Origin of the sequence: Azospirillum sp. (assembly GCF_035627195.1) — a bacterium.
Taxonomy (GTDB): Bacteria; Pseudomonadota; Alphaproteobacteria; order Azospirillales; family Azospirillaceae; genus Azospirillum.
In genome coordinates this window covers 1-57671 of record NZ_DASPMG010000106.1, presented here as the reverse complement: position 1 = coordinate 57671, position 57671 = coordinate 1, and the positions used below count along the sequence as shown (strand labels likewise).

Sequence of the window (57671 nt, the reverse complement as noted above, 5' to 3'; positions counted from 1 at the left end):
ACCGCTGCCCCGACCCCAACGCCGAAGCTCCGCTCGACCTCGGGCAGAACGTCCGGCGCCACCACGCGGCCGATGATCCGCTCGCTCGCGTCGGTCTGCAACCGCACCACCCGCAGGTTCGTGTCCGGCAAGCGCCGCCACACCGGCAGCAGCAGCCCGGTCACGAGGTGGAGCGTGCTGGTGGAGAATTCCGGCACCGTGGCGACCTCCGCCTCCCAGGCGGCCGAGAAGGCCGGCGGTTTGGTCGGGCGCCAGTGGCTCTGGGCCAGTTCGGCCACTGTCACCGTGACCCGCTCCATCGGCCGCAGCAGCCGCACCCGGCGCTCCACCGTCCCGTCGTCCAGCATCAGGCTCGCCGCCGGCACCGCCACCGCCGCCCGCCCCGAGCGCGTGTTCACCAGCAACTGGGCCTGCAGCCCGGCGCCGCGTTCCAGCGCCTCCTCCAGCCTCATCGGCTGGTTGCGGTCGCGCCGGGCGAGCGTGAACAGCCGGGTCTCCGCCCCGGTCGCCGCGTGGGTGTGCAGCGTCCGCCGCCCGGTGACGGTGACGCTGTCGGCCACCAGCGTCTCGACGCCGCGATCGTAGGTGCCCGACGCGATGGCCCCCTCGACCTTCGCGGTGAGCAACTGCTCGAACACGGTGAACAGCGTGTTCTGCAAGCCGATGGTCAGGGCCAGCAGGCGGTTGAGAAAGGTGGTGATCGGTGGCAGCTCGTCGCGCAGGCCGCCGTCGCGGTCACAGAGCGCCAGCCCGGTCGCCGCCTCGAACGCGCCCAGCGAGCACCCCTCGACCTTGCCGGAGTGCAGCAGGCCGTAGAACTGGCGGAGTGCGGCACGGGCGTAGACGGATTCCAGGTTGTCGTCGGCACGGAACAGCCCCTGACCGCCGGTCTGGCGCTGGCCGCGGGTGATGGCGCCCAGCGTGTCGAGCCGGCGGGCGATGGTGGAGAGGAAGCGCTTCTCCGCCCGCACGTTGGTGGTGATCGGGCGGAACAGCGGCGGCTGCGCCTGATTGGTGCGGTTGGACCGCCCCAGCCCCTGGATGGCGCTGTCGGCTTTCCAGCCGGCTTCCAGCAGGTAATGCACCCGCAGCCGCTGGTTCTTCGCCCCGAGGTCGGCGTGATAGCTGCGGCCGGTGCCGCCGGCGTCGGAGAAGACCAGGATGCGCTTCTCGTCGTCGAGGAAGGCCTGGGTCTCGGCGAGGTTGGCCGAGCCGGGGCGGCTCTCCACCGCCAGCCGCTCCAGCCCGCCGGGATCGGTCTTGCGCACGATGCGCCGCGCCCGGCCGGTGACCTCGGCCACCATCTCGGCGCCGAAGTGCTGGATGATCTGGTCGAGCGCCCCCGGCACCGGGTCGAGCGCCGCCAGCCGCTCGATCATGCGGTCGCGCCGCTCGACCGCCTCGCGGCACAGCACCGGCTGTCCGTCCCGCCACACCGGCCGCGATGAGAGGGTGCCGTCACCGTCGGTAAAGGGCTCGTGCAGGTGTACCGGGAAGGAGTGGGCCAGATAGTCGAGCATGTACTCACGCGGCGTGACGTCGATGCGGATGTCGCCCCATTCCTCGGTGGGCAGATCGGCCATCCGGCGCTCCATCAGCGCCTCGCCGGTGGAAACGAGCTGCACCACAACCGCGTGGCCGGCGGCGAGGTCGCGCCCGATCGAGCGCAGCAGGGTCGGCGTCTTCATCGCGGTGATCAGGTGATTGAAGAAGCGCTGCTTGGCGCTCTCGAAGGCGGAGCGGGCGGCCGCCTTGGCGGCGCGGTTCAGGGTGCCGCTGGCCCCGGTGACGTTGGCGGCCTCCAGCGCCGCGTAGAGGTTGGCGTGGATGATCTGGAAGGCGGCGGCGTAGGCGTCGTAGATGGCGATCTGTCCCGGCGTCAGCCGGTGCTCGACCATCTCGTAGGCGACGCCGTCGAAGGAGAGCGAGCGGGCGGCGTAGAGGCCGAGCGCCTTGAGGTCGCGGGCGAGCACCTCCATGGCGGCGACCCCGCCGGCCTCGATGGCCTGGACGAACTCGGCGCGGGTGGCGAAGGGGAAATCCGCCCCGCCCCACAGGCCGAGGCGCTGGGCGTAGGCCAAGTTGTGCACGGTGGTAGCGCCGGTAGCGGAGACGTAGAGGACGCGGGCGTCCGGCAGGGCGTGCTGAAGGCGCAGGCCGGCGCGGCCCTGCTGGGAAGGGGTGACGGGACCGCCGTCGCGGCTGAAGCCGGCGGTGCCGCCGGCGTTGCGCAGGGCGTGGGACTCGTCGAAGACGATCACCCCGTCGAAATCCCGGCCGAGCCAGTCGACGATCTGCTGGACGCGCGGCACGGCGCCCTCGCCGCCGTCGCCGCGCAGGGTGGCGTAGGTGGTGAAGAGGATGCCGCGTTCTAGGGCGATCGGCACGCCGGGACGGAAGCGCGACAGCGGCGTCACCAGCAGCCGCTCTTGGCCGAGGGCGGACCAGTCGCGCTGGGCGTCCTCGATCAGAGTGTCGGACTTCGAGACCCAGAGCGCGCGCTGGCGCCCCTTGAGCCAGTTGTCGAGCAGGACGCCGGCGACCTGCCGGCCCTTGCCGGCGCCGGTGCCGTCGCCGAGGAACCAGCCGCGGCGGAAGCGCACCGCCCCCTCGGCCCCCTCCGGGGCTGCCGAGACGGTGTCGAAGGTCTCGTCGACGATCCAGGAACTGGCGAGGTGGCCGGCGTGCGCCTCGCCGGCGAGGATGACGCTCTCCAACTGGGCGTCGGAGAGGGTGCCGCCGGTGACCAGGGCGGCCGGCAGATGCGGGCGGTAGCGCGGTTTGGGCGGCGCGACCGAAGCCATGGCGGCGGACTGCACCAGCGGCGTCGGGTGTGACCGGGCGCCGGGGATGACGATGGATTGCAGCGCGTAGGGCTCGTAGAGGCCGGCGGTGAGCCGGGCGTCGGCGGGCGGCGTCCAATCGCGCGTCTCGTAGACCAGCTCGACCGCCGTCGGCTCCATCGGCGCCACGGCCCGGGGGCTGGGCATCGCCCGGCGCGCCTCTCGTCCCGCCGCAGGCCGGGCCATCATCGGCCGGAGCGGCGTTGTGGACGCTGCCATCGGTGCACGGCACGGAACGGCCTGTCGGACCCAGTCGAGCAGCGTCGCGACGTCGGGGGCGGTGCCCAAGGAGGCGGGGACGACGGTCTGGTCCTCGGCCGGGATGCGGTCGATGACGGTGAGGCGGGTGTCGACGGTGGTGCCGTGGCGGGCGTAGACCTTACCGTCAACGGCGGCGGAGAAAACAACCCGGCCGCGCTCCTGCACGCGGACGAAGGCGTCCCGCCACGCCGGATGATCCGGGGACAGCCCAGCACCGGTGACGGCGACGAGGCGCCCGCCCTCGGCCAGCCGGGCCAGGGCCGCAGCGATGTGCCGGAGCGCGGCGTCAGCCACCCGGCCGTCCACCGCGGCCAGGGCCGAGAAGGGCGGGTTCATCAGCACCACCGTCGGCACCACCGCCGGGTTGAGGTGATCGTGCAGGCTGGCGGCGTCGAACCGCGTCACCGGCGTGCCGGGAAACAGCCGTTCTAGCAAGCCGGCCCGGCTGTCCGCCAACTCGTTGAGGACGAGCGAGGCCCCGGCCAGCTCGGCGAAGATGGCGAGTAGGCCGGTCCCGGCGGACGGTTCCAGCACACGGTCGGCTGGGGTCAGCGCCGCGGCCGCGGCGACCGCTGCGCCCAGCGGCAGCGGGGTCGAGAACTGCTGGCGGGCTTGGCTCTCCTCGGAGCGGCGGGTCTGGGACGGCAGCAGCGCCGCCACCCGCGCCAGCAGCGCCGCGAAGGCCGCCGGGTCACCGGCCCGGAGGCGCATGGCGGCGCCGAAGCGGCGGAGGAACAGAAGCTGCGCGGCCTCGCCGGCATCGTAGGCCAGCTTCCAGGTCCAGGCGCCCTCGGCGTCGGTGCCGCCGAAGGCCGCCGTCATCGCGGTGCGCAACGTGGTGGTGTCGATGGCGCGCCCGCGTTCGAGGTCGGGCAGCAGCCGCTCGGCGACGGCGAACAGGGCGGAGCCCGTGCTCCCGCGCGCGGAGGCCAGGGTGTCCGCGGAGAAGCCGCGAGCATCGGCGATCATGGTCATGGCGAACCTCCGGATGAAGGAAGGGGAGAAAGCGGAGCGGCCGGGCGCCGCTCCGCCACACCGCGATCAGGCCGCCTCCGCCGACGCCTCCTCTCCCTCATCCTCCGGACCACCGACGCCGGTCAGGAAGGCGGGCAGAGCATCGGTGCCCGCACCGCCGACGGTGTCGGCGCCGTCAACCGCGTCCCCATGACCAGCCACCTCTCCATCCCCGACCGTCGGGGCTTCCTCCGGCCGGCCGCGCAGCGGTTCCGGCAGCCAGCCGCTGCCGGCGAGCAGCCGCTCGGCCTCCTTCGCCATGTCGCCTTTGCGCAGATGGTCGATCAGCCGGGCCGCCTCGGCACCCCGCGCCTCCCGCACCGCTTCGAGGATGCGCACCTTCGGCACCCGACCGAGATAGCCGTCCACCGTCGCCGTCCATCCCACCGCCGCCATGTCCAGCCCGACCGCCTCGGCCAGCACGTCGGCGTGGGCGGCACGCTGCGGCGCCCGGTTCCAGGACTCATGCACGGCGTTGACGCCCAGCGAGACGCAGTGGGCGAACAGCGCCGCCCGGCTGTCGCCGTCGAACCCCAGCAGCGCCGCCCACAGCTCGTCCGGCTCCCGCGGCAACTGCTCGGCCCACAGGCGCTGGCGGGCGTCGATCGCCTTCGCCGCGGCGCTGGTGGCGAGGTCCGGCGGCTGCACGCTGAAGGTCGCGCTCTTCACCTCCAGGTCGAGGCAGGTGCCGCTGCCCCGGTGATAGAACAGGCGCAGGCACAGCGCGTGGAGCGCCGCCAGGAAGGCGGTGTCCGGCTCCCGGGCCAGCGCGTCGCGCAGCGCCAGGGTGCGGTGGACGCTCAGCTCGGTCTGCAGACGGTCGGGCAGCGGGCGGATGGCGTCCTCCTCGTCCGCACCTTGCGATCCGGTGGCGGGGGTCGGCGCGGGTGCCGAGACCCGGCTGCCGCCGCTGATGGTGGCGGGTTGGGCCGCAACGGGGCCGCCGACACCGCCCGCCGGTTCGGCTGCCGGGGCGTCGTCGCTGCCGGCCACCGGCACCGGCTCGACCGGCGCCTCGTCCTCCGGCCGGACGTAGCCGCAGTCGACCTGAAGCCGGCCCTCGGCGTCGACGCTGACGAACACCCCGGCCCGCGCCACTTCGGCGGTCTCGAAGACCAGCGGCCGCTCCTCCAGTTCCCGCAGCGCGACGTCGATGGCGTTGAGCCGCTCCGCCGACGCTTCCAGCGCCTCCAGGTCGGCCGGATCGGTGTTCTCCAGTTGCTCGTACTCGGCGTGCAGCGCGTCGTAGGTGGCCTGTTCGGCCTCGGTCAGCGGCACCGGCTCGCCGGCCAGACGGCGCAGGCTCCGGCTGTGCCCATAGGGAAAGCCCAGCGCCACCTCGACCCATTTCCAGCCCTCGGCGCGGATGATGGCGGCCTCGGCCTCCAGCTTCTCGGCGACCAGCCGGTCGAGCAGCGCCGGGTCCTGCAACCAGCCGCCGTCGTCGTGCTGGAACAGGTCGCGCATCACCGCCCCGCCGGCTGCCTCGTAAGCCTCCACCCCGACGAACAGCGCCCGCTTGTCCGACGCCCGGACCGCCCCCTCGGTGAGCAGCCGGCGGATCTGGTAGGGCTCACGGCTGTAGGCGCGCGACAGCGCCTCCCACACCTGCTCCTGGCGGGCGTGGTCGCCGCTGACGGTGAAGGCCATCAACTGCTCCAGCGTCATGCGGTCCTCGGCGTAGGCGTCGAGCAGCGCCGGCGCGACGGCGGCGAGTTTGAGGCGCTGCTTCACCACGCCGGGGGTGACGAAGAAGCGGGCGGCGATCTCCTCCTCGCCCAGCCCGGCCGCGCGCAGGGTCTGGAAGGCGCGGAACTGGTCGAGCGGGTGCAGCGGCGCCCGCTGGAGGTTCTCGGCCAGCGAGTCCTCTTCGGCCAGGCCGGCGTCCCGCACGACGCAGGGCACCGGCTGGGTCTTGCTCATGCGCTTCTGCCTGACCAGCAGCTCCAGCGCCCGGAAGCGGCGGCCGCCGACCGGCACCTCGAAGACGCCGGTCTCGGCGCCCTCGGCGTCGAGCACGGGGCGAACGGCGAGGCCGTGCAGCAGGGTGCGCCGCGCGATGTCCTCGGCGAGCTCCTCGATGGAGACGCCGGCCTTGACCTTGCGGACGTTGGCCTGGGACAGCACCAGCTTGTTGAAGGGGATGTCGCGCGAGGGGCTGAGAACGATCTTGGGCGTCGCCATGGTGGTCTTCTCCGCGACGGGCGGCCGGGAGCCTGCCTCTCGACCTTCTCACCCGTCACCCCGATCCCCGCCCTCCTCTCCCTTTGTGCCGGGCACGGTTCCGCAATCGGCGAGCGGTCTCCACCCGAACAGCCGCTTGCCGGGGAGCACCGCCACGCGCATCACCCCGGTCGGGTTCGGCGGAGCCGTCCGGGGAGGGCGTTGGTGTTCGTGGTGGATGAGGCAATGGCCGCGGCGGTGCGCCGGGCCTTTGACGAGCGGGGCGAATGGCCGGCGGTGGCGGAACTGCGGCGCCACGTGTGCATCGACGACAACGCCGAGGCCCTGCGGGCGGTGCGGACCATCGTCTCCTGGCGACCGTCTTCCGATATGTCCAGTCGACCGTCCGCCTGAACGCACAGTCTCCGTTATCACGACGCTGAACGCCGCCAGTTCTGACGACAGGCACCGTGGGAAAAGCGCGGCCATCACACGGCCGCCCGCTCGTCACCGGTCGTGGCGGCGGCTTCGGGCAGAAAGCCAAGGAGATGGTCGGTCGCCTTGCTGGCCTGACTGGCGGCCCGGACGATGGCATGATCGTCACCGCGCAGGACCTCCAGCCAAGCGCCGACGTAATCGGCGTGGCGGACGGTCGGGACGATGCCGAGCGCCGCACAGAGAAAGGCCGAAGCGATCTCGGCAACCAGCTCCTCGAAAGCGTACTTCCGGGAGCCGAAGGATCCGGACAGGTCGCGGTTCAACCGCGATGCGTGGCCGGTGCTGTGCCCCAGTTCGTGCAGCGCGGTGCGGTGCCAGTTGATGGGCTCGAAGAAGGCCTGCGGCGGTGGCACCTGCACGTAATCATGCTGGGGGCTGTAGAAGGCGCGGGTGCCGCCGATGCGGACATCGACGCCGCTGGCCCGGATCAGCGCCTCGGCCCGCGGCAGGATCAGCCCTTCCGGAATCGGTGGCGGCGCCGTGGCGATGCCGTCGGGCAGGTCCTCGCATTGGTCGTAATTGAAGACCGTGAAGCGCTTGAGGAAGGGGATCGCCTGGGGCTCTTCCCCGGTATCCCGCGCGCGTCGGTGTTCGTCGTCGGGGATGAAGCGGCCGGCGTAGACGACGGTGGTGCCGTGCTCGCCCTTGCGGACGTGGCCCCCCAGAGCCAGGGCCTGACGGAAGGTGAGCCAGTTCTGGCCGGAGAAGCCGCGGGCGACGACGGCGCCCCATAAGATGAGCACATTCACCCCGGAGTAGGCCCGGCTGGTGGCGGCGTTGCGCGGCAGGCCGAGCGGGGCGGTGGCGGCCGGCGTCCCCCAGGGCTGCACCCAGGGCAGCCGGCCGGCCTCCAGTTCGGCGATGATCGTACCGGTGATTTCGGCGTAGAGGCTGGTCCGGTCGCCACCGGAGCGGGCGGTTCGGGACGCATGGAGCATGGATGGTCTCCGCAACGGGCCGGCCGGAAGCCTTTCTTCCAGCCCACCAAACCCGTCACGAACACCGCCCGGATCCTCTCCCTTTTCCGCGCACCAGCCCGGCACGTCCCATCAGGGCGGCAAGAGTGGGCATCGTCGTTGCTCCGCGACCGCCATCCGTTGCTCTTTGCCCACGATGGCGCGGCGGGTTGCGGCGCGCGAGCCGGATGCGGCTCAAAGCAATCAAAGGGAAAGCCGCCCTCATCATGCCGCGTATGTCTTTCGAACCTCGGCATCGGTCGAGCGTGGCATGGTTGAATGGGGGGCTCGCTCCCGAGCCGGTTCCGTTTGCCCGCCCGTGTTTGCTCCTGCCCTTGCATGCGGCGTCCTGCCCCCGCCAGGACGCCGCATCTGCACGGAGACGACACCGATTCCAGGAGCCCTATCGTGGACGACGACAAGGAACTCATAGCCCGTTCGCAGCAGCTCCGTAGGCGCGTGCGAGAAACTCTGGCCCGCCACCGGGCGCGGCTTGGAGGCCGTTGCCCTGCGCCGGTTCCCTGGGATGAGGAGGCTGATAAGCCCGACCAGACATCCGATCCGCCCGAAGGCCGGGGCTGAAGCATCCGTCGGTCCTCGGGAACGCAATTCCCCAGGCCGGGTTGGACTTCCATCCATTGGAGGAAGCCTATGCACTACGAGCTCCAGACTCTCGTGTTCTGCCCGACCAGCGCCGACGACTGCCCCACTGCGCTGCTGGAAGGAGCGCGGGAACTGGAAGCCAAGCTCAAGGCTGCCGGTGTCGGCTTCGTGATGGAGGTGCGGGACATCCGGCGGGGAACGAGACTATCCCGCGCCGTCGGCGCGGGCGATCTTGGGGGCAGCGGGCTCTGAAGCGGGATGGCCGCCCGGTGGGCGCCCTTCGTCGGGAGGAAACACCGGCACGGAAGCCCCCTCTCAACGTGGCCGGGGGGCCGGGGTTTCCATGACCTCACTGAACGCCTATTTTCAATCATACCATGCCAAAGCAGCCGCGTTTGGCCCTGGGGGCCACCGACATTCTGGAAAAGGTCGAGGCTCGCATGATGTCCAGCGAGAGGACCATTCTGCGGGCCCATGAGCGGCTGGTCGCCAGCAGGGCGGCATTGCGGGCATACCGCCGGGAGAGAACTCGGGCAGCAGAGGCTTCCCGTAAGCAGCCGCCGAACCTTTCAACGCCTTATATGTCCTGAACGGACAGGACTCCTCAACCAAGGGGCGGCCGACGGCACTGGCTTTCTCTGCTGCGGATGCGGTGGCCGTGCATTATGCTTGGCCATGCGGAGTTCGCGCCCCCTTCACGCCACACTGGTGTCGGCGTGGTGAACCGCCAGGGAACCGTGCCGAAGCCCGCTGCCGACACCGATGCTCTGAAACCGCCCGAGGTGCGTGACGCGGACCATTTGGCGGCGCTCGTCGATCTCAACGAGCGCCTGTTCTTCGCCCGCGACCGGACGGCCGTGACCGCAGTGCTGCGCACGGCGGCGCGCCGCCTGAGCGGCGCCGACGGCATCACCATCGTGCTGCGCGACGGCGATCTGTGTCATTACGTCGAGGAGGACGCGATCAGCCCGCTGTGGAAGGGGCGGCGGTTTCCCATGAGCACGTGCATCTCGGGCTGGGCCATGCTGACCGGGCAGCCTGCGGTCATCCCGGACATCTATGCCGATCCGCGCATCCCGCATGAGGCCTACCGCCCCACCTTCGTGCAGAGTCTCGTCATGGTGCCGGTCGGCGCGCCCGCCCCCATCGCCGCCATCGGCGCCTACTGGGCGGCGCGGCACACGCCGGGCGCGCAGGCCGTCGCCCTCCTGCGGGCCATCGCCCGGTCGGCCGCCCTGGCGCTGTCCAACGTCCGCCTCCTCGCATCGTTGCAGGAGGCCGCCGACCGCGCCCGGGAGTCGGCCGATGCCGCACGGATCCAGGCCATGGAGGTGGCGCGGGCCAACGCGGTGCGCACCCGCCTCCTCACGGCGCTGAACCACGATTTGCGACAGCCGGTCAATGCCTTGGTCCTCGCCGCCAATGCCCTGTCGTCCCGGGTAGCCGCCCGCGATGCAACCTACGTGACGACGATGGAGCATTGCCTGGATGTCGTGAAGCGCCTGCTGGACGGCGTGCAGGATCTGGTACGGATGGAGGCCGACAGGGTCGCCGTCCGGATCGACGACGTCCCGCTGGACGATCTGACGACGCACGCCGAAGCGACCTTCCGGCTGGCCGCCGAAGCCAAGGGGCTGCACTGGCGTATGGAGAGGGGCGGCGGTGGCTTGCTGGTGCGCACGGACCGGCTGCTCGCCTCGCGCATCCTCCACAACCTCATCGACAACGCCATCAAGTACACCGACCAGGGGGAAATCCGGGTTTCGTGCCGCACCGACGACGGAAGGGTGTGGATCGACGTCTCCGACACCGGCAGAGGCATCCCGGAGAACGTCCTGGCCGCCGTCTTCGAGGAGTTCTACCGCGTCGAAGCCGGAGACGGCGTCGGCCGTCTTGGGCTGGGCCTGTTCATCGTGAAGGCGTTGGCGGACCGCCTTGGCCATCGGATTGCAGCGGAGTCCCGCCTCGGTGCCGGGACCACGATCAGCGTCGCCCTGCCGCCCGCTTTCGGTCCGCCGACCCTAACCGATTGATCGCACAACGACGGCCCCTTGCACCGCCTGATGCCGCAGAGGAAGCGGGCAACCGCTGTTGGCCGGAAGGCGATGCGGAAGGGCCGTCCACCACATCAGCTCATCCCTCCACGGCGCGCCTGTCCGGGCGATCCGCCGCATGCCGTTGATCATCCAGCCGGGAGAGCGGTTCGGCCATCCAGTGCGTGGATTTTGGGAACGGTGCGGCTCCAGCCGCTCCCATTGAGCAACGGCCAGATCACAGAGCCCCATGCAGCACAAATGGGAAGGACTGCATCATCCCACCGCCCCTCTGCCATCGCGCCCCAGCCTCGCCAGAACGGCCTGCGCTGCCCAGAGGCCGGTCTCGGCGGCCGAATCGGTCCAAGGAAACCCTATGTAATCGCCAGCCAGGACGACGCGCCCGACCGGTGCGGCACGGTAGCGCCGGATGGCTTCCACGCGGCTTGGCGGTGTGCAGGGCATGGCCTGCGGCCACCGCCACAGACGTGCCCAGCGCAGGTGCCGGCGCAAGCACGGCAGCCAGCGCTCCACCTCCGGCAGAACGGCGTCAATGACCGCTCCATCCGGCTGTTCCATCAGTGCGCGGGCGACGTCGGAGGACAGCATGACATCGAAGCGTTCACCGTTGACGACCCGTTCGGGAGCCTTGTGGCGCTCGATGCCGATGCCGGCAACGCGGTTGCGGGAGTCGCGAGCGGGGAGCACGCCGTAGACGTCGCACAACGCCTCGGGCAGGCGGAACCGCTCATCGGCGGCCAGCACCATGTTGATGGTGGCGCTGTACGGCGTTGCGAACAGACGGCGCTCCAACTCCCGTGCTTCGGGATGCAGGCGCGCCGCAACAGGCGCCGTGGTCGCCAGCACAACCGCATCAGCGGTGTGCTCGCCATCCTCCGTCAACACGGTCGCGCCGCGTGCCGTCGCGCGCACCGCCGTGACCGGTGAGCCGAGCCGCACGTCCAGTCCCGCTGCCAGTGCCTGCGGCAACCGACCGATGCCGCCCGCCAATGTTCGGAGCGGCCGCGGCCGATGGGCCAACGCCATCATCGCCATGGGCAGTGCTCGCGACATGTTCCGGAGCTCCTGGAAGAAAAAGCCATGCAGCATCGGCTCCACCACGCGGGCAGCCGCTTGCGGTCCGAACACCCTGTCAGCCCAGGGACCGGCCTCGGGCTTGTCCCATCGCTCCCACGCCGCCGCGTGACCGGGCGGGCAGCGCAGTCCGCGCCACGCCGCCTGGATGCTGCCGAGCCCGAGCCGCAGCCATCCTCCGAAGTCGAGCAGCCCGCCCCTCAACATCGAGTCTGGCCGGCCGCCGTGCACCCGGCACAGCCGCCCGCCGGCCGCGACCGCCGTCCAGGGGCTCGTGGGGATCAGCGTTTCAGACAAGCCGGCGGCCTCCATGAGCGCCGGGATGGTGGTATAGGCCGCGGATAGGAACTGCGCGCCGCAATCCATCGGGGCGCCGTCGACCTCCTCGCTGATCATCCGGCCGCCGACATGGTCGGCGGCCTCGAAGATGGTGACGGACGCGCCCGCATCGGCCAAGGTGCGCGCCGACGCAAGACCCGAGATGCCAGCACCGATGACGAGGATCCTGGGATGAAGTGCCATTGAGGTTGCCTTCTGCGCGGGCCCGTCAGCAAAACTGGTGGCTGGCTATCCTATGCCGATCCGCAACCGGGTGGCAAACCTTGCGGAAAGCCGGGTCAGACGAACCATTTCGCTTTTACGTTGGAAAATGCGCGGGACCTGTGGTTCCCGTTTGGTGCACACCGTTGGTTTGCGCCTGACGCTTGTTTGGGCAGTGTCTGACAGACAGAGTCGGCGGAGGCACTGACGGAACATGGCGAGCTTGATTCAGACCGGGACGTTGAGGGCGAGCTCGGCGGAGCGGCTGGGAAGATTGCGGCTGTGCTTGACGACGGTGACGTGCTTGACCGTCACCACCAGCATCAAGCCCGGAAGGCCAGCGACAGGATGCCCAGGATGACGCCATCGCAGGCACTCAACCGGCAACAGGCGTGTGAAGCCAGCGCACCTCTCAACCCGCCGCACCTATGCAGACGCACCCCGGCCTGCCCGGGGCTCTATGCTGTTTGATGGGGCAGGCTGACGGCTTCGGCCAGCGCGCGTTGGAGACCTTCACGGCTGTAGGGCTTCGGCAGGGTGGCCGCACCCGGGTGCGAGAAGCCGGCGTAGCCGGTGGCCATCACCACCGCGATGCCGGGCTTGCGGCGCCGCGCCTCCTCGGCCAAGTCGCTGCCCGACATGCCGGGCAGCCCCACGTCGGTCAACAGCACGTCAACCGGCACCCTGGCCAGGACCTCCAACGCCTCCTCCGCGTCGGCCGCCTCCAACGCGTGATGGCCGAGGTCATCCAGCATCTCCAGGGTGGTCAAACGGACCAGCGCGTCGTCCTCGACCACCAGGACCGACAGCCGCGCCGGCCCCACGACGCCGGGGTCCGCCGCTGCCGGCAAATCCAGCACTTGACGCAGCTTGGCGGCCAGTGCCTCACGGCTGTATGGCTTGCTTAGCAGCGACACGCCCTCGTCCAGGCGGCCGTGGTGGACGATGGCGTTGCCGGTGTAGCCGGAGGTGAACAGCACCTTCAACTCCGGGCAGACTTCCTGCGCGCGGCGCGCGAAGTCGCGGGTGTTGATCGTTCCGGGCATCACCACGTCGGTGAACAGAAGGTCCGCCCTGGCGCCGCTGTCCAGCAGGTTCAGCGCGGCCTCCGCGTTCGCCGCCTCGATGGTGCGGTAGCCCAGCGAGCGCACCAGCGCCACGGCGGCGGCGCGGACATCGGGGTCGTCCTCCACCACCAGCACCCGCTCGGTGCCGCCGCGCACCTCCGCCGCCCAGTCCGTCTGCTTCTGCTCCGCGGCCTTCACACGCGGCAGATAGATCTTGACCGTCGTGCCCTGCCCCACCTCGCTGTAGACCTTCACGTGCCCGCCCGACTGCTTGACGAAGCCGTGGATCATGCTGAGCCCCAGGCCGGTCCCCTCGCCCGCCGGCTTGGTGGTGTAGAACGGTTCGAACACCCGCTCCAGCACCTCGGGCGGCATGCCCGCACCGGTGTCGCTGACCGCCACCAGCACGTACTGCCCCGCTGTCACCTCGGCGTGGCGCGCGGCGTAGGCATCGTCCAGCTCGGCGTTGACCGCCTCGATGGTCAGCTTGCCGCGCCCCTGCATGGCGTCGCGCGCGTTGACCGCCAGGTTCAGGATGGCGTTCTCCAGCTGGCCGAGGTCGACGCTGGTGTTCCACAAGCCGCCGGCGACGATCGTCTCGATCTCAATGGACTCGCCCAGCGTGCGGCGCAGCAGGTCGGTCATGGTCTGCACGACGCGGCCGAGGTTCACCACCTTCGGGCTGAGCGGCTGGCGCCGTGCGAAGGCAAGCAGGCGCGAGGCCAGCGTCGCCGCGCGGTCCACGCCGGCCAGCGCGTTGCCGACCAGCGACAGGGCCTCCCCGTCCAGTGCCCGGCCGCGCAGCAGCTGAAGGTTGGCTCCGATAACCTGGAGGTGGTTGTTGAAGTCGTGCGCGACGCCGCCGGTCAGCTGCCCGACCGCCTCCAGCTTCTGCGACTGGCGCAGGGCGTGCTCCGCCGCCTCACGCCGTTCCACCTCGGTGCGCAGTTCGGCGTAGGCCGCCAACTCGCCGCGCGCCCGGCGCAGCGCCACCGCCGCCGTCCCGGCCAGCGCCAGCCCGGCCAGCAGCGTCAGCCCCACCAGCGGACCGCTCTCGCGCACCCAGCTGGCGAGGATGGCCGATGTCTCGATGCCGGCGCTGACGTACACATCGTGTCCGGCGACCGGGCGCACGACGTGCAGCCGCTCGATGCCGTCCAGCACCGAGGTGGTGCGGTAGGTGCCGCCCTGCGGCGCGGCGGCGATGGTCCGCATGAAGCCGCTGGCGCGCTCCATGACCTCGACGCCGGTGGTCGTCTCCGGCTCGCGCAGCAGCACGGTGCCGTCGGTGTGCGCCACGGTGATGGAGCGCCCCTTGGCCTCACCCAGCGTGCGGAAGAAATCGACCAGCGGTGCGACCGGCAGGGCCGACAGGACGACGCCGCCGAAGGCGCCGTCGGCGCCCTGGATACGGCGGGCGAAGGGCAGGATGGTGACGCCGGTGACGCGGTCCGCCACCGGCCGCCCGATCAGGGTGGGCGGGCCGCCGTCGCGCAGCGCCTTGAAATAGGCCCGGTCGGCGAAGGAGAGGTCCGGCTGGACTCGGTCGGCGCTGCTGGCGGTCGGCCGCCCGTCCGGGCCAATGACCGTCAACGCCGCCAGTTCGGGCGAATCCGACACGTAGCGGACGAGCATCGCGTGCAGCGCGTCCGGCGTCGTCGGCCGCTCCGCGCTGCTGGTCGTCAGGCGGGAGGCCGCGCGTGAGGTGGCGAAGACGTGGACCTGCAGCAGGGCGCGCACATGGTCGGCCAGCACGCGCGCGCTCCGGTCCGCCGTCGCTTCCGCATCGCGTTGCGCCTGTCCATACCCCTGCCAACCCAGAACGCCCGCCAGCACGAGGGGGACGACCACCGCTGCGGCGAGCATCCGCTTCAGGGCTCTCAGGGTGCTATCGGGCTTCTTCATTCCCAAAAACCGTGCATCAGCGGACGGAACGCACAGGCATAGCCCATCACCCCGTTCCGTTCCATCCGTCGGGTGGTCGTAGTCTCTTCATGACGGATGCGAGTGGGCCGGCAGGGGGGGACACCATCAGCCCCGGAGACACTGCAATCATCGTCCCGCCACAGCCGGCGATTGGCGCGCCGCCGCCCACCGATCCAGTCCCGCTGCCGACGCCGGCAACGCATCGGCATGGTTTGGGCAGGCAGCGATGATGCCTGCTGGGTGGCCCACAGAGCAACGCTGTCGCGCACCGGGTGTCGAACGTCTGTCGTCGCCGGTTCCAGGGCAACGACAGACGTTCGGTGCCGGCTGCACGGCCTACCGCTCCCTCAGGAGTGCCGATGATCCGGTTCACCGGCGCTTCATGTGGAAGCCTTCCGAGGATGCCCAAGGCGCGCTTGCGTCCACCGCGCCGGCGCACCTGGAGTTTCTCCTCCCTGTAGAGCCGGCGAAGCTTCTTCTGGTTCATGGCATGGCCCTCGCGGGCCAGCAGCAGATGCAACCGGCGGTATCCGAAACGGCGCCGCTGGCGCGACAGCTCGCGCAGCCGCTCGCGGACAGCAGCATCGTCCGGGCGCCGGGAGCGATAGCGCACGGTCGAGCGATCCGCTCCCAGCACAAGGCACGCCCGCCGCTCGCTCACGCCGTGGTTGGCACGGACATGAGCAACGGCACTCCGCACAGCCGCGGGCGTCACCATTTTTTTGCGGCGACGTCCTTCAGGATGGCGTTGTCCAGCATGGCCTCGGCCAGCAGCTTCTTCAGCCGCGTGTTCTCGTCCTCGAGCGCCTTCAGCCGCCGGGCCTCGGAGACCTCCAGCCTGCTGTACTTGGCTTTCCAGGTGTAGAAGGTCGCTTCGCTGATCCCATGCCGGCGGCACACGTCCGCCGTCTTCTGACCGGCCTCCTGCTCCTTCAGGATGCCGATGATCTGCTCCTCGCTGAACCGGCTGCGTCTCATGCGTCCGTCTCCTCTCGATGACGGACTCTACCCATTGCTGGAGGAATTTTCCGGTCTCAGGTCAGTTTTGAGCGTATTTACCGATTGTCAACACCACCACCTTAGCAATAGGCACATAGTCGTATTCAAGTTCCTTTGCTAGGGAGTGTTGTCGAAGTGGTGAGCAATGCCTGATCAGCCTCAAGGTGGGATGCTCAAGTCTGAGAAGAAGTCTCTCTGGTGCGGGTTGGCTCTGATTGCGGCGTTCACCAGCCTCACATTGGCCTATCTGTGGAACGCCACCCTTACCGAGCTCGCCCACGACCGGACGATGACGGAAGCGGCGGCCCGTGGCCAAGCGGCAGACTTCGCCCGAGCTTTTGAGGCGCGGCTCATCGATCGCATCGAACGGATCGACCACGCACTTCTGCACATTCGCGACGAGTTGGGGGAGGTGGCTGAGCTGGCGTCCGGACGCTTGGCTGCGCTCCGCCACCGCTTCGACGATCCTGCGCTCATCCAGATCGCGCGGATCGACGCCAACGGCCGCCTGATCGACTCCACGCTTTCCCACACGGCCGGCCAGGATCTCAGTGACCGGGAGCACTTCCTGGTGCACCGGGACCGCCCGGCGGACAGCCGGGAGGACCGGCTGTTCATTAGCAAACCGCTGCGCGGCCGCCTGTCGCAGCGCTGGACGCTGCAGTTCACGCGACGCATCGACCATCCAGATGGTCGTTTCGCCGGGGTGCTGGTGTTCTCGATCAATCCCTACGAATTCGCCGAACTCGCCCACGACCTGCCGGTCGGGCAGGAGGGGGTGGTCTCGATCATCGGCAGCGACCGCGTTATCCGTATGGTGCGTACCGGCAATGACGATCCCGCCCGGCGGGCATGGATCGGGCGGGAGCTGGACCCCGCCCGTCCCTACTTCGACCCGGCGCAACCGGCCGCCGACGTGGTCCGGGTGGTAAGCCATGTCGATTCCCGCGCACTGTGGACCGCATACCGGAGGCTGTCGCATAGCCCGCTGATCGTCGCTGTTCAATTGTCCGAAACTGAGATTTTCGGTCCGATGGAGGAGCGCGCGGCATTCCTGCGGACCAATGCGCTCGGATTCTCGGCAATTGTCCTCCTGTGCGCGGCGGGACTTGCCGTCCTTAGCCTGAGCCAGTACCGCACCCGGATGGCGCTGTCCGCCGCGAACGAACGGCTGCGCCGGAGCGAGCAGGAGTTGGAAGAGCGTGTCCGGCAACGGACGCAGGCGCTGGAGCGGTCGAACCGGCACGTGCAAGAATTGGCCTACACCGACACCCTGACCGGCCTGCCGAATCGTGTCCTGTTCGCCGACCGTGCCGCGCACGCGGTGCGGTGCGCAGCGCGGGAGGGACGCACGTTGGCGATCCTGCTGCTGGACCTCGACCATTTCAAGGTGGTCAACGACACACTCGGCCATCCGTCGGGCGACACGCTGCTGGTCATGGTCGCCGCCGCCCTGCGGCGGGCGGTCCGTCCGTCGGACCCCGTCGCGCGCATGGGAGGCGACGAGTTCGTGATCCTTACGGAGGGGCTGGCGAACGCTAACGACGCCGCGCACGTGGCGGAGCAGATCCTCGCCGAACTCGGCAAGCCCGTGGCGCTGGATGGGCAGACGCTGCATCCCAGCGCCTCTATTGGCATCGCTGTGTTCCCCGATGACGGAACGGACCTGCCCACACTGCTGAAGAACGCCGACGCGGCGATGTACGCGGCCAAGGCCGCCGGCCGCAACACGCTGCGCTACTTCAACCCGGTGATGGCCCAGGCCGCCGAGCAGCGCCTCGCCCTCGTTCCTGCTCTCCGTTTCGCCGTCGAGGAGGGCGATTTCCGGCTGGACTATCAGCCGAAGGTCTGCATTGCTACCGGCGAGCTGTGCGGCGTGGAAGCCCTGATCCGCTGGAAGCATCCCGAGCGGGGTGACATCTCCCCCGCCGAGTTCATTCCCCTGGCGGAGGAGGTGGGGCTGATCCAGCCACTCGGTTCCTGGGTGTTGAACGAGGCCTGCCGGGCCATCGCCGATTGGAACGCAGTGCGCTTCGGGCCGCTCCACGTGGCGGTTAATGTCGCCGCGGCTCAGATCAACCGCGGCGACTTGGCCGCGGAGGTGGACCGTGTGACCCGGCTGCACCGCATCGACCCGAGCCAGTTGCAGATCGAGATCACGGAAACCGCCGTAATCGGTGACCCCGACCGCGCGCTTGCCACCTTGAACCGACTGAGGTCACTGGGCGTGGAGGTGGCACTGGATGATTTCGGCACCGGCTATTCCAGCTTGGTGTATCTGCGCCACCTGGACATCGACGCCATCAAGATCGACCGCTCCTTCCTCGGCAAGGTACAGCCAGGCAGCCGCGATGCCGAGATCGTCGGCCTGATCATCCGGCTGGCGCGGGCGCTGGAAATGTCCGTCATCGCCGAAGGAGTGGAAACAGAAGCACACGTGGCATTCCTGCGGAGTGCCGGGTGCGACATGATGCAGGGCTATCTCGTCGCGCGCCCCATGCCGCTGGCGGAACTGCAGACGTGGATTGCCATGCGGCAAGCCCCCGCTCCACATACGGCTCGAGCGCTCATTCCCATGACGATCCGCTGAACGGCGTTACGGCCCAGTGCGGTGCGCCGAGTGCTGCTCCGTCGGTTGTCCGATGCCGGTTACGGTGACGACCCCGAAACGTGCCCCCTTGTCTTGCTGGGTGAAGCGACCCTTGGGTCATGCCCAATGCAGACGCGAGCATCTTTCCCGAGTATTGTCTGTTGATTTATTTGCCGGCGGAAAGGCTAATTTTATAACTCATGGCAGAAACAGAAAGACCCACGCGCAAGGCGGAAAAATTTTCTCAGTCCGGGAAATCCGTTTTTAACGGCCGTCCGTAGATAAACGAGTTTGGTTATTCGGGCCGGGGAAGCCATGGGTGGTCTAAGGGCGTTTATGCCGGTGTTTCTTTTGTCGGCTGGCGTGATTGGCGCGCCGCTGGCCCTCAAGGGGAGGGCAGTGGACGATCATGCTCCGGTCGCGGCGGTCTTCGGCCCTGGCGTGTCCACAACGGAGGCTCTCCGCCGGGTGATCGATGCGGGCGGTCTGCCGTTGCGCGCCGGCGCCTTCGGTAACGTCATCGTCGCCCGATCGGACAAGGAGGGCTTCCTGTCCGCCCTCCACCGCCAAGGGGCTTGGCTTCTCCTTGATCCCGTCTTCGCCGGATGCGCGGACATCCAGCGCTGACTAACACATGAATGCAGCACACTAGGAAACTCCAGATGACTAGTCTCGACACCTTGCGCGCCCGCGCGGAGCGCTTTATCGCCAGGTATGTCTGGACCTATGTGCCGGCGGTCTGCGCCTCGACCCGCGGCAGGATCAGCCCCTCCGGGATCGGCGGCACCATGGCGATGCCGTTGGGCAGATCCTCGCATTGGGCGCAATTGAAAACCGTGAAGCGCTTCAGGAAGGAGATTGCCTGGGGCTCATTCCCGGCATCCCGCGCGCGTCGGCGTTCGTCGTCGGGAATGAAGCGGTCGGCGTAGACGACGGTGGTGCCGGGTTCGCCCTTGCGGACGTTGCCGCCGACCGCCTGGGCCTGCCGGTCGGTGAGCCAGTTCTGACCGGAGAAGCCGCCGGCGAAGACGGCGCCCCACAGGATCAGGACGTTGATCCCCGAATAGGCGCGCCGGAGGAGGCGTTGCGCGGCAGGCCGAGGGAGGCGGTGCCCGCCCCGCCCCAAGGCTGCACCCAGGGCAACCGGCCGGCTCCCAGTTCGGCGATTGCGGGCGGGGATCTCGGCGTACAGGCTGGCGCGTGCACCACCGGAGCGGGCGGTTCGCGAGGCATCGGTCATGGCGGGTCTCCACGACGGGGCAGCCGGAGGCCTCTCCTCCCGCTTCCAAGCCCGTCACGGTCTCCCCCTTCGCTCCTCTCCCTTTTCAGCGGTGCTTGTGCAGCGACGTTCCGCCGCCCAGGCGTCGAGATCCTCGACAGCGTAGCGGACCCACTTTCCAAACTTGTAGAATGCCGGACCACCGCCCAGCGACCGGTAGCATTCGAGCGTGTGCGGCGTCAGCGTCAGATAACGGGCCGCCGCCTCAGTGTCGACGAAACGGATTGGCCCGGCCTCGTCGGCGAACTGGGCGCGCCGGATGGTGTCCGGCGTCGGCCATAGCTGCTGAGCTTTCTTTTTCTCAGCCATCGTTCGTCTCCCCAGCCAGATTGCTGCTCTTGCCGCTGCGCTTCGTTCCCGGCGGCAGCGCGCGATTGGCCCCGGCCCGATGACGGAACGGGCGGTAGTTTCCGACCCTCGTCCGGGACGTATATTGGCCATCGTCATAGCCGGGCGGCTTCTCGCCGACCGACTCGGGCGGATCGGACATGGGGGGCGGTTCGGCATCTGGCATGGCGGGAGGAAGCGGCGCAGGCGTCAACGGAGCTTCTGCTGTTCGGGTGGAAGGCCGGCGACCGGCAATGACGCTCTTCCGGCGTTCCGCCACCGCCTCGGCCGCGAAACGGATCGGATCATCCTCGGTGTGGACGTAGCGCATGAACATGGTCACCGTCTTGTGGGCGGTGAGGACCATGCCGACCTTCAGCGGCACGCCGGAATTGGCTATGTCCGTTGCGGCCCGGTGCCGGATGCCGTGGGTGCCGATGTGCGGGAGGCCCGCCCGTTTCAGGATGCGCTTCCACCCGTGATAGTAGGTGGCTTTGCCCATGGGCTTGGTCGGATCGAAGATCGACGGGCAGACGTAGGGGGAGTCCTCCATGCGTGGAGCGGCTTCGAGGATGCGGAGCGCTTCGGCGCTGATCGGCTTCGACATCCCGCCGGTCTTGCTGTCGGGCCAGACGACGCGGCTGTTCTGGAAATCGACCCAGGACCATTCGAGCTGCACGATCTCCGACATGCGGGCGGCGAACTCAAACTGGAGCCGGATGGCGAGGGTGAGGAAGGGATGCTCCAGCCCCTCGACATCCGCCTGCTCCAGGTAAGCATACAGCGTCTTCAGCTCAGGATCGGTGATCAGCCGGGTCTTACCACGCTCGGGGTATTTGGGAATGTGCCGGCACGGGTTGGAGCCATCCGGCCGATAGCCCCAAACCTCGGCCAGGTTGAACATCTTGCGCAGGCAGGCGAGCACCCGGTTCGCGTTGATCGGCGACCGCTCCATCCGCTTCATGAGCGCGGTCACGTCGGCCCGGGTCACGTCCGCGACCTTCAGGTGCCCCAGCGCCGGAACGATGTGGGTCCTGACGTAGCCCCGGTTGGTGCGGATGGTGGCCGGCTTGTTCCGGGTCTCGGAGTAGTCGCGGATGAACTGGTCACACAGTTCCGTCATGGTGGGCGCCTTTCGGGCGGCGGATCGCTCGGCGCTCGGGTCGCCGCCCTTGCGCACGTTGGCCAGCCAGTCCTGGGCGATGGAGCGGGCCTGCTCGACGGTGATCTCGCCGAAGCGCCCGATGGCGGGCTTGCGGCGCTGACCGTTGCCGGTGGTGTATTGCACCATGAAGATTTTCCGGCCGGCCGGGGTGACCTTCAGAAGGAAACCGGGTACGATGGTGTCGCGGATTTCGTAGTCCTTGTCCCTGACAAGCGCGGTGTCGACGGCGGTTTTGGTGAGCTTCAGTTTGGGCATCCTACCCTCCAGGGGGCTGGATTCCAGGAGCAGCATAGGAGCAGCCAGAAATCCAACGGTGGCGTGGTTCCGGCTAGGACAGGATGAATGCACGACCGAAAAAATCCAGATGGATCAAGTCGTTATCGTACAATATCGCAGAGCCGGATAAAAATAGGATAGCCTTGATTTAACGACTCAAAATCTGTTGCCCGCAAGGGCGTGCTGGTTCGAGTCCGGCCTGGGGCACCATATTTTTCAACGGCCTAGCCGTTGCTGCCAGCCTTCGGCGCCCTGGTGACGCAGAGTGCATCACCAGGGCGTCACCACCCGGCGCGATTTGCATGTCGGTTCGGAGGTCGCAGAATCGGCCAAACTTTGAGCGAAGCCACCTCCATGCCGCCCCGCAAATCCACTACTCCCCCCGTCGCACCTAAGCCGCCACTCGCCTTAACCACGTCTCGGATTGATGCCGCCCAGCGCCTTACCGGGCAGATCAACAAAGGCAAGGCCCTTCGAGATGCAAGCATCACTTCGAGAGGCAAACTTGAAGAATTAGAGTCGGCCAAACGGAAATGGAAGGACTTTTCCTCCCACCTTCTTGAGGTGCTTTTCACCAATGATGAGCCAAAGACGCAGTTTGATGAACAACTGCGCTATTGGATGTTTAGCGTCGACTCCTTACAAGAGGAAATTCAGGATTTCCGAAAGATAATGGGAGCCTATGTCGAGTGCCTGGAATCTATCGTTGAACGCTTAGACTTATTTCCAGAGCCATCCGCCACCCTGCACACTGGGCAGGGCAATAAAGAACGCGACCATTCAAACAGAAAAGTCTTCGTAGTACACGGACGCGATGAAGCTGCAAAGCTTGCGGTCGCACGCTTTCTGGAAGCGATGGGATTTGAGCCGATTATCTTACATGAACAGGCGAATCGGGGCGACACCATTATTGAGAAATTCGAACGGAACGCCGATGTCGGTTTCGCTGTCGTTCTTCTGACGCCCGACGACATAGGCGGGCCGAAGGATGCCAAAGAGTTCCAGCCGCGCGCGCGTCAGAACGTAATTGCTGAACTTGGCTACTTCGTTGGCACGCTTGGTCGCGGCCGGGTCTTGCCACTTCTGAAAGGCGCGCTGGAAATCCCGACCGACTTTTCAGGCGTCGTCTACACGGAAATGGATGATCGGGGACGCTGGAAAACGGAACTAGCCAACGAACTTGATGCTGCCGGCTTCGAAGTGGATTTCCGGAAGGCGGCACGCGCGTAACCCCGCGGTAGTCTAGCGCGGCCTACAATGCGGATCAGACACGGCACTTTGGTGGTCGGCCGCGCCGCCGCTGTGGCGCGATGCCAGCTGCGGGTCTGGCTTCACGGGCCAACTTTTTCCAAACCGCTTCTTCCTGCCGCTTGCGGAAAAATTCGACAATGGTCCGCTTCGAAATGTAGCGGACCCCGTCCAGTCCCTTGAAGAAGGGGAGGACTTTCCGGTCGGCCCATCCGACCACCGTCACCCGTTCGGGCTTCGGGAAGCCAAGTTCGGCGACGGCGTCGCGCACGCCTTCGAAATCAAGGTAGACGTCGCCGGCCGGTGCGGTCGGCGGGCGCGCCTCGGACGGGTCTTTAGGATCGTCGGCCACGGCGCGCCCCGCTGGCGGAAGGTGGATCAGGCGCCGTGCAGCGCGGCGGACACGGCGCCGACGTGCGTCACGAACGCTGCCCAGGCGCGGACGTCACGCGACGCCCCGTCCGCGGCAAGGCGAAGGCACTGAAGGGCGGAATGCGCCGCGCTGCCCGGCGGGATCGCGTCACCTCGAAGCGCGGCGAGCATGGCGCCAGCGGCCAGCGTCTTGAAGGCGGTGGATGCGAGGATGGGGAACTCCGCCGCCGCCCGCACGGCAAAGCTGACCCCGCCGGCCGCCGGGCGATCGCCGGTCGGGGCAGGAATTGATTTCGCCGCGGTTCGTGCTTGGATAAGGTCGTGGGTAGCCATTCTGTCGACTCCTGGTGTCGTGGGATGGTCAGCCCGGCGGGTTGCTGGAACAACTCGCCGGGCGCCCCAAGGATACGGCACACGCGCCGGGCTGAAAGAAAAAGTATCGTCACAGGCAACTTTAGGCCGACCCGTCATGGAAACTTTGACGGTCCGCCATTTTATGACGGCGAAATATTCCGAACCGCCATGCGGGCACAAAAAACCCGGCCCGACTCGCGCCGGACCGGGTTCCCTTTGGATCAGCCATTCCCCCACGAAATCCACACGGCGCCAGAGCCACCGGGCGAGCCGTTCGCAACGCCGGGGTTGTTGTCACCGCCGCCGCCCCTGCCGCCCGCGCCATACACAACGCCATTGATGGTTGCTTCGGACTGGACCCAGGAAAGGTTGACGTCGCCACCAATGCCCACGCCGTTGGCACCAACGTGACTCGCGTTGTCCGTATCGCCGTCTTTGCCGCCAGTTGCCGTAACAGCCACTCCGAATGAGGATGAACCGCCCGGCTGCGCGCGCGCTCCGCCCACGCCCACCGTGACCGGGACCGGAACACCGGGGGTAACGGGGATGTTGGCTTTGATGGCGATGCCGCCACCGCCGCCGTTCGCCCCGTAGGTGTCTCCGGTATCGTGCGGATTGGTATCATCGCCGCCGCCGCCGCCGCCGCCGATGCACTTCTTGACCATCACGGAGGTGACGCCGGCTGGCGGGTAGAACTGGTATATCCCTGGCACGTTGAAAAGCTGCGATCCAGCCGGCAAGACGGTGGTGAATGAGGTGGGCGCGGACCACGCCCCCCATCCAGTCGCCGCGCCCTTATGCCGTGCCCGCCAGTAGTACAGGGTAAGTCCGGCAATGTCGGGGTCCATCGACACGGCGTGGCTGGTCAGGTCGGCCACTTCGCCGCTGTCGTAGACCATCGCCGTGAACCCGGCGTCGGTGGCAATCTGGTACTGCGATTTCACATGGGTGTCGGTGCCGCCCAGGATGAAGAACGCCGAAACCTGCAACGTCGGCGTGACGGATACGCCGGTTGCGCCCGCTGCGGGAGACCCGTTCAGCGGGGCTTCGGCGCGGGCCTGAACGGTGAACGGCGTGGCTGTCGACCACTCAGACCACCCCAACGCCGCGCCCTTGTGGCGGACGCTGAAGTAGTAGGTGGTGACGGTGGACAGCGGCGTCGGCACGGCGTGGTTGGTCAGGTCGGCCACTTCGCCGCTGTCGTAGACCACCGCCGTGAACCCAGCGTCGGTGGCGACGCGCCATTGGCTCTTGGCGTGCGCATCCGCGCCGCCGGCCACGCCGAACGGCGACGATTGCAGGGTCGGTGTCACCGCTACGCCGGTTGCGCCCGCGGCCGGCGCCACGTTGAGGGGGCGCCGGATGTAGGTGAACACGTCGCTGGTGGTGAACCCGGCCGGCGCGCTCCACGCACTCCAATTGCCGTCCGCATCCTTGTACCGCAGTCGGCAGAAATACACGGTATCGGTTGACAGCGCGCCAGCCGAAACCGTGTGCGCCACGACGCCCGATCCGGCCAGTTCGTCCAGCACCAGCGTGGCGAAGTCGTCGCGCGTCGACACCTGGAACTGCGCGTCCGCCTGCGCAATGCCGTAGAGCGAGCGGTACGCCGTGCCGGTGATGGTCGGCGTCTCGCCAACGCTCACGGCGCCCGCCGCCGGGGCGACGACGGCCGGGCGCTGGACGAAAGCCGCGACGCCGGCCAGCGGCGCCGTGCACACGACGATATGATCGACGCGCACCGGGGCCGCCGACGGCCCGGCCGTCACGTCGATCCGCAGTTCCAAGGGGCCGCCGTTGACCGACCAGATTTCGTCGCGCGTGCCGGGGGCGGCTTCCGCCACGTCCAGCAACGTGGCCGGAACCCAAGGCCCGCCGCCGGGCGCCCGCGACGCCACCGTCAGGGCGCCGTCCGTGGCGTCACGGCGGACGATGATCCGGCCGTCGTCGTAGTAGCGCAGCACGTCGACCGGCTGCGACAGGTAGACGGATCCCGGCGCCGCCACGGCGAAGCCGGCGCCCACCGTCCACGTGGTGCGGGACAGCGTGCCGCCCGTTACGGTCACAGCGACGTCCGACGCCGCCCGGAAGCGGGTGGACGACAGGATTTCCGCCACCTGCACCACCTGCACCAGCCCGGCCCCGGTGGCGATGGCATAAGCCTCGCCGACCCGCAGCGGCGCCGTGGTGGACACGTCGACGCTGTCGTCCCCCGCCACCGTGGCGACGCCCCCCAGCGGGGCGACGTCGCGCAGCACGTAGCGGCCGGCAAAAAGTTCGCACGCGAACCCTTCGTCGTTGTAGAGCCAGAACAGGCCAAGCGCCCGCGCCACCGCGGCGGCGTCGGACACCTCCAGCACGTCCAGGCGGTCGCCGTGGTCGGCGATCGCGGCTTCGGCCGTAACGACCCGCGCCTTCAGGTGGTCGGTGCGTTCCGCCAGCGCCTCATGCGGCCGGTTGTCGACACCGCCGATCCCACCTTCGACCGGGTCGTCTTCGGCGATCACCGGCACGGCCGGGAAAGCGGCATTCGGGTAAGTCGGCAGATTTTCCATTTGCTATGTGCCTTTCAAAAGTTTGATTGGTTTTCTGTTCAAGCTGTCGCAATGCGGACTGCTAGATCGTCAGTTTCATCGGCTTTGGCAGTCGGCTGGACTTGATCAGAGGAAGCGCCGCGACCTTGCCGCCGATGTTGATCATTACGCTGGGGTCGTTCGACGCCATGATTACGCCTCCATGATGCGCCGGACGATCGCGGCAACGTCGGTTTCTTCGGATGCGGGGCGCGTGGGGGGAACGCTGCGGTTAGGCGATTCCCGCGACGCCTTTTCCACCGCGTCACGGAATGTTCTGGCGGAGTTCCTTTCCAGGGCCGCCATGCGATCCGCGTAGGCGCTCAGCGCGCTTTGCGTCTTCTTCGGCTTCATCGCCTTGGCGCGGGACGCCGGTTTCTGGATGGGATGGGGGGATGAAGGCGCCGCGCTGGCGCTGAAATTCCCTCCCCATGCGGGAACCCCGATCATGCCTTCAAAGGTGCCCAGGTCGTCGGCCATGCCCGCCGCCTTCGCGTCGCGGGCGACCATGACGTCGCCCTTCCCGTAGCCAGCGACGACGGCGTCCGCAGTCGTGCCGCGGTGCCGGGCGACGGCTTCGACGAACACTTGCGCCAAGCCGTCCACGACGGTTTGAACGCGCTCGCGCCCTTCCTCGCTGACGTGGTCGTCCGCCTTGAAGGGCGATTGCCGGCTGACGATCGTCCGCCGCTTCACGCCTGACCGCGCGTCCCGCTCGCTGGTGTCGGTCACGTCTAGGCGGACGCCGATCGACCCGAGCAGCGCAGTTTCCGCAGCGACGATGCGGTCGGCGGCGGACCCGACCCAATAGGCGGCGGACGCCATCATGCCGCCAGCGAAGGCGATGATCGGCTTCCCCTGCCCGCGCGCCTGGAAGACCAGGGACGCCAGTTCGGCCGTGCCCGTGACCATGCCGCCGGGGGAGTCGACGTCGAGGACGATCGACTTGACCGCCGGGTCGCGCATGGCGGTCCGGAAGTCGCGGGCGATCACGTCATAGGCGCCGAAGCCGAAAGCCCGCGTGATCCAGTTGGACCGGGTGAACAGCGGCCCGCGGACCGGGATGATCGCGACGCCGTCGCGGATGGTCGCCGTTGTGGTCCCAAGAAGGGGCTGGTCATCTTCGGCGGACAGCGCGCCGAACTTTTCGGCCAGCGGCCCGGCCGCAATCGCCTTCACGCTGATGAAGCCGTCGGCGGTAATCGCCCAAGGCTCCGCGAAGGCAGAAGTAAAGTGGTTCATGGTAGGTCCATTGATGTTTGGCATTAGCGGAAACAGGGCGGTTTTTATGTTCTGAAAGCCCTGATTTCCTCGGTTTCTGGCCTTTTCGCGGGCGGGCAGAAGTAAACATAAAAGTGGTTCTGGAGACCCTGCGGCTAGCCCGGTGGCGTGGTTAGAATTAACCGCACCGCCACCCCGCCAGAAGGACCCAAGCCCCCAATCGGCGCAACAATGTTGCTCGCTTCCGACCCCGCCGGGGTGGTGCCGCTGGACTGGCGGGGACGCCGTCCGACGGCTCGGTCGACCGGCGCATCGGGAGATGAAGCGCCGCGACCGCCCACCACGCCCGCCAGACGGCCGCTCATCGCGCTCAACGTCGGGGAGTGGGCACAAGGTAGGGGCAGGCGGACGGGCGCATAGGTGGGCGTCCTACCGGCGCGGCGGCCAGATCGGCGCGTCGTCGAAGCGGGGCGGGGGCAAGACGACGGTGTCGGCAAGGGGGGGGAGGCACCGCCCGGAGATCCTCTCTTCCGGAATGCGCCGCGTTATGGTGCGCAGCCCCCTGTGCTTCGTCCGGACGACAAGGCCCTGATCGTCGTATTCATATTCGTAGCCACCGTCGACAGTCTCCGTTTCCTCCCGCTCCGGGATGACTTTTTGCGGCTCGATGCGGGCAGATCCTTCAGGGGTACCCGGATACGGGCGACCTGCGGCGAACAGTTCCTTGCTGTTGCGCATCGCCATTTCTTGGACGCGGCGCCACTTTTCCAGGAAGCCGGCAATCTGCTTCGCCGCCGGGGCGTAGACTTCCCGAAGATCCTTAAGCACGTCCTGGACCGCGGCTTTGGTATCGGCTTCCAGCTTGTCCAGGCGATTCCCCTCTTCCCGGATCTGAGCCTTGCCGATCAGCTTTTCCAGTTCGTCCAGAACGACGATCAGGCGGTCAACCTGCCGCTGGGCGACGCCGATTTCGCGATCGTGGCTTTCGGCCGCCGCGTCGTCGAACGACTTCAGGATCGCGGGGCGTTTCTTCTGAAGCTCGCCAAGCCGCGCTTCGGTTGCGGCGAGTTCAGCCGCAACGCGCTCCCGATCGGCGGTCAGTTCGGCGGACGACTTCTTCGCCGCCTTCGGGCCGATGATGGTCTTCAGATCCAGTTCCATGGTGTTTCCCTTGTGGTGAGAGGTTATGCGTGGGTGGGGAGGTGCTGTTTCCACAGGCCGCAACTCAGCCAGGAATTCGGCCGGCAGAAGTTCGTTCGGTCGCGCTGCTCCCATGCGGAAGCGGTAGCGACCATGTGCTTCGCTGCGTCGATCAGTTGGTCGGCGGTCGCCGCGCCAGACGTCAGCAATTTTGTGAAAGCTTCTCGGGCCGGAATCTTGTTGACCCGGTATGGGTAGGCCGACCAGAACCGCCCGAAGGCGGCTTCGATATCGGCGGGCACGAGAGCCTTGGGCGCGTCCCGAAGGGAGGCGCCAAAATCACGGGTTCCTTTACCGGGTTCAGTAACGGATTCATGCGGCAGACTTGCCGCAGTTTCGGGCACCGAATGCCGTAGTTCGTCCCCAGAATGACCGTAGTTCACGGAATCGGATTGCGGCGTTTCTGCCACAAAGCCTGCGCCCGTGAACTGCGGCGGATTTGCCGCAGTGTCGCCTTCACTGCTGAACTGCGACACTTCTGCCGTAGCGATGCCAGAAGCAATGCTTGAAGCAACATGCGACGAAACCGCCGTAGTTTGTCCACGTCCCCTCCGGGCGGCCCGGCGCTCGCGACGATCGGCGTACAGGGCTTGGACGGCCCCTTCAGCCCCTTCGAAGTTGAACGCATAACGGTTGCTTCGCCCGCCCGCGCGCCGGCTTTCCTCGTGCCCGCGAACGCTGATCCAGCCGCCTTCGGCCAACCAGTCCAAGCCACGCTGGACGGTCCGAAGGTTCATGCCGCTATCCGCGGCGAGGGTTTCCGCGGCGGGGAAACAACCGTCCGGCCCCAGGTAGTCCAACAGCAACACCAGGACGACCATGGCGGCGGACGGCGGGGACGCCTTGCCGGCCGACGTCGACAGGCGCCCCGCAGTCGCAACCGCAAGCAACAGCTTCAGCTTGTCGGACGGACGGGGGTCGGCCATTACCGGCCCCACGCCAAGTGGTTCAGGATGAACCGGGAGAGGTGAAGGACAGTCGGCGTCCAGCCCACGCCGGGCAGGGCTTCCACAAGATCGCCCGCGAAGCGGATCACGGCCGACGCATCGGGGAGGTACCGGGACCGGTCAAAGAACGCAAACGCCCTTTTCCAGTCGGCCAGAGGCGCCATGTAGCGGGCGTTCTGGGGCGCCTTCGGGAACGCAATGACTTCGGCGGTCATTGGGCATTCCTCAACCGGCGACTTCGGACGTCGACTGGTGTCGCGGCCGTTCGTCAAGCCACCGCTGAATATCGGCAGCATCGTAAAAAATTCGGCGACCGATCCTCAAGAAGCGGGGGCCGTACCCCGCAATACGCCCCTTGTTGATCCAGGCCAAGGACATTCCAAGCACGTTAGCCGCCTCTTCGGGCTTCAATAAACGACGTTCCATAGCCACACCCTAAGCGTTACTGACAGGGATGGGCTATTCCAGACGCATATTGGCCGTCAACACTATGGCATTTTGCTATAGATTTGTGCGGATGTCATTTTGACATAACAAAGGCGGCACAACGATTTGCGCCGCCTTAATTCCCCTGCTCTACCAAAACTCCCCTAGCGCTTCGCCCTTGAACGCCCCGAATCGAGCGGTATCACCTCGGCTAGACTTTCTGGCCGGGCATCCATCGCCGCTCCAATCCGACTGGAAACCGCGTCGGCCAAGGCACGAAGGGGATCAACGTCGCGGTTGACGTATCGGGATGTGATCGCCACGGTCTTGTGACCTAGCAGATCACGGACTGCGAAGGAGTTCGCCCCGGCTTGGGCGGCAAAGGTCCCAACCCCGTGTCGCAAATCGTGAAGCCGCACGTCTGTCAGACCCACCCTGCCCGCAATGCGGCGCCAAGCGTGTTCCAGGGTGCTTCCCGAAAGAGGCTTGTTGGGGTCTGAACCATGGACGATGAATGGGCCATGGCGCGGAAGGTCCGACAGCACGATCAGGGCGGTCGCCCCGAGCGGGATCGGACGGGCGCCCGTCTTGGCATCCCGCAACCGGAAGCATCCCGCATCGAAGTCGACGTCGCTCCACAACAGGCCTAGAATTTCGCTGCGTCGGGCGCCAGTTAGCGCCAGCAGGCGGATTGCCGCAATCACGCCCGGAAGTTCAGCGCCGACCGCTTCGGCTTCTGTCAGTGCCTTGCCCAAGGTCGATAGTTCTGCTTCATTTAGGAACCGCTCGCGGGCGTTCTCCTTATACCGCTTCACGCCGATTGCCGGGTTGTCTTCCCGCCACTCCCAATCCTTGTGGCACAGCGACAGGATTTTCGACAGCACAGCCAAGGCATAGTTCGCCTCGCGGGGTGTCAGCCGCATCGCGAAATGCCAATCCCGGACGTCGCGGCGCGTCAGATCGGCGACCTTGATCCTCCCTAACTGGGGGCGAATTTTCGTTTCGACCAACCGGCGCGCCTGTTTCGCGGTCGATGGCTTGTTGTGAACGGCGACGTGTTCTTCAAGGTAGCGGTCCGCGGCGTCGCCCACTGTCGGTGCGGTCCGGTATTGCTTCCGGTCGGCACCGGGATCGGCGCCTTCGGTAATCTCTCCCAATAGCCTCAAGGCTTCGTCGCGTGCGGTGTCGGCCGTCCAGGGGCGCCCATGCTGCCCGACCACAATGCGCTTGCGTGATCCGCGCGCCCGGTAGTCTAGAACGTAGCTTCGGGTCCCGCCCCGCCCGATCCGAACGCCGAACCCTCGGACCTTCACGTCCCAAAGGATGTAGTCGCGATCGCGCGGCGTCGCCCCTTCCACTATGCGCTTGGTCAGCTTAACGGCGCCATCTTTCGCGCCGTCGTGTTCATCCCGTTCAGCCGCCATGCCCCGCCCCTCACTTGGTGATGCGCGTCACCAGCGCGTCACCACACTGGCGAACATCCCATCCGATTTGAGGACACAAGGTCGCATGGCAGTTCAGCAATATCAACGGCCAGGACAGCGGGTATCACTCAGCACCACGTGCGGTAACAGACTCAAAATCTGTTGCCCGAAAGGGCGTGCTGGTTCGAGTCCGGCCTGGGGCACCAACGGTTTCACGACACAGACCCGGCTTCGGCCGGGTTTTTGTTTGGGAACCATTTCGGGCAGGCGGCAACTAAGGATTGGATATCCCTGTGACCGCCGTCACTGCGCCCCTCCGCGCACGCGCGTATTCCTGTATGCAGTGTGGGCCTGGAGGAGAGGATGTCCAGTTCGTTCGAGCGGATCACCCGCTATGCCAAGCTGTCGGGGCGGCGCAACTCGTTGCGGCTGGAGCGGTACTATTGGGACGCGCTCGACAGCCTCGCGCGGTCGCGCGGGCAGACGACCAGCGAACTGATCGAGGCGCTGGAGCGGCAGAACACCGCCGCCCTGCGCAGCGGCGCCAGCATGGCGTCGGTCCTGCGCGTGTTCGTCGCCGAGCAGCACCGCGCGCTGGCGGCGCTGCGGCAGCGGGTGCCGGCGACGGCGGAGGGTTGAAACCAAGCGAAAGGCGCGCGGCCCGCCGACGGATCGCGCGCCACGCCGTTTTCCGCTACGCGGCCTTGGCGGCAGACAGGCCGGTGCCGCCGTAGAGCCACTGCAGGCTGTTGTAGAAGTCCTCCGGCGTCTTGGAGCCCAGCCACGCGTTGCGCACCCGGCGCTCCACGCCGGTGGCGTGGTAGACGCGGCCCAGTTCGCGCGACGACAGCACCACGCGGTAGGCGCGCGGGATGCGCTCCTCCTGGTAGGCGCGGAAGGCGGTGGGCAGGTCGCCCTCGAACCGCGCGATCATGTCGGACAGGCAGACCGAGTCCTCCAGCGCCATGCAGGCACCTTGCGCGAAGTACTGGTGCGTGGGGTGGGCGGCGTCGCCCAGCAGGGTCACGCGGCCGTCCGTCCAGTTGCCGATCGGCTCGCGGTCGCCCAGCACCCAGCGGCGCCACTCGCTGGGCTTCTCCAGCAGCTTGCGGGCGCGCGGCACGACGTCGCCGAAGCGGCCGAGGATCTCGTCCCGCGTGCCGGGCTCGTTGGTGCCGACGTTGGAGACGTCGGTCTGGAAGGTCGCCACGAGGTTGAAGGTCTTCCAGCCCTGGAGCGGGTAGTGCACCATGTGGCACTTCGGCCCGGCCCACAGCGTGGCGGCGTTCCAGCGCAGGTCCTCCGGCATCAGCTCGATCGGCAGCACGGCGCGGTAGGCGACGTGGCCGGACAGGCGCAGCTGGTCGCCGCCGGTCAGCTGCTCGCGCACCTTGGAGCGCACGCCGTCGCAGCCGATGACGCCGTCACCCGCGAAGGTCTCGCCCGATTCCGTGCGCACGACGGCGCCCGAGGCGGTGTTCTCGTAGGCCACGACGCGCTGGCTGGTGACCAGGGTGATGTTCGCGTGCGCGCGGCAGGCGTCCAGCAATACGCCGTGCAGGTCGGCGCGGTGGATCACCGCGTAGGGGTTGCCGAAGCGCTGGCGGAACGGCTCGTCCACCGGCATTTCGGCGATCAGGTCGCCGCTGACGCCGTCCATCATCACCAGCTTGTCGATGTACACCGCCTTCTCGCGGCCGGCCGGGCCGACGCCCAGGTAGTCCATGGCGTGGAAGGCATTCGGGCCGATCTGGATGCCGGCGCCGATCTCGCCCAGCGCCGGGGCCTGCTCCAGCACGGTGACCTTGCAGCCCTTGTTGGCGAGGCCGAGCGCGGCCGACAGGCCGCCGATGCCGCCGCCCGCCACCACCATGTTCAATTTTGCGGTTCCGGACATGTTTCGCTCCCTTCGGATTTGTCGGTTGTTCGGTTAGTAGTGATATCCAATGATAATCAGTATACTGTCTATCTGGCCGCATTAAGACCCGCCGGGGGCCCCGCCGAGGCCCAGCGGGGCCGGGGCCAGCAGGACGATGCGCTGGAACAGGCGGCGGAAGTCGTCGGCCAGCCCCGGCGCGGTCATCGGGTCCTGGTTGGCGTCGAAGGCGCCGTCGATCTCCGCCCAGTCCTCCGCCGTCAGCAGCGTGGGCAGGGCGTGCAGGATCTGCGTCTCCTCCACGGCGATGTGGCGCATGGTGAAACGGGCGTATTCGGCTGCCTGCTCGGCGAAGGCGGCACCCTCCCCCGCGTCGGCACCGGCGCGCCATTGCGCCAGCGCTTCGCGCAGGGCGCCGACGCGGCGGTAGTCCTCGTCGTGCTGGCGGTGCAGTTCGGCGATCACCGCGTCCAGGTCGTGCGTGCGGCGCTGCACGGCGGGGAACAGGACGCTGTCCTCCTTGGGGTGGTGGAGCTGGCCCGGGAACCCTTCGATGTAGGCGATGATGGCGTCCAGCAGGGCGAAGTCCGGCTTGGCCCGTCCGGACGCCGTTTCCTTGGCCGCCATTTCCTTTGCGACCTGGGACAGGCCGTCGACGACGGCCGCCAGGGTGCGGTGTTCGTCGCGGATGAGCCGCAGACCGACGTGCATCTCACGATTCCTTCGCTTGCGGCCTGTCTCGCCGCGCTACCCCACCTTGTAGGGCGCGCGGCTGGCCTCGTTGTTCTCGTCGACGATGCGCTCCAGCAGCGCCATGAAGGTGGCGCACTCCTCCGGCGACAGCGGTCCCAGGATGCGGCGCTGCGTGCGCTCCACCGCCGGCTCGACGGACGCGAGCACCCGCTCTCCCTCCTCGGTCAGCGACAGCAGCTTCTGCCGCCGATCCTCGGTGCCGGGCATGCGGCGGATCCAGCCCTTCTCCTCCAGCCGCTCGGCCAGGCCGCCGATGGTCGAGCGGTCGATCGCCGCCCGGTGCGCCAGCGTGATCTGGTCGAGGTCCGGCGTCGCCTTCAGCACCTTCATCACCGCGTAGTTCATCGGCGTGATGTCGAAGTCCCGGCATTCGTCCAGGAAGATCGACACGGCGATCTGTTGCGCGCGGCGGATCAGGAAGCCGGGCTTGAGGTGCAGGTCTCCGGGCGGCATGAGGGTTCTCGCGTCCACGGGATAGGAAGACCGCACGGATACCACGGACGCCCGCCCCTTCCCATCCGCCGCGGCCTTCCGCCCCCTCATTCCGCGGGTCCGACGGTGAGCGCGATGGTGCCCACGCCGGCGATCTCGCCCGCCAGCGTATCGCCCGCCACCACGGGGCCGACCCCTTCAGGCGTGCCGGTGTAGATCAGGTCGCCGGGCTGGAGGTGGTAGAACTGCGAGAGGTGCGAGACCACCTCCGGCACGCTCCAGATCAGGGCGGCAAGGTCGCTGCTCTGCTTCACCGTGCCGTTGACGGTCAGCTGGATCAGGCCCTTGGAAAGGTGGCCGGTCTGGCTGGCCGGCACCAGTTCGCCGATCACGGCGGAATCCTCGAACGCCTTGCCCAGGTCCCAGGGGCGGCCCATCTCGCGGGCCTTCATCTGCAGATCGCGGCGCGTCATGTCCAGGCCGCAGGCATAGCCCCACACGGCGTCCAGCGCGTGGTCCACCGGCACCTGGAACACCGGTTTCCCGATGGCGATGACCAGTTCCATCTCGTAGTGGTAGTTGGCCGTGCCCGGCGGGTAGGCGACGGTGGAGCCCGACGCCACCAGCGCGTTGGCCGGCTTGGTGAAGTAGAACGGCGGCTCGCGGTCGGGGTCGAAGCCCATCTCGCGGGCATGCGCCGCGTAGTTGCGACCGACGCAGAAGATGCGCGACACGGGATAGCGCGCGTCGGTGCCGCGCACCGGGACGGACGGGATCGCGGGCGCCGGGAAGACGTACTCGGTCATAACCTCAGAACTCCTCGTAGAAGCCAAGCTTGCGGTGCAACGGCGCGTCGTCGACGTGGAAGACGAAGGCCGGGGCCTTGCCCTCGGCGCGGTGGCGGACGGTGGCGTGGGTGGGGATGGCGATGGTGTCGCCCTCCTCCCAGCGCAGCGTGACGCCGTCGATCTCCGATTCGCCGCGCCCTTCGATCACGTGCAGGACGCTGCTGGCCGAGCGGCGGCGCGGCGCCACCTCCTCCCCGGCACGGATCATCTGGGCGGAGAAGCCGAGGATCGGCAGGCATTCCTCGCCCGTCTCCGGGTTCACGTAGGCGAGGTGCACCGCCTCGCCCGGGCCGACGGCGGTGGACAGGTCGGTCAGGTTCTGCCGCACCTCGCGCCAGGGGAAGCGGATCAGCGGGTAGTCGTCGCGCCGGGCCTTCAGCGAGGCGTAGGGCACGAGGCCGGCGCGGCGGTAGGTGGTCTGCGAACGGTCGGCGGCGTTGCGGATGGTCTGCGGCTCACCCTCGATGCAGTAGGACGCCTCCAGCGCGTAGACCAGCGGCAGGTCCAGCGCGTCGAGCCACACCACCGGGCCGCTGCCCGCGTGCCCATGCTCGTGCCACAGGCCGGACGGGGTGAGGATCAGGTCGCCCTTCTCCATCGGGCACTTCTCGCCGTCCACCGAGGTGAAGCCGCTCTGCCCTTCGACGACGAAGCGCACGGCGCTGGGCGAATGCTTGTGGTTGGGCGCGGTCTCGCCGGGCAGGATCAGCTGCAGGCCGAGGTAGATGGACGGGGTCGCCATCATCCGCTCCAGCCCCAGGCCGGGGTTGGAGAGCACGAGCACGCGGCGCTCCGCCTTCTCGATCGGCGTCAGCTCGCCGGCGCGCATCAGGTGGTCGCGGATCTCGGCGTAGCGCCAGGCGAAGGGCACGGTGGCGCGGCTCGGGATGCCGTAGGGGAGCACGGCGCGCAGCGACGGCCACAGCGGGACGACGCTCATCGCCGCCAGATCGCTGACGTACTGGGCCGGCAGATCGGCCATCGTCCCCAGTTGGGTGGACATGGGCTTCCTCCTCGAACGGGGCTCTGGAACGCCCCTGTTGTCGTTGGTGACATTACTGATTGACAGCATACTGATCAACAGCGTACTGATTGTCCGCATGCTGTTCAATAAAAAACGCAGCGTCACCCCGTCGCAGGGGGCCGCATGCGGACGGCAACTGGACACGTTCTATGGGAGGAACGCATGATGAAACGCGCAGCCGGCCTGACCCGGATCGGCCTGACCCTTGCCCTGGCGGCCGCGGCGCCGCTGGCGGCATCTCCGGCCTATGCCGCGGAGAAGCTGAAGGTCGGCTTCATCTCCACCTTCTCCGGCCCGCAGGGCGTGCTGGGGCGCGAGCTGCTGGACGGCTTCCAGCTCGGCGTGAAGCACGCCGGCGGCAAGCTGGGCGGCGTGGACGTCGAGATCGTGCAGGGCGACGATCAGGCCAAGCCCGACGTCGGCGTCCAGCTGGCCGAGCGCATGCTGGAGCGCGACAAGGTGCAGATCGTCACCGGCATCAACTTCTCCAACGTGCTGCTGGCGGTGGCCAAGCCGGTCTTGGAGAACAAGACGATCTACCTGTCGATCAACGCCGGCCCGTCGCAGCTGGCCGGTGCGGGCTGCAGCCCCTACTATTTCAACGTCGCCTTCCAGAACGACAACGTGCCGGAGGCGATGGGCCGGCACCTGACCGACAAGGGCGTCAAGACCGCCTACCTGCTGGCGCCGAACTATCCGGCGGGCAAGGACATGCTGGCCGGCTTCAAGCGCTTCTACAAGGGGCAGGTCGTCGGCGAGGTCTACACCCAGTTCAACCAGCCGGACTACGCCGCCGAACTGGCCGCCATCCGGCAGGCCAAGCCGGAGGCGGTGTTCTTCTTCTACCCCGGCGGCATGGGCATCAACTTCCTGAAGCAGTACGCGCAGTCCGGCCTGAAGGGCGAGGTGGCGCTGTACGGCCCCAGCTTCTCGCTGGACCAGACGGTGCTGCCGGCGGTGGGCGACGCCGCGCTTGGCACCTTCAGCACCGCCTTCTGGTCGGAAGGCACGGAGAACGCCGCCAACAAGGCCTTCGTCGAGGCGTTCGAGGCCGCATACGGCCGCATCCCCTCCCCCGCCGCTGCCACCGGCTATGACGGGGCGCGCCTGCTGGACGCCGCGGTGAAGGCGGCGGGCGGCAAGGTGTCGGACCGCGAGGCGCTGCGCACCGCCATCAAGGGTGCGAAGTTCGAGAGCGTGCGCGGCAGCTTCCGCTTCAACACCAACAACTACCCGGTCCAGGACTACGCGCTGTACGAGGTGGTGAAGGACGCCAAGGGCCGTCTGGTCAACGCCTACCGCGCCCCGGTCATGAAGGACCACCAGGACGCATACGTGAAGGACTGCGCGATGAAGTGAGCCTGAAAGCCCCTCCCCCCTCGCGGGGGAGGGGTTTGGGGAGAGGGGGGACAGCCGCCAGACGGCGGCAAAGGAGTCCTTTTTCTCCGGGCTGCCGCCCGGAACCACCCTCTCCCCAACCCCTCTCCCGTCAAGGGAGAGGGGCTTTCCCAAGGCTTGAGGGGAGCCCCCACACCATGAGTGCCATGCTCATCGCCGAACAGACGCTCAACGGGCTGCAGCTGGGGACCATGCTGTTCCTCATGGCGGCCGGGTTGACGCTCGTCTTCGGCATCATGAACCTGATCAATCTGGCGCACGGCTCGCTGTACATGCTGGGCGCCTATTTCGCGGCGACGCTGTTCCGGCTGACCGGCTCGTTCCTGCTGGCCGGGGCCGGCGCCTTCGTCGGCGTGCTGGCGCTGGGCATGCTGCTGGAACTGGCGGTGCTGCGCCGCTTCTACGCGCGCGACCACCTGGACCAGGTGCTGGCGACCTTCGGCCTGATCCTCTTCTTCAACGAGATGGCGCGCATCGTCTGGGGCCCGCAGGCGGTGTTCATGCCGCTGCCCGAGGCGCTGGAGGGCACGGTCACGCTGATCCCCGGCGCACCCTATCCGCTGTACCGGCTGGTCACCATCGGCGTCGGGATGGCGGTGGCGGTGGCGCTGTACCTGCTGATCTCCCGCACGCGGGCCGGCATGCTGATCCGCGCGGGGGCCAGCAACCGCACGATGGTGGAGGCGCTGGGCGTCAACATCCGTGTGCTCTACACCGCCGTGTTCGGTCTGGGCGCCGCACTCGCCGCGCTGGCCGGCACCATGGCGGGGCCGCTCCTGTCCGTACAGGTGGGCATGGGCGACAGCGTGCTGATCCTCACCCTGGTCGTCATCGTCATCGGCGGCATCGGCTCCATCCGCGGCGCCTTCATCGCGGCGCTGATGGTGGGGTTGAGCGACACCTTCGGCCGCATGCTGCTGCCGGCGGCGGTGTCGGAGATGACGATCTACATCCTCATGGCGGCCATCCTCTACTGGCGCCCGCAAGGACTGTTCTCGGCCCATGACTGATATGACCACGATGACGGGGCCGCCGGCCCTGCGCGCGCCGTCCGCGCGCCTGTGGGCGGTGGCGCTGCTCGCCATCGCCCTCCTGGCCCTGCCGCCCGCCGCAAAGGCGCTGGGCGAGCCGTTCTACATCTCGCTGGTCAGCCGCGTGCTGGTCTTCGCGCTGGCGGCCATGAGCCTCGACCTCATCCTCGGCTACGGCGGGCTGGTGTGCTTCGGGCACGCCATGTTCATGGGGGTGGGCGCCTACGTGGTCGGCATCCTGGCCCACCATGGGGCGGAGGAGACGCTGCTGTTCGGCCTGCTGCCCGGCACCGACAGCGGCTGGATCGCGTGGCCCCTGGCGATGCTGTGCGCCGGGCTGCTGGCGCTGGCGGTCGGCTACGTCTCGCTGCGCACCAAGGGGATCTACTTCATCATGATCACCCTGGCCTTCGCGCAGATGGCGTACTTTTTCTTCGTCTCGCTGCGCGCCTACGGCGGCGACGACGGGTTGAGCCTCGCCGCCCGCTCCACCTTCTCCGACCTCGTGTCGTTGCGCGACAAGACGTCCTTCTACTACGTGGCGCTGGGGGTGCTGATCGCGGTGGGGCTGCTGCTGTGGCGGGTCACCAATTCGCGCTTCGGGATGGTTTTGCAGGGAGCCAAGGCCAACGAGCGGCGGATGGCGCACATCGGCTTCCCGGTGTTCCGCTATCGGCTGGTGGCCTTCACGCTGGCCGGCGCCATCGCCGGGCTGGCCGGGGCGCTGCTGGCCAACCAGGCGAACTTCGTCAGCCCGGCCATGATGCACTGGACGCGGTCGGGCGAGATCATCGTCATGGTCATCCTGGGCGGCATGGGGTCGCTGGTCGGCCCCGTGGTCGGCGCCTTCGTCTTCCTGCTGCTGGAGGAGGTGCTGTCCGGCTGGACCGAGCATTGGCAGGCCGTCTTCGGCCCGATGCTGCTGCTGGTGGTGATCTACGCGCGCCAGGGCCTGTACGGCCTGCTGCCGGCGCGGGAGGGCAAGTGATGGACCGCCCGCTTCTCAAAGTCACCGGCCTGATGAAGCGCTTCGGCGCGCTGGTCGCCACCGACAATCTGTCGCTGGACCTGAAGGACGGCGAGATCCACGCGCTGATCGGCCCCAACGGCGCCGGCAAGTCGACCCTGGTCGCCCAGCTGGCGGGCGAGCTGCGCTCCGACTCCGGCCGGGTGGAGTTCGAGGGCGCCGACGTCACCGCGCTGACCCCGCCGGAGCGGGTGGCGCTGGGCATGGTGCGTTCCTTCCAGATCACCAGCGTGTTCCGGGAGTTCACCGCGCTGGCCAACGTGGCGCTGGCGGTGCAGGCGCGCCAGGGGCACAGCTTCCGCTTCTGGCGCAACGCCCGGACGGATCCCGCGCTGGCCGAGCCGGCGCGCCGCTACCTGGAGCAGGTCGGCCTGGGCGACCGCGCCGACTGGCCCACCGCGCGCCTGTCCTATGGCGAGCAGCGCCAGTTGGAGATCGCCATGGCGCTGGCGACGAATCCGAAACTGCTGCTGCTGGACGAGCCGCTGGCCGGCATGGGGCGGGAGGATGGCGCGGTGATCGTGGAGCTGCTGTCATCCTTGCGCGGCAAGCACACCATGCTGCTGATCGAGCACGACATGGACGCCGTGTTCAGCCTTGCCGACCGCATCAGCGTGCTGGTCTACGGGCGCGCCATCGCCACCGGCACGCCCGACGCCATCCGCCGCGATCCCGACGTCCAGCGCGCCTACCTGGGCGAGGAGGCGCATGCCGGGGAGTTCTTCAATGCTTGAGGTCAAGGGGCTCCAGGCCGCATACGGCGACAGCCAGGTTCTGTTCGGCATGGATCTGGCGGTGGAGGCGGGTCAGGTGGTGACGCTGCTGGGCCGCAACGGCATGGGCAAGACCACCACCATCCACACCATCATGGGCATCGTCCGCCCGAAGGGCGGCGAGGTGCGCTTCTCCGGCAAGGCGATCCACGGCCAGCCGGCCTACAAGGTGGCGCGCAGCGGCCTGGGGCTGGTGCCGGAGGGGCGGCAGATCTTCCCCAACCTGACGGTGGAGGAGAACCTCGTCGCCACCGCCACCAAGGGCGAATGGACGCTCCGGCGCGTCTACGAACTGTTCCCGCGCCTGTCGGAGCGTCGGTCCAACCTGGGCAACCGGCTGTCGGGCGGCGAGCAACAGATGCTGGCGATCGGCCGCGCGCTGCTGACCAACCCGAAGCTGCTGATCCTGGACGAGGCGACGGAGGGTCTGGCGCCGCTGATCCGCATCGAGATCTGGCGCTGCCTCGCCGCGCTGAAAAAGCAGGGGCAGGCGATCCTGGTGGTGGACAAGAACGTCGACGCGCTGATCGAGATCGCCGACCGCCACTTCATCGTCGAGAAGGGCCGCGTCGTCTGGCAGGGCGACGGCGACACGCTGTCGGCCGATCCCGACCTGCGCCACCGGTACCTGGGTGTTTGAACGGAAGACCATTCCATGAAGCTGCACAACTATTTCCTCAGCTCCGCCTCGTTCCGGGTGCGCATCGCGCTGAACCTCAAGGGCTTGGCGTACGAGTACGTCAGCCACCACCTGCGCCGGGCGGAGCACCGGACGCCGGAGTTCCTGGCGCTGAACCCGCAAGGCTTGGTGCCGGCGCTGGAACTGGACGACGGCGCGGTGCTGACCCAGTCCATGGCGATCGTCGAATACCTGGAGGAGGCGCACCCGGAACCGGCGCTGCTGCCGCGCGACCTGAAGGGCCGCGCGCGGGTGCGGGCGCTGGCCCAGGCCATCGCCTGCGACATCCACCCGATCAACAACCTGCGTGTGCTGAAGTACCTGGAAGCGCCGCTGGGGCATGACCAGGAGACGCGCGACACCTGGTACCGGCACTGGGTGACGGTGGGCTTCGACGGGCTGGAAGCGGAGCTGGCCGGCAGCCCGGCCACCGGGCGCTTCTGCCACGGCGACGCGCCGACGCTGGCCGACGTCTGCCTGCTGCCGCAGGTGTTCAACGCCCAGCGCTTCGACACCGACCTGACGCCCTACCCCACCATCCGCCGCATCGCGGCCGAGTGCCTGACCCTGCCGGCCTTCGCCGACGCCGTGCCGGAACGCCAGCCGGAGGCCAAGGCCCAGAAATAAGGATCAGAAATAGCGTTCCGCGATGCGGACGACGTCGTCGGGCATCACCGGCGTGGTGATGGGCGCCTTGTAGACCTTGCGCTCCGGGTCGCGGCCGCGGGAAACGAACACCACGTCCTGGCGCGCGCGGTAGGTGAAGCCGCCGGCCATCGCCACCGCCGACAGCGCGGTCATGCCGCTGACGTAGGGATACTGGCCGGGGGTGCGCACTTCGCCCAGGATGAAGAAGGGGCGGAAGGTGAGCACCTCGGCGGCGACCTTGGCGTCGCGGACGTAGGCCGGGGAGAGGCGGCGGGCGATCTCGCGCTCCAGCTCGCGCGTGGTGCGGTCCTTGGCCGGCACCTCGCCGATCAGCGGCATGGCGATGCGGCCGCTGCCGTCCACCCGGAACTCGCCGGACAGCGGCTGCTCGCCGAAGACGGTGATGCGCACCGCGTCGCCGGCACCCAGGCGGTAGTCGCCGCCCGCCGCCAGCCCCGGCGGCTCCGGTGGGGCGTCCATGTCGGCGCAGCCGGCCAGCACCAGCCCCGGCCCGACGGCCGACCATCCGATCACGCGCAACGCCGTACGCCGATCCATGCGGTTTTCCTCCCCCGCCTGAAACAGTTTGCTTCAGGCTACCGCCGCGCAGGCACGAAGCGGGAAAAGGCAAAGGGGGAAGCGGCGCATCCGATCGGGTGCACCCCTTTGGTGCACCCGCCGGAAGAAAGACCTCAGCGCAGCCCAGCGTTCAGCGCGGCCAGCGCCGCCGCACCCGGCACCAGATCGGCGTCGCCGAGCTGGTTGAGCGGCGTGTCCACCGTGTTCAGGTGGTCGTGCAGGTCCTCGGCCTCCGGCTCCACGTAGATCAGGCCGGTGGCGATCTCGCCCTGCTCCTGCAGTCCGGCCAGATGGTTCATGGCGGCCACGCGGTCGTTCACGTCGTAGTCGGCGGCCAGTGCCCGCAGCCGCACCACCGAACCGTCGTGCAGCGTGACGTTGCGCGCCGTGCCGGGCTCCACCTCCGCCACGATCTCCGCCTTGGCCGGCACGAAGTCCGGGCGGTTGAGCGCCTCGTTGTGGGCGCGGACGTGGTCGTAGCTCTTGGTCGAGCCGGCGTGGTTGTTGAAGGTCACGCAGGGGCTGAGCACGTCGATGAAGGCCGCACCGCGGTGCCGGATCGCCGCCTTGATCAGCGGCACCAGCTGCGCCTTGTCGCCGGAGAAGCCGCGCGCCACGAAGGTGGCGCCCATTTGCAGGGCGAGGCCGACCAGATCGATCGGCTCGTCCAGGTTCACCTGCCCCTTCTTGGACTTGCTGCCCTTGTCGGCGGTGGCCGAGAACTGGCCCTTGGTCAGGCCGTACACGCCGTTGTTCTCGACGATGTACAGCATGTTCACGCCGCGCCGGATGGAGTGCACGAACTGCCCCAGGCCGATGGACGCGCTGTCGCCGTCGCCCGACACGCCCAGGTAGACGAGGTCGCGGTTGGCGAGGTTGGCGCCGGTCAGCACCGACGGCATGCGCCCGTGCACCGAGTTGAAGCCGTGCGAGGCGCCCAGGAAGTAGGTCGGCGTCTTCGACGAGCAGCCGATGCCCGACAGCTTGGCGAGGCGATGCGGCGGCAGGTCCAGCTCGAAACAGGCCTGGACGATGGCGGCGCTGATGGAATCGTGGCCGCAGCCGGCGCACAGCGTGGACACGGCCCCCTCGTAGTCGCGCCGGGTGAAGCCCAGGGCGTTGGCGGGCAGCGAGGGGTGGTGGAGCTTGGGCTTGAGGTAGGTCATGACACCACCTTGCGCTTCGGGGCCATGTGTTGGGGCGCGACGTTGTAGGCGGACAGCTTCTCGCCGATGGCCGACACGATGAAGCGCGCGGTGATCGGCGTGCCGTCGTAGTGCAGCACGGGCATCAGCTTGGCCGGATCGATGGCGCCCTCGTTGATCAGCAGCGTGCGCAGCTGCGCGTCGCGGTTCTGTTCCACCACGAACACGGTGTCGTGCCGCTCGATGAACTCGATCACGCTGTCGTCGAAGGGGAAGGCGCGGACGCGCAGCGCGTCCACGTGCAGCCCCTGCCCTTCCAGCACCTCCAGCGCCTCCGCCATGGCCGGGCCGGTGGAGCCGTAGTGGATGACGCCGAAGCGCGTGGCCTGCCGGGCCGGGCGCGGCACCGGGGCGGGCACCAGCCGGGCGGCGGTGGCGAACTTGCGCAGAAGGCGCTGCACGTTGTCCACGTACACGGCCCCTTCTTCCGAATAGCGGGCGTACGGGTCCTTGCTGGTGCCGCGCGTGAAGTAGGCGCCACGGGCGGGGTGCGTGCCGGGGTAGGTGCGGTAGGGGATGCCGTCGCCGTCCACGTCCTTGTAGCGGCCGAAGTCCTTGCCGGCCTCCAGTTCTTCCGCCGTCATCACCTTGCCGCGGTCCATGTGGCGGGTGTCGTCCCAGGTGAAGGGCTCGCACAGCCACTCGTTCATGCCGATGTCCAGGTCGGACATGACGAACACCGGCGTCTGCAGCCGGTCGGCGAGGTCGAGCGCCTGGACCGCGAAGTCGAAGCACTCCTTCGGGTCCTCGGGGAACAGCAGCACGTGCTTGGTGTCGCCGTGCGAGGCGTAGGCGCAGGCCAGCACGTCGGATTGCTGCGTGCGCGTCGGCATGCCGGTGGAGGGGCCGCCGCGCTGCACGTCGATCAGCACCGCCGGGATCTCGGCGAAATAGGCCAGCCCGAAGAACTCCTGCATCAGCGACACGCCGGGGCCGGAGGTGGCGGTGAAGGCCCGCGCGCCGTTCCAGGCGGCGCCGATCACCATGCCGATGGCCGAAAGCTCGTCCTCCGCCTGCACGATGGCGTAGCGGGCCTTGCCGGTGTCCGGATCGGTGCGGAACTTCTTGCAGTATTTGCCGAACGCCTCGACCACGGACGTGGACGGGGTGATCGGGTACCAGCCGGCCACCGTCGCCCCGCCGTAGACGCAGCCGAGGCCGGCGGCGTTGTTGCCGTCCACGAAGATGCGCTCACCCACGGCGTCGGAGTGCTCCACCCGCAGGCCGATGGGGCACGTCAGGTTGGCGAGCGCGTGGTCGCGGCCCAGGTGCAGGGCGTGCACGTTGGCGGCGACCAGCTTCTCCTTGCCCTTGAACTGCTCGGCCAGCAGCGTCTCGATCACCGCCGGGTCGATGCCCAGCAGGGCCGACAGCACGCCCACATACAGGATGTTCTTGAACAGTTGGCGCTGGCGCGGGTCGGCGTATTCGGCGTTGCAGATCGCCGTCAGCGGCACGCCGATGACGGTGACGTCGTCGCGGAACTTGGACGGCGGCAGCGGCTTGGTCGAATCGTAGAGCAGGTAGCCGCCGGGCTCCACCTCCGCCACGTCGCGGTCCCACGTCTGCGGGTTCATGGCGACCATCAGGTCGACGCCGCCGCGCCGGCCGCGATGGCCGGATCCCGACACGCGCACCTCGTACCAGGTGGGCAGGCCCTGGATGTTGGAGGGGAAGATGTTGCGAGGCGCCACCGGGACGCCCATGCGCAGGATGGACTTCGCGAACAGCAGGTTGGCGCTGGCCGAACCGGAGCCGTTGACGTTGGCGAACTTGACGACGAAGTCGTTGATGCTGGTCAGCGGCATGCGGACCCCGCGTGGCTCATTTCCAGGAAGAACTTCTGCATGTCCCAGGCGCCGGTCGGACATCGCTCCGCGCACAGGCCGCAGTGCAGGCACACGTCCTCGTCCTTCACCATCACGCGCCCGGTCTTCAGCGCCGGCGACACGTAGACCGGCTGGTTCAGGTTGACGGCCGGTGCCTTCAGGCGGGTGCGCAGTTCGCCCTCGTCCTCGGCATCCTCGGCGATGGTCAGGCAGTCCATCGGGCAGATGTCGAGGCAGGCGTCGCACTCGATGCACAGGTTGGTGGCGAAGGCCGTCTGCACGTCGCAGTTCAGGCAGCGCTGCGCCTCCTGCCACGCCAGCCGCCCGTCGTAGCCCAACTCGACCTCCACCCGGACGTCCTTCAACGCCTGTTCGGTGTCGAGCAGCGGCACCTTGTGGCGCCGGTCCGTGGAGACGTCGTTGTCGTAGCTCCACTCGTGGATGCCCATCTTCTGGCTGATCAGGGTGACGTGCGGCGGCGGGCGGTCGCGCACGTCCCGGCCCTGGCAGAACAGGTCGATGGAGATCGCCGCCTCGTGCCCATGGGCGACGGCGGTGATGATGTTCTTCGGCCCGAACGCCGCGTCGCCGCCGACGAACACACGGGGCAGCGTCGTCTGGTGCGTGACCGGGTCGACGACGGGCAGGCCCCAGCGGTCGAACTCCAGCCCGATGTCGCGCTCGATCCAGGGGAAGGCGTTGTCCTGGCCGATGGCGACCAGAACGTCGTCGCATTCCATGGTCACGTCCGGCTCGCCGGTCGGCAGCAGGCTGCGGCGGCCCTTCTCGTCGTACCTCGCCTCCACCTTCTCGAAGATGACGCCGGTCAGGCGGCCGTCCGTGTGGGTGAAGGCCTTGGGAACCAGGAAGTTGTGGATGGGGATGCCTTCGTGCATGGCATCCTCCTTCTCCCAGGGCGAGGCCTTCATCTCGGCGAAGCCGCTGCGCACCACCACGCGCACGTCCTCGCCGCCCAGGCGGCGCGCGGTGCGGCAGCAGTCCATGGCGGTGTTGCCGCCGCCCAGCACGATGACCCGCTTGCCGATCGTCTCGACATGGCCGAAGGAGACGCTGGCCAGCCAGTCGATGCCGATGTGGATGTTGGCCGCCCCTTCCTGCCGGCCGGGCACGTCCACGTCGCGCCCGCGCGGGGCGCCGGTGCCGATGAAGACGGCATCGAAGCCGTCGTCCAGCACCGCCTTCAGGCTGCTGATCCAGGTGCCGAACCGGGCGTCCACGCCCATGTCGAGGATCTGGCCCACCTCCTCGTCCAAAACGCTGTCGGGCAGGCGGAAGCGCGGGATCTGGCTGCGCATGAAGCCGCCGCCCTTCGCCTCCCCCTCGAACAGGGTGACGGCGTAGCCCAGCGGCATAAGGTCGCGCGCCACGGTCAGCGAGGCCGGACCGGCGCCGATCAGCGCCACGCGCTTGCCGTTCTTCTGCGCGGGCACCTTGGGAAAGCGGGCGCGCACCGACTCGGGCGTCTTATGATCGGCGGCCACGCGCTTCAGGCGGCAGATGGCGACCGGTTCCGCCTCCACCCGGCCGCGGCGGCAGGCGGGCTCGCACGGGCGGTCGCAGGTGCGGCCGAGGATGCCGGGGAAGACGTTGGACTTCCAATTGATCAGGTAGGCGTCGTCGTAGCGCCCGGCGGCGATCAGCCGGATGTACTCGGGCACCGGCGTGTGTGCCGGGCAGGCGTACTGGCAATCGACGACCTTGTGGAAGTATTCGGGGGTGCCGGTATCGGTGGGCTTCACGGCGCACCTCCCATCCTTGAAACGGGTGTGGGAATGTGCGGGGACACGTCATCAGCCGCCGCGCCGATGCGGCGGTCCTGCCTGAGCATCATGTTTCCTCCACGCTCCGCCCTTCGTTGGGGGCGGGCTTCTCTGCGGACGGGGCCGCTTATCCCCTATAGATTGCGCGCATCGCCCCGTCCGCGCAAGGGACACCACCCGAATGAGCGGGCTTCGACCTGCCCGCGCGGGTGGGTTTCGTGGAGGACGGCAGGCCGGGCGGAGGCCTCCGGGCGCCGATGGGGCGCGGCCTCCGCCCGATGTCCATCAGTAGGTCTTGTCGAGGCGATCCGGGTATTGCTTCTTCCAGAAGTCGCACTTGTGCGCGGCGTTCACGTCGATGAAGTCCAGCGCGCCGCCCGTGCCGAAGCGCAGCGCGTTGTTCTTCTTCGGGTCGAACACCGGCCACGCCGGCAGGTCCGCACCCGACGGCGTGCCGGTACGGGCGAAGCTGGTCCAGTAGGCCATCATCGGCGCGGCCACCTTGCGCTGCACCTCCGTGAGCGCGGGCGTGTCGCGGGCCATGGTGTTGGAGAAGCCCGGGAACTGGTAGGGCAGTTCGGCGGAGTGCACCGCGCCCATCTGCATGCCCGGGTTGGCGACCACGTCGGGCGCGTTGGGATCGGCGAACTCGTACTGGTGGACCGTGACGTGCTTCGCGGCCAACTGCGCCGTGCGCACGTAGACGCAGTTGTTGAGCCCCACCGTCGGATCGAAGTCGGACCGTACGCCGCCGAAGTAGGACGCCGAGGCCAGATCGCCCGGCACCGGGTATTCCTTCAGAATCGTTTCCACCCTGTCCTTGCCATAGATGTCCGCGAGCCTGTCCTTGAGGGTGAAGCGCGTGGTCAGCTTGCCGCCGGCCATCTCGTAGGCGACGTAGAGGCGCAGTTCGTCGGTGTTGCCGCCGTGCAGCAGCGGCACCTTCAGGAACTTGCCCGTGGCCAGCGCCTCGTCGCCCGGCAGCGGCAGCGCCTTGCTGCCATGGACCGGGGCGAAGGCCATGAGGTCGGCCGCCAGCGCCGTCGACCCGGCTTCGAGCAGTTCCTTGACCGGCTTCTCGCGCAGGCACTTGAGCTCGTCGCCGCCGACGCAACCGACCAGTTCGGCCACCCGCTTGCCGACCGCGTCCGCGGCCTCCTCCTTGGAGCGCAGCTTGTGGACGCACCCGGCGCTTTGCAGGATGGCCTTGTGGAAAAGGCCGGCGCTGCGGTCCGGTGCCAGGATCTGCATGCAGGCGCTGGCACCGCCGGCCGATTCGCCGGCCAGGGTGACGTTGTCGGGATCACCGCCGAACGCCGCTATGTTGCGCTGCACCCAGCGCAGCGCCTCGCGCTGGTCCTCGAACGCGTAGCCGCCGTTGAAGTCGGCGTCGAAGGCGCGGTGCGGCATGAAGCCGAAGACGCCCAGGCGGTAGTTCATCGTCACCACGACCATGTCGCCGGCCTTGGCCAGCGCGCTCAGGTCGTACAGCCCACTGGACCCGCCGACGAAGCCACCGCCGTGGATCCACACGAACACCGGCTTCTTGCCGTCGGCCGGCTTGCCGCCGGGGGCCGGGGCCGTAACGTTGAGGTACAGGCAGTCCTCGTTCTCGCTTCTCTCGGGAATGCCGTAGCGCTCCAACTGCGGACAGGCGCTGGCGTAGCGCGTGGCGTCCAGCGTGCCGGTCCAGCCCTTGGCCGGCTGCGGCGGCGCCCAGCGCCGGTCGCCGGTGGGCGGCAATGCGTAGGGGATACCCCGGAACTCGCGCACCCCGTTGCCGATCACGCCGGCCATGGGGCCCTGGTCGGTCACCACCACGGTCGGGTCCGCCGGCTCCTGGGCGTGCGCGGCCCCGGCCAGCAGGCACAGCGCCGCCACGGCGGCGCCGAGCGAGAGAATACCTTTCTTCATTGTGCAGCTCCATCCACACCAGATCCGAAAGGCACCCATAGCACCGCGATTTTGCTCGAATCCATCGCATACAGTTAAATGTCGCAATTTGTCGAATATGGTTGCGGAAGGGTTTTGTTCGCATACAGATGCAAGTCCACCAGAGGCCACACGCTGCCTGGCGGGAATGCCGACATTCTGCAAATCCGTCATGCCCGGGTCCAGTCCCGGGCACCCACGCACCTTGGATTGGTCGGAGTGCGTGGGTAGCCGGGACAAGCCCGGCCATGACGATGAGAGGGCGTCACACCGACGGCCGGCAGGTGCGCAGGAAGACCTCCAGCGTCAGCAGCGCCCACAGCAGCTTTTCGTGGTTGCGCCGGCCGCGCAGGTGTTCGTCCAGGGGGGCGCGCACGACGGCGGCCGGGAACAGCGCGCGCAGGCGGCTGTCCGGGCCGTCCAGGTGGTCGGTCAGGTAGTGGCGCATGCCGCCGCGGAACCAGCGGTGCACCGGCAGGCGGAAGCCGACCTTCGGCCGCCGCAGCACTTCGGCCGGCAGCAGCGGCGCCATGGCGAGGCGCAGCGCGCGCTTGCCGGTGAAGCCGCGCACCCGCCATTCGTCCGGCAGGCGCCCGGCCAGATCGGCGAATTCCCGGTCCAGGAAGGGCATGCGGCCCTCCAGCCCGTGCGCCATGGTCATGCGGTCGCCGCGCTCCAGCAGATTGTCGGGCAGCCAGACCGTCTGCTCGAAGGCCAGCATGCGGCGCAGCGCGGTGTCGCCGCGCGGTTCCGGCAGCGCCGCCGTGGCGCCGGGGCGCAGCGCCGCCGCCTCCGGCTCGCCCAGCCACAGCCGGGCGCGCGGGCCGAAGCCGGCCTCGCCCAGCGCGCCGGCCAGGATCTTCAGCCGGCGGGCACCATAGGGCAGCGCCGCCGCCAGCGGCCCGGCCAGCGCCCGGTGCAGCGGCGGCGGGACGAGGCGCTGGTAGGCGGCCACCCACGGTTCGGCGATGTCGCGGGGGTAGCCGCCCAGCAGCTCGTCCGCCCCCTCGCCGGACAGCACGACGGTGACCGACTCCCGCGCCAGACGGCTCAGCAGCAGCAGCGGCAGGTCGGCGGGTTCGGAGACGGGCGCGTCGCGGTGCCACGTGGCGCGCGGCAGCAGGTCGATCAGTTCGCGCTCGGAGAACACCACATCGTGGTGCCGGCAGCCGAGGTGCCGGGCGACGCTGCGGGCGTAGGGCAACTCGCTGTAGGCGGGCTCCGCGAAACCGGCGGAGAAGGTCTCCACCGGCCGCCCCGCGTGCCGCGCCATCAGCGCCACGACGGAGGAGGAGTCGAGCCCGCCCGACAGGAAGGCGCCGACCGGCACGTCGGCCACCATGTGGCGGGCCACCGCCGCCTCCAGCGCCGCGCGCAGCAGCGTGGGCGGGTCGCCGTCCGGCATGGGCCGGCGGGGCAGCGCGTCGGGCGGCGTGTGGAAGGCCCAGTGGTGCAGGGTCCCCCGTTCCCACACGGCGGCGGTGCCCGGCGGCAGCTTCTTGATGCGGGCGAACAGGGTGCGCGGGGCCGGCACGAACAGCCAGTCGAAGTAGTGGGCCAGCGCCCGGCGGTCGAGGCGCGGCTCGACGCCCGGCAGGGTCAGCAGCGCCTTGATCTCCGACGCAAAGGCCAGCGTGCCGCCGCGGTGCAGGAAGAACAGCGGCTTCTGCCCGAACGGGTCGCGCGCCAGCAGCAGGCGCCCGGCCGCCGGATCCCACAGCGCGAAGGCGAACATGCCGTTGAGGCGCGCCAGCAGCCCCTCCGCCCCCCAGGCGCGGTAGCCGTGCAGCAGCACCTCCGTGTCGCTGGATGTCGTGAAGGCGGCGCCGGCCTGCTGCAGCTCGGCGCGGAGTTCCCGATGATTGTAGATCTCGCCGTTGAAGGTGACGGCGGTGCCGTCGGGCAGGGCCATCGGCTGGTGCCCGCCCTCCAAGTCGATCACCGACAGCCGGCGGTGGCCCAGCGCCACCTCGGCGAAGCCGTCGGCCGAGCCGGCGGCCAGTTCGCCCCCGTCGTCCGGGCCGCGGTGCCGCACGAACGCCAGCATGAGGTCGAGCGCGTGGGCCGGAAACCCCTCCCCCCGCCGCGCGATCCAACCGGCGATGCCGCACATGCGTCCCCCTTTCCCCTTTGACAGCTTCAGCGCGCCAGAACGGCCGGCCGGCCGGCCAGCACGGTGTCGTAGACCTGCAGATAGGCGCGCACCTGCCGGCGCCAGTCGAACAGCCGCTCCACCCGCTCCCGCCCGATCGCGCCCATGCGGCGGCGCCGGTCGGGATCGTCCAGCAGCTCGGCGATGCGGCCGGCGAGGTCGGCGGGGTCGGAACCCGGCGCGGTCAGCCCGGCGCCGCCGGCGATGGCGCAGTCCTCGGTCAGGCCGAACTGCACGACCGGCAGGCGGAAGGCCATGTATTCCATCAGCTTGTTCATGGAGATCTTGTCGTTGTAGGCGTTCGGCGGGTCCGGGCAGACGCCCAGGTCGGCCGTCGCCAGCAGCTCGAAGAACGGGAGGCCGGTGAGGTAGCCGTGGAAGGTGCAATAGCCCGCCACGCCCAGCTCGCGCGCCAGGGCCTGCATGGGTTCGAACTCCGGCCCGGCGCCGGCCAGCGCCAGATGCACGTCGGTGCGCCCGCGGCGGATGAGCACCTGCAGCGCCCGCAGCAGCCGGTCGACGCCGTCCTGCGCGCCCATGACGCCGACATAGAGCAGCAGGTGCGCCGCCCCGTGCCTCAGCGCCGGCACCGGCGCCACCGCCGGCACGTGGTCGAGGTCCAGGCCGCTGCGCACCAGCGTCACGTCCTGCGGATCGCGCCCGCCGCGCTCCACGGCGATGCGGCGCAGCGCCTCGCTGGTGGTGACCACGTGGTCGGCCAGTTTCAGGGTGCAGCGCTCGGCCAGCAGGGTGGCGCGGTGCAGCCAGCCCGCGCGGCCGAACTTGGCCAGGAACATCTCCGGCACCGGGTCGTGGTGGTCGAAGATGAAGCGCGTGCCGAACAGCAGCTTGAAGAAGCCGGCCACCAGGAAGATGTCATCCGGCGGGTTGCATGCCTGGATCACGTCGAAGCCGCGCGTCGCCTTGATCCGGCAGGCCAGCACGAATTCCCCCACCAGGGCGGCAGCGTATTCCAGGACGAAGCCCAGCTTGCCCGTCGCCTCGAACGGCAGGCCGTGGCGGTGGACGTGGATGCCGTCGATAAGCTCGTAGCCCTTGGTGTAGCCATGCGCCTTCGGGCAGATGACGCTGACCTCCCAGCCGTGGCGGTGCAGCGCGTGCGCCTCCTGCCAGACGCGGCGGTCGAGCGGCACGGGCAGGTTCTCGACGATGATGAGGACGCCGGGACGATGGGTCATGGCGGACACCCCGCGGCACGGAACTGCCTTAGGGGGTATCCTAACCCTAAAGATGGATCTTCGGGCGATTTCATCCTATGACTGCAGCGGGCGTATCGTCGCATCCGGCCTGCCCTGATTCTCACGTTGGCCGGGTAACATCCTGGGAACGATCATGCGTTGGCCGATCGCGCTTTGCCTGCTGCTGCTCACCGCCTGCACGCAGTACGGGACGATCCGGGAGACCATGCCGGAGGGGTTCCAGGCGTGGCAGGCGACGCCGCCGGAATACCGCTTCGGCCCCGGCGACGAGATCGAGATCAAGATGATCTACCATCCGGAGTTGTCGGACCGCCTGCTGGTGGCGCCGGACGGCCGCGTCAGCCTGCCCCTGGTCGGCAGCGTGCGGGTGGAGGGCAAGACGTCGGACGAGCTGGCGGCCGAGCTGAAGGCGCTCTACCGCAGGGAATTGCGCGAGCCCGACGTGACGGTCATCGGCCGCGCCTTCGCCTCGCAGCGCGTGCTGGTGGGGGGCGAGGTGATGGCGCCCGGCGTCTACACCATCACCGGGCGCCTGGGCGCCATGCAGGCGGCCATGCTGGCCGGCGGCTTCCGCGAGACCGCGCGGCTGGACCAGGTGGCGCTGATCCGCCGCGGGCCGGACGACAAGCCGATGCTGCGCATCGTCAACGTGGAGGCGGTGCTGAACGGCAGCGGCAGCGGCAACGACGTGCCGCTGATGCCCCACGACATCGTCTTCGTGCCGCGCAGCACGGTCGCCGAGATCGATCTGTGGGTGGAGCAGTACATCAACCGCACCCTGCCCTTCGGCCGCAGCTTCAACTACTCCATCAACCGCAACACCAACCCGGCCACGCAGTGACGGGCCGCGTGCCCCCTCCCGGCTCGCTTACGCTCGCCACCCTCCCCCGCTTCGCGGTGGAGGGTCTTCCGTGCCGAAGCGGCGGCAGTCCCCTCCACCTCGAAGAGGGGGAGGGTTAGGGAGGGGGCAAACGTCACCGCAGCCCGAGCGCCGCCAGGGCGTCGGGATCGAAGGCGCGGCGGATCGCCTTGGGGTCGGCGGGGACGACGGCGCCGTCGCGCCACAGCTCCACCGGCCCCACCGCCGTGGCGATGCCGAAGACGTCGGCGTAGTCCCACACGGTCCACGGGATGCCGTGCCGCTCCAGCGCCGCGCGCGCGTCGGAGAGCCACGCCCGGCGCGACTCCGGCGGCACCTTCAGGCGCAGCACGCCGAACTCCGTGACCACCACCGGCACGCCGTTCGCGCGGCTCCAGGCGGCGATCTCGGCGACCAGCCGGTCCAGCGTAGCGGCGTCCCACGGGGCGGCGGCGTAGGCGCGCACCAGGGCCTGCGCCTTCGCCGTCTCCGGCCCCGGCCGGATCGCCACCGTTGCGGGGTCGAGGCGGTGCGAGGGGTAGGCCAGCGCCGCGATCTGCGATTCCGGCGGGCGCGACGCGGTGCCCCAGTTGGCGCCGAAGTGGGTGAACAGGTGCGGCTCGTAGAAGTGCACGACAGCGGCGACGCGGGCGTCGCGGAACACGCGGGCGGCGCGCAACTGGTCCATGATGGTGGGCGCGTCCAGGCTGGACAGCAGCACCCAGCGCGTGCGGTCGACGTCGCGCACGGCGGCCAGCAGCCGGCCCTTCAGGTCGTTCCACACGGCGGCACGGCCGGGGAACTGCGGCTCGTTCAGCGGTTCGAACAGCAGGCGGTCGGCCGGGTGGTGGCGGTAGCGCTCGGCCAGGGCGCGCCAGAAGGCGACGAAGCCATCCTGCACCGCCGGCTCCCGCTCGATGCGGGCGCGGGCGGCTTCCGGCGGGTGGAAGTCGAGGACGACCGTCAGCCCCGCCGCCAGGATGTCACGCACCGCCGCGTCCAGCAGGTGCTGCTGCGGCGGGCGAGCCAGCGGCGCGTCGGGAGTCCAGCCCAGGCGCGCCGGGTCGAAGGGCAGCCGCACGTGGTCGAACCCGGCGGCGCGGATGGCGGCAAGGTCGTCGGCCGTCACCGGCTGCCGACCGCCGTACTGCAGCCAATGGCTGAGGTTCACGCCGCGCCGGATCGGCGGCGCGTCCGCGCGTGCGTCGGCGGCGGCGACCAGCGCCAGCAGCACGCCCAGCGCCGCCCCGGCCAGCCGGCGCCCGGCGCGCTCCGGCATCGGCGATGCCTCCTCCGCCGGCTCCGGCCGGGCGCTGCGGTGCCAAGCGAGACCGCCGATCAGCACCACGACCAGGATCACCAGCGCCCGGTCCTTGCTGCCCAGCGAGTTGTTCGACGACGCGATCAGCAGGAACGTCAGCGCCGCCACCCACAGCGCCGCCGGCGCCCCGCGCAGCAGGGAGCGCACGAACCACAGGAGCGTCGCTGCCAGCGGCGCGAAGCCGACCAGCCCGAAGTTCAGCACCCACAGCACCCAGAAATTCTCGATGGCGTCCGACAGGCCCTGCGCGCGGCGCAGGAAGGCCAGCACCCGCTCCACGCCCAGGGGGCCGATGCCGAACCACAGCTCCGGCGTGCTGACCAGGGCGAAGACGCGGAAGGCGACGACGCGGGTGCGCGCGCTGGCGTCCATGAAGAAGCTGGAGAAGATGCGCTCCCCCAGCCCCAGCCCCACCACCGCGGCGGCGGCCAGCAGCGGGATCAGCAACAGCACCAGCGAATGGCCGATGGCGTTGCGCACCCCGTGCCGCACCCGCAGCAGCGAGCCCGCCGCCCACACCGTCAGCCACACCGCGCCGAAGCCGCCGACCACCACGAAGGCGACGCGGCTGCCGAAGGCCAGCAGGGCCGCCGCCTGCACCAGAAGCGCCAGCGCCCCCAGCACCGGCCGCCCGCGCAGCACCAGCACCGTGGCGAACAGCACCGTGCCGGTGATCAGCGCGTTGTTCAGCGGATGCCCGCCCAGCGCGGTGGCGCGGAAGTGCCGCTCGAACACCGGCTCCCCGCCGATCATGTAGGGGACGAGGCGGTCGCCGCTCACCGCCTCCGCGATGCCCAAGAGCGCGTTGGCGGTGACCAGCACCACGACGCCCGCGAACAGCAGCGCCCTGTACCGCTCCGGCAGGTGCAGCATCAGCGCCGCGGCGATCAGCGGCATCGCCAGCGTCTCCAGCACGAAGGCGGAGCCGGAGAAGCCGTAGTTGAGCGTGACGTAGGCGAACAGCCCGGCCACCGTCACGCCGTAGAAGGCGGCGGCCGGCACCCGGCGCGCCGTGTCCGCCACCAGCCGCACCGGATTGGCCGGCACCGCCAGCACCACGAACGCCAGCATCAGCAGATACGAGCCCGGGTGCACCTTCCACACATACGACCCGCCCGGCACGTTGTACGGGATCCCCAGCGTCACCAGCAGGCTGTCCGACACCAGCAGGTCGAGTGCGATGCCGACAAAGGCCAGGATGGCGGCCAGTTGCGCGCTCACCGCCGCCTCCACCGCGCCAGCAGCGGCCGGGCCGCCTGCCGCAGCACCAGCCACGCGGTGCGCGCCAGGATCTCCAGGTCCAGCCGCACCGACCAGTTGTGGACGTAGTGCAGGTCGAAGGCGATGCGCCGCCGCAGGTCGGCGTCGCTGACGACCGGCCCGGCGAGGCCGTTGACCTGCGCCCAGCCCGTGATCCCCGGCTTCAACGCGTTGCGCCGGGCGTGCCGGGCCAGCTCGTCGTGCGCCGGGTGGCTGCCGATCAGCATGCCGGCCGGATAGGGCCGCGGGCCGACCAGCGACATGGTGCCCTCCACCACGTTCAGCAGTTGCGGCAGTTCGTCCAGGCGCAGGCGGCGCAGCACGCGGCCGATGCGGGTGACGCGCGGGTCGTGATCCTCCTCCTGCCGGGCGCCGGCCACGTCGGCGCAGTCCTGGCGCATGGTGCGGAACTTGCGCACGGTGATGATGCGGTCGTGGAAGCCGTAGCGCGGCTGGCGGAACAGCGCCGGCCCCGGACTGTCCAGCCGCACCAGCACGCCGATCGCCAGCATCACCGGCAGGAACAGCAGCAGCAGCGGCAGGCCGAGCAGAAGGTCCTCCGCCCGCTTCACGGCGGCGCCGAAGCGGCCGAGTGGCCGGGCGGCGTGGGAATGGATGGGTGCGGCGTGCATGGTGGGCCTCCGCCGGTCGGTGCGCTCAAAGCCAGCGGTAGAGGAACTTCGGAATGTGGAAGCGGCGCTTGTTGAGGACGACGCCCAGGATGGTGGCGCCGGCCTCCTCCAGCTCGTCGCGCAGGTGGGCGGCGACGGGGGCGCGGGTCTCCTCCGCCTCCACCACCAGGACGACGCCGTCCATGTGGCCGGCCAGCAGGATGCCGTCGAACACGCCGCTGCTGGCCGGCGCGTCCACCACCACCATGTCGAAGCCGGCGCGCAGCTGGTCCCAGAACGCCGCCTGCCCGCGCAGGTCCAGCCCCGGCGGCGGGTCCAGGTCGCGGCATTCGCTCACCGCCAGCCGCAGCCCGTCGACCCAGTGGCCGTGCAGGTGCGCCCGCCCGCCCGCGTCGTCCACCCACAGCCCCCTGGCCGGCAGCAGGGCGCCGTCGATGGGCACCAGATCGCGGCCCGGCGTGCGGGCGGCGAGGTCGCGGAACCACGCGTGCTGCGCGTTCTCCGGCCCGGCGAGGTCGAACAGGAACACCGCCCCGTCGCCCAGCGAGGCCGCCGCCAGCGCGAACATGCGCGCCACCGACGACACGCCGCAGCCGGGGCTGGCGCCGATGAACTGCACCAGGGCACCGTGCCGGTCACCATGCCGGTCACCATGCCCCTCGCCCAGGCGGCTCATGACCTCGTAATAAAGGTGGCGGAAGTGCTGGCCCCATTCCTGGACGGCCTGAACGTCTGTCGTCATGACACGCCCTCCCTCTCCCGGGCGGCGGGCAGCGTCGGCAGCGGGCGCGCGGGGCCGAGGGCCGGCGGCTCCAGCGCGCCGCCGTCGGCATGCGGCAGCGCCAGCAGCACCTTCAGGCCCAGCTGGCGCTCCACCGTTTCCGGCGTCAGGAACACGTCCGACACGGCGGCCTTGGCGAACGCCACCGCGAAGGCGGACAGCAGCCCGGCGAAGACGCCGGCCACGCTCACCAGAAGGCGCGGGTTGGCGTCGCGCTGCGGCGGCAGCGCC

Annotated in this window: 45 protein-coding genes, 1 tRNA gene and 3 pseudogenes (1 of these 49 running past the window's edge); 15 read left to right on the top strand and 34 right to left on the bottom strand. The window is 68.9% G+C overall.

What is annotated here, in order from left to right:
* Positions 1-4079, bottom strand: partial view of a strawberry notch-like NTP hydrolase domain-containing protein gene (locus VED21_RS09735; protein ID WP_324882144.1) — the 5' portion only. Its footprint begins 295 nt before the window's first position; 4079 of the gene's 4374 nt are visible here — the first part of the coding sequence; it begins with the start codon at positions 4077-4079; its stop codon lies beyond the left edge, outside the window.
* Between the two features lie 66 nt (positions 4080-4145).
* The gene (locus VED21_RS09730) at positions 4146-6302 is read right to left on the bottom strand and encodes a ParB/RepB/Spo0J family partition protein (protein ID WP_324882143.1); all 2157 of its coding nucleotides are present in this window, start codon (positions 6300-6302) and stop codon (positions 4146-4148) included.
* A 204-nt stretch (positions 6303-6506) separates the two neighbouring features.
* On the opposite strand from VED21_RS09730, the gene VED21_RS09725 reads away from it, so the two are divergent.
* Positions 6507-6695: a hypothetical protein gene (locus VED21_RS09725; protein WP_324882142.1), complete on the top strand. Its 189-nt coding sequence runs from the start codon at positions 6507-6509 to the stop codon at positions 6693-6695.
* A gap of 74 nt (positions 6696-6769) precedes the next feature.
* Here VED21_RS09725 and VED21_RS09720 read toward each other — a convergent pair whose 3' ends face one another.
* Entirely contained in the window at positions 6770-7717 is a 948-nt protein-coding gene (locus VED21_RS09720) for an ArdC family protein (protein ID WP_324882141.1), read from the bottom strand.
* Positions 7718-8386: 669 nt separating this feature from the next.
* Here VED21_RS09720 and VED21_RS09715 point away from each other — a divergent pair.
* Positions 8387-8590 carry a hypothetical protein gene (locus VED21_RS09715; protein WP_324882140.1) on the top strand — a complete coding sequence of 68 codons (204 nt, stop codon included), beginning with the start codon at positions 8387-8389 and terminating at the stop codon, positions 8588-8590.
* A gap of 464 nt (positions 8591-9054) precedes the next feature.
* The gene (locus VED21_RS09710) at positions 9055-10371 is read left to right on the top strand and encodes a GAF domain-containing sensor histidine kinase (RefSeq protein WP_324882139.1); all 1317 of its coding nucleotides are present in this window, start codon (positions 9055-9057) and stop codon (positions 10369-10371) included.
* Positions 10372-10647: 276 nt separating this feature from the next.
* On the opposite strand, the gene VED21_RS09705 is transcribed toward VED21_RS09710, so the two are convergent.
* The 3 genes and pseudogenes from VED21_RS09705 to VED21_RS09695 form a co-directional block, all read right to left on the bottom strand.
* Positions 10648-11988, bottom strand: a complete 1341-nt coding sequence (locus tag VED21_RS09705) for an NAD(P)/FAD-dependent oxidoreductase (RefSeq protein WP_324882138.1) — start codon at positions 11986-11988, stop codon at positions 10648-10650.
* Positions 11989-12464: 476 nt separating this feature from the next.
* On the bottom strand, positions 12465-14978 hold the full coding sequence (locus tag VED21_RS09700) for a response regulator (protein WP_324882137.1): 2514 nt from the start codon (positions 14976-14978) through the stop codon (positions 12465-12467).
* Positions 14979-15384: 406 nt separating this feature from the next.
* Positions 15385-15977 (bottom strand): annotated as a pseudogene (locus tag VED21_RS09695) (transposase); the annotation flags it as partial.
* Positions 15978-16167: 190 nt separating this feature from the next.
* On the opposite strand from VED21_RS09695, the gene VED21_RS09690 reads away from it, so the two are divergent.
* Entirely contained in the window at positions 16168-18588 is a 2421-nt protein-coding gene (locus tag VED21_RS09690) for a putative bifunctional diguanylate cyclase/phosphodiesterase (protein WP_324882136.1), read from the top strand.
* Positions 18589-18924: 336 nt separating this feature from the next.
* A complete protein-coding gene (locus tag VED21_RS09685; protein WP_324882135.1) occupies positions 18925-19215 on the top strand; it encodes a hypothetical protein in 291 nt (96 codons plus the stop codon).
* Positions 19216-19315: 100 nt separating this feature from the next.
* Here VED21_RS09685 and VED21_RS09680 read toward each other — a convergent pair.
* The 3 genes and pseudogenes from VED21_RS09680 to VED21_RS09670 all read right to left on the bottom strand — a co-directional run.
* Positions 19316-19828 (bottom strand): annotated as a pseudogene (locus VED21_RS09680) (ArdC-like ssDNA-binding domain-containing protein); the annotation flags it as partial.
* A 54-nt stretch (positions 19829-19882) separates the two neighbouring features.
* The gene (locus VED21_RS09675) at positions 19883-20176 is read right to left on the bottom strand and encodes a helix-turn-helix domain-containing protein (RefSeq protein WP_324882134.1); all 294 of its coding nucleotides are present in this window, start codon (positions 20174-20176) and stop codon (positions 19883-19885) included.
* 253 nt (positions 20177-20429) lie between these two features.
* Positions 20430-21614, bottom strand: a pseudogene (locus tag VED21_RS09670) (tyrosine-type recombinase/integrase); the annotation flags it as partial.
* Positions 21615-21971: 357 nt separating this feature from the next.
* On the opposite strand from VED21_RS09670, the gene VED21_RS09665 reads away from it, so the two are divergent.
* Positions 21972-22865 carry a nucleotide-binding protein gene (locus tag VED21_RS09665; RefSeq protein WP_324882133.1) on the top strand — a complete coding sequence of 298 codons (894 nt, stop codon included), beginning with the start codon at positions 21972-21974 and terminating at the stop codon, positions 22863-22865.
* A 34-nt stretch (positions 22866-22899) separates the two neighbouring features.
* On the opposite strand, the gene VED21_RS09660 is transcribed toward VED21_RS09665, so the two are convergent.
* From VED21_RS09660 to VED21_RS09625, 9 genes are all read right to left on the bottom strand, one after another.
* Positions 22900-23235 carry a hypothetical protein gene (locus VED21_RS09660; RefSeq protein WP_324882132.1) on the bottom strand — a complete coding sequence of 112 codons (336 nt, stop codon included), beginning with the start codon at positions 23233-23235 and terminating at the stop codon, positions 22900-22902.
* 26 nt (positions 23236-23261) lie between these two features.
* Positions 23262-23588 carry a hypothetical protein gene (locus tag VED21_RS09655; protein ID WP_324882131.1) on the bottom strand — a complete coding sequence of 109 codons (327 nt, stop codon included), beginning with the start codon at positions 23586-23588 and terminating at the stop codon, positions 23262-23264.
* A gap of 242 nt (positions 23589-23830) precedes the next feature.
* Positions 23831-26164: a hypothetical protein gene (locus VED21_RS09650; RefSeq protein ID WP_324882130.1), complete on the bottom strand. Its 2334-nt coding sequence runs from the start codon at positions 26162-26164 to the stop codon at positions 23831-23833.
* A gap of 171 nt (positions 26165-26335) precedes the next feature.
* Positions 26336-27424, bottom strand: coding sequence for a S49 family peptidase (locus VED21_RS09645; protein WP_324882129.1), 1089 nt, complete (start codon positions 27422-27424; stop codon positions 26336-26338).
* Between the two features lie 408 nt (positions 27425-27832).
* Positions 27833-28564 (bottom strand): hypothetical protein, encoded by a 732-nt coding sequence (locus tag VED21_RS09640; protein ID WP_324882128.1) that lies wholly within the window; start codon positions 28562-28564, stop codon positions 27833-27835.
* Positions 28565-28587: 23 nt separating this feature from the next.
* Complete coding sequence (locus VED21_RS09635) at positions 28588-29529, bottom strand: helix-turn-helix domain-containing protein (RefSeq protein ID WP_324882127.1); 942 nt, start codon at positions 29527-29529, stop codon at positions 28588-28590.
* On the bottom strand, positions 29529-29765 hold the full coding sequence (locus tag VED21_RS09630; RefSeq protein WP_324882126.1) for a hypothetical protein: 237 nt from the start codon (positions 29763-29765) through the stop codon (positions 29529-29531). Before VED21_RS09630 ends, VED21_RS09635 begins: the two co-directional genes overlap by 1 nt.
* A gap of 10 nt (positions 29766-29775) precedes the next feature.
* Entirely contained in the window at positions 29776-29976 is a 201-nt protein-coding gene (locus VED21_RS38960) for a helix-turn-helix transcriptional regulator (protein WP_414638171.1), read from the bottom strand.
* Positions 29977-30140: 164 nt separating this feature from the next.
* A complete protein-coding gene (locus tag VED21_RS09625) occupies positions 30141-31400 on the bottom strand; it encodes a tyrosine-type recombinase/integrase (protein ID WP_324882125.1) in 1260 nt (419 codons plus the stop codon).
* Between the two features lie 108 nt (positions 31401-31508).
* Here VED21_RS09625 and VED21_RS09620 point away from each other — a divergent pair.
* Positions 31509-31606, top strand: a tRNA-Leu gene (locus tag VED21_RS09620).
* Between the two features lie 157 nt (positions 31607-31763).
* Positions 31764-32039 carry a ribbon-helix-helix domain-containing protein gene (locus VED21_RS09615; protein ID WP_324882124.1) on the top strand — a complete coding sequence of 92 codons (276 nt, stop codon included), beginning with the start codon at positions 31764-31766 and terminating at the stop codon, positions 32037-32039.
* A gap of 55 nt (positions 32040-32094) precedes the next feature.
* Here the strand turns inward: VED21_RS09615 and VED21_RS09610 are convergent, their stop codons facing one another.
* The 5 genes from VED21_RS09610 to VED21_RS09590 all read right to left on the bottom strand — a co-directional run bounded on the left by VED21_RS09610 (position 32095) and on the right by VED21_RS09590 (position 36312).
* Positions 32095-33297, bottom strand: coding sequence for a 3-hydroxybenzoate 6-monooxygenase (locus VED21_RS09610; protein WP_324882123.1), 1203 nt, complete (start codon positions 33295-33297; stop codon positions 32095-32097).
* Positions 33298-33378: 81 nt separating this feature from the next.
* Positions 33379-33987, bottom strand: coding sequence for a hemerythrin domain-containing protein (locus tag VED21_RS09605; protein WP_324882122.1), 609 nt, complete (start codon positions 33985-33987; stop codon positions 33379-33381).
* A 36-nt stretch (positions 33988-34023) separates the two neighbouring features.
* On the bottom strand, positions 34024-34482 hold the full coding sequence (locus VED21_RS09600; RefSeq protein WP_324882121.1) for a MarR family transcriptional regulator: 459 nt from the start codon (positions 34480-34482) through the stop codon (positions 34024-34026).
* Positions 34483-34568: 86 nt separating this feature from the next.
* Positions 34569-35267, bottom strand: coding sequence for a fumarylacetoacetate hydrolase family protein (locus VED21_RS09595; RefSeq protein ID WP_324882120.1), 699 nt, complete (start codon positions 35265-35267; stop codon positions 34569-34571).
* 4 nt (positions 35268-35271) lie between these two features.
* On the bottom strand, positions 35272-36312 hold the full coding sequence (locus tag VED21_RS09590; protein ID WP_324882119.1) for a cupin domain-containing protein: 1041 nt from the start codon (positions 36310-36312) through the stop codon (positions 35272-35274).
* Positions 36313-36495: 183 nt separating this feature from the next.
* On the opposite strand from VED21_RS09590, the gene VED21_RS09585 reads away from it, so the two are divergent.
* The 6 genes from VED21_RS09585 (at position 36496) to maiA (ending at position 41868) form a co-directional block, all read left to right on the top strand.
* Positions 36496-37692 carry an ABC transporter substrate-binding protein gene (locus tag VED21_RS09585; protein WP_324882118.1) on the top strand — a complete coding sequence of 399 codons (1197 nt, stop codon included), beginning with the start codon at positions 36496-36498 and terminating at the stop codon, positions 37690-37692.
* 176 nt (positions 37693-37868) lie between these two features.
* Positions 37869-38741: a branched-chain amino acid ABC transporter permease gene (locus VED21_RS09580; protein WP_324882117.1), complete on the top strand. Its 873-nt coding sequence runs from the start codon at positions 37869-37871 to the stop codon at positions 38739-38741.
* Entirely contained in the window at positions 38734-39750 is a 1017-nt protein-coding gene (locus VED21_RS09575) for a branched-chain amino acid ABC transporter permease (RefSeq protein WP_324882116.1), read from the top strand. Before VED21_RS09580 ends, VED21_RS09575 begins: the two co-directional genes overlap by 8 nt.
* Positions 39750-40523: an ABC transporter ATP-binding protein gene (locus tag VED21_RS09570; protein ID WP_324882115.1), complete on the top strand. Its 774-nt coding sequence runs from the start codon at positions 39750-39752 to the stop codon at positions 40521-40523. The genes VED21_RS09575 and VED21_RS09570 overlap by 1 nt, the downstream gene beginning before the upstream one ends.
* Complete coding sequence (locus VED21_RS09565; protein ID WP_324882114.1) at positions 40516-41202, top strand: ABC transporter ATP-binding protein; 687 nt, start codon at positions 40516-40518, stop codon at positions 41200-41202. The genes VED21_RS09570 and VED21_RS09565 overlap by 8 nt, the downstream gene beginning before the upstream one ends.
* A 15-nt stretch (positions 41203-41217) precedes the next feature.
* Entirely contained in the window at positions 41218-41868 is a 651-nt protein-coding gene (maiA, locus tag VED21_RS09560) for a maleylacetoacetate isomerase (RefSeq protein WP_324882113.1), read from the top strand.
* Positions 41869-41871: 3 nt separating this feature from the next.
* Here maiA and VED21_RS09555 read toward each other — a convergent pair whose 3' ends face one another.
* The 7 genes from VED21_RS09555 to VED21_RS09525 form a co-directional block, all read right to left on the bottom strand.
* Positions 41872-42447 (bottom strand): polysaccharide biosynthesis/export family protein, encoded by a 576-nt coding sequence (locus tag VED21_RS09555; protein ID WP_324882112.1) that lies wholly within the window; start codon positions 42445-42447, stop codon positions 41872-41874.
* Between the two features lie 134 nt (positions 42448-42581).
* Complete coding sequence (locus tag VED21_RS09550) at positions 42582-43634, bottom strand: 2-oxoacid:ferredoxin oxidoreductase subunit beta (RefSeq protein ID WP_324882111.1); 1053 nt, start codon at positions 43632-43634, stop codon at positions 42582-42584.
* Complete coding sequence (locus VED21_RS09545; protein ID WP_324882110.1) at positions 43631-45481, bottom strand: 2-oxoacid:acceptor oxidoreductase subunit alpha; 1851 nt, start codon at positions 45479-45481, stop codon at positions 43631-43633. The genes VED21_RS09550 and VED21_RS09545 overlap by 4 nt, the downstream gene beginning before the upstream one ends.
* Positions 45472-47262, bottom strand: a complete 1791-nt coding sequence (locus tag VED21_RS09540; protein ID WP_324882109.1) for an FAD-dependent oxidoreductase — start codon at positions 47260-47262, stop codon at positions 45472-45474. The genes VED21_RS09545 and VED21_RS09540 overlap by 10 nt, the downstream gene beginning before the upstream one ends.
* A 306-nt stretch (positions 47263-47568) precedes the next feature.
* Positions 47569-49197: a carboxylesterase/lipase family protein gene (locus VED21_RS09535; RefSeq protein ID WP_324882108.1), complete on the bottom strand. Its 1629-nt coding sequence runs from the start codon at positions 49195-49197 to the stop codon at positions 47569-47571.
* A gap of 283 nt (positions 49198-49480) precedes the next feature.
* On the bottom strand, positions 49481-51328 hold the full coding sequence (gene asnB / locus VED21_RS09530; RefSeq protein WP_324882107.1) for an asparagine synthase (glutamine-hydrolyzing): 1848 nt from the start codon (positions 51326-51328) through the stop codon (positions 49481-49483).
* Between the two features lie 26 nt (positions 51329-51354).
* The gene (locus VED21_RS09525) at positions 51355-52566 is read right to left on the bottom strand and encodes a glycosyltransferase family 4 protein (protein ID WP_324882106.1); all 1212 of its coding nucleotides are present in this window, start codon (positions 52564-52566) and stop codon (positions 51355-51357) included.
* Positions 52567-52720: 154 nt separating this feature from the next.
* Here VED21_RS09525 and VED21_RS09520 point away from each other — a divergent pair, with 154 nt between their 5' ends.
* Positions 52721-53428 carry a polysaccharide biosynthesis/export family protein gene (locus VED21_RS09520; protein WP_324882105.1) on the top strand — a complete coding sequence of 236 codons (708 nt, stop codon included), beginning with the start codon at positions 52721-52723 and terminating at the stop codon, positions 53426-53428.
* Positions 53429-53561: 133 nt separating this feature from the next.
* Here VED21_RS09520 and VED21_RS09515 read toward each other — a convergent pair whose 3' ends face one another.
* The 4 genes from VED21_RS09515 to VED21_RS09500 all read right to left on the bottom strand — a co-directional run.
* Positions 53562-55988 carry a VpsF family polysaccharide biosynthesis protein gene (locus tag VED21_RS09515; protein ID WP_324882104.1) on the bottom strand — a complete coding sequence of 809 codons (2427 nt, stop codon included), beginning with the start codon at positions 55986-55988 and terminating at the stop codon, positions 53562-53564.
* Positions 55985-56659: a sugar transferase gene (locus tag VED21_RS09510; protein ID WP_324882103.1), complete on the bottom strand. Its 675-nt coding sequence runs from the start codon at positions 56657-56659 to the stop codon at positions 55985-55987. The genes VED21_RS09515 and VED21_RS09510 overlap by 4 nt, the downstream gene beginning before the upstream one ends.
* A 25-nt stretch (positions 56660-56684) precedes the next feature.
* Positions 56685-57401, bottom strand: a complete 717-nt coding sequence (locus tag VED21_RS09505; protein WP_324882102.1) for a hypothetical protein — start codon at positions 57399-57401, stop codon at positions 56685-56687.
* The coding region (locus VED21_RS09500; RefSeq protein WP_324882101.1) for a hypothetical protein at positions 57398-57671 on the bottom strand (274 nt) is incomplete at its 5' end. The genes VED21_RS09505 and VED21_RS09500, both read right to left, overlap by 4 nt.

Excerpts from the sequence above, each read along its gene's own strand:
- VED21_RS09730 (WP_324882143.1), bottom strand. The coding sequence starts at position 6,302 with ATGGCGACGCCCAAGATCGTTCTCAGCCCCTCGCGCGACATCCCCTTC.
- VED21_RS09720 (WP_324882141.1), bottom strand. The coding sequence starts at position 7,717 with ATGCTCCATGCGTCCCGAACCGCCCGCTCCGGTGGCGACCGGACCAGC.
- VED21_RS09715 (WP_324882140.1), top strand. The coding sequence starts at position 8,387 with ATGCACTACGAGCTCCAGACTCTCGTGTTCTGCCCGACCAGCGCCGAC.
- VED21_RS09705 (WP_324882138.1), bottom strand. The coding sequence starts at position 11,988 with ATGGCACTTCATCCCAGGATCCTCGTCATCGGTGCTGGCATCTCGGGT.
- VED21_RS09700 (WP_324882137.1), bottom strand. The coding sequence starts at position 14,978 with ATGAAGAAGCCCGATAGCACCCTGAGAGCCCTGAAGCGGATGCTCGCC.
- VED21_RS09690 (WP_324882136.1), top strand. The coding sequence starts at position 16,168 with ATGCTCAAGTCTGAGAAGAAGTCTCTCTGGTGCGGGTTGGCTCTGATT.
- VED21_RS09685 (WP_324882135.1), top strand. The coding sequence starts at position 18,925 with ATGCCGGTGTTTCTTTTGTCGGCTGGCGTGATTGGCGCGCCGCTGGCC.
- VED21_RS09675 (WP_324882134.1), bottom strand. The coding sequence starts at position 20,176 with ATGGCTGAGAAAAAGAAAGCTCAGCAGCTATGGCCGACGCCGGACACC.
- VED21_RS09655 (WP_324882131.1), bottom strand. The coding sequence starts at position 23,588 with ATGGCTACCCACGACCTTATCCAAGCACGAACCGCGGCGAAATCAATT.
- VED21_RS09650 (WP_324882130.1), bottom strand. The coding sequence starts at position 26,164 with ATGGAAAATCTGCCGACTTACCCGAATGCCGCTTTCCCGGCCGTGCCG.
- VED21_RS09645 (WP_324882129.1), bottom strand. The coding sequence starts at position 27,424 with ATGAACCACTTTACTTCTGCCTTCGCGGAGCCTTGGGCGATTACCGCC.
- VED21_RS09640 (WP_324882128.1), bottom strand. The coding sequence starts at position 28,564 with ATGGAACTGGATCTGAAGACCATCATCGGCCCGAAGGCGGCGAAGAAG.
- VED21_RS09635 (WP_324882127.1), bottom strand. The coding sequence starts at position 29,529 with ATGGCCGACCCCCGTCCGTCCGACAAGCTGAAGCTGTTGCTTGCGGTT.
- VED21_RS09630 (WP_324882126.1), bottom strand. The coding sequence starts at position 29,765 with ATGACCGCCGAAGTCATTGCGTTCCCGAAGGCGCCCCAGAACGCCCGC.
- VED21_RS38960 (WP_414638171.1), bottom strand. The coding sequence starts at position 29,976 with ATGGAACGTCGTTTATTGAAGCCCGAAGAGGCGGCTAACGTGCTTGGA.
- VED21_RS09625 (WP_324882125.1), bottom strand. The coding sequence starts at position 31,400 with ATGGCGGCTGAACGGGATGAACACGACGGCGCGAAAGATGGCGCCGTT.
- VED21_RS09615 (WP_324882124.1), top strand. The coding sequence starts at position 31,764 with ATGTCCAGTTCGTTCGAGCGGATCACCCGCTATGCCAAGCTGTCGGGG.
- VED21_RS09610 (WP_324882123.1), bottom strand. The coding sequence starts at position 33,297 with ATGTCCGGAACCGCAAAATTGAACATGGTGGTGGCGGGCGGCGGCATC.
- VED21_RS09605 (WP_324882122.1), bottom strand. The coding sequence starts at position 33,987 with ATGCACGTCGGTCTGCGGCTCATCCGCGACGAACACCGCACCCTGGCG.
- VED21_RS09600 (WP_324882121.1), bottom strand. The coding sequence starts at position 34,482 with ATGCCGCCCGGAGACCTGCACCTCAAGCCCGGCTTCCTGATCCGCCGC.
- VED21_RS09595 (WP_324882120.1), bottom strand. The coding sequence starts at position 35,267 with ATGACCGAGTACGTCTTCCCGGCGCCCGCGATCCCGTCCGTCCCGGTG.
- VED21_RS09590 (WP_324882119.1), bottom strand. The coding sequence starts at position 36,312 with ATGTCCACCCAACTGGGGACGATGGCCGATCTGCCGGCCCAGTACGTC.
- VED21_RS09585 (WP_324882118.1), top strand. The coding sequence starts at position 36,496 with ATGATGAAACGCGCAGCCGGCCTGACCCGGATCGGCCTGACCCTTGCC.
- VED21_RS09580 (WP_324882117.1), top strand. The coding sequence starts at position 37,869 with ATGAGTGCCATGCTCATCGCCGAACAGACGCTCAACGGGCTGCAGCTG.
- VED21_RS09575 (WP_324882116.1), top strand. The coding sequence starts at position 38,734 with ATGACTGATATGACCACGATGACGGGGCCGCCGGCCCTGCGCGCGCCG.
- VED21_RS09570 (WP_324882115.1), top strand. The coding sequence starts at position 39,750 with ATGGACCGCCCGCTTCTCAAAGTCACCGGCCTGATGAAGCGCTTCGGC.
- VED21_RS09565 (WP_324882114.1), top strand. The coding sequence starts at position 40,516 with ATGCTTGAGGTCAAGGGGCTCCAGGCCGCATACGGCGACAGCCAGGTT.
- maiA (WP_324882113.1), top strand. The coding sequence starts at position 41,218 with ATGAAGCTGCACAACTATTTCCTCAGCTCCGCCTCGTTCCGGGTGCGC.
- VED21_RS09555 (WP_324882112.1), bottom strand. The coding sequence starts at position 42,447 with ATGGATCGGCGTACGGCGTTGCGCGTGATCGGATGGTCGGCCGTCGGG.
- VED21_RS09550 (WP_324882111.1), bottom strand. The coding sequence starts at position 43,634 with ATGACCTACCTCAAGCCCAAGCTCCACCACCCCTCGCTGCCCGCCAAC.
- VED21_RS09545 (WP_324882110.1), bottom strand. The coding sequence starts at position 45,481 with ATGCCGCTGACCAGCATCAACGACTTCGTCGTCAAGTTCGCCAACGTC.
- VED21_RS09535 (WP_324882108.1), bottom strand. The coding sequence starts at position 49,197 with ATGAAGAAAGGTATTCTCTCGCTCGGCGCCGCCGTGGCGGCGCTGTGC.
- asnB (WP_324882107.1), bottom strand. The coding sequence starts at position 51,328 with ATGTGCGGCATCGCCGGTTGGATCGCGCGGCGGGGGGAGGGGTTTCCG.
- VED21_RS09525 (WP_324882106.1), bottom strand. The coding sequence starts at position 52,566 with ATGACCCATCGTCCCGGCGTCCTCATCATCGTCGAGAACCTGCCCGTG.
- VED21_RS09520 (WP_324882105.1), top strand. The coding sequence starts at position 52,721 with ATGCGTTGGCCGATCGCGCTTTGCCTGCTGCTGCTCACCGCCTGCACG.
- VED21_RS09510 (WP_324882103.1), bottom strand. The coding sequence starts at position 56,659 with ATGCACGCCGCACCCATCCATTCCCACGCCGCCCGGCCACTCGGCCGC.
- VED21_RS09505 (WP_324882102.1), bottom strand. The coding sequence starts at position 57,401 with ATGACGACAGACGTTCAGGCCGTCCAGGAATGGGGCCAGCACTTCCGC.